The organism is Streptomyces sp. NPDC001858 (assembly GCF_053594615.1).
On the sequence record NZ_JBSFEV010000015.1, the window covers coordinates 57,672 to 115,342 of the forward strand.

47 protein-coding genes and 2 pseudogenes (2 of these 49 cut by a window edge) are annotated in these 57,671 nt (G+C 72.9%); 33 read left to right on the forward strand and 16 right to left on the reverse strand.

What is annotated here, in order from left to right:
• From pyrH to ACWCPF_RS22125, 7 genes are all read left to right on the forward strand, one after another.
• Positions 1-507, forward strand: the 3' portion of a protein-coding gene (gene pyrH / locus ACWCPF_RS22095; protein WP_451046761.1) for a UMP kinase. It extends 252 nt beyond the left edge of the window; only the last 507 of its 759 coding nucleotides appear in the window; the start codon falls outside the window, past its left edge; it ends in the stop codon at positions 505-507.
• 173 nt (positions 508-680) lie between these two features.
• Positions 681-1,238 carry a ribosome recycling factor gene (gene frr, locus ACWCPF_RS22100; RefSeq protein WP_451046762.1) on the forward strand — a complete coding sequence of 186 codons (558 nt, stop codon included), beginning with the start codon at positions 681-683 and terminating at the stop codon, positions 1,236-1,238.
• The gene (locus ACWCPF_RS22105; RefSeq protein WP_451046763.1) at positions 1,238-2,464 is read left to right on the forward strand and encodes a phosphatidate cytidylyltransferase; all 1,227 of its coding nucleotides are present in this window, start codon (positions 1,238-1,240) and stop codon (positions 2,462-2,464) included. The genes frr and ACWCPF_RS22105 overlap by 1 nt, the downstream gene beginning before the upstream one ends.
• A 145-nt stretch (positions 2,465-2,609) precedes the next feature.
• On the forward strand, positions 2,610-3,716 hold the full coding sequence (gene rlmN, locus ACWCPF_RS22110; RefSeq protein ID WP_451046764.1) for a 23S rRNA (adenine(2503)-C(2))-methyltransferase RlmN: 1,107 nt from the start codon (positions 2,610-2,612) through the stop codon (positions 3,714-3,716).
• Between the two features lie 126 nt (positions 3,717-3,842).
• On the forward strand, positions 3,843-4,922 hold the full coding sequence (locus ACWCPF_RS22115) for a thiamine ABC transporter substrate-binding protein (protein WP_451046765.1): 1,080 nt from the start codon (positions 3,843-3,845) through the stop codon (positions 4,920-4,922).
• A 77-nt stretch (positions 4,923-4,999) separates the two neighbouring features.
• Positions 5,000-6,601, forward strand: coding sequence for an ABC transporter permease (locus ACWCPF_RS22120; protein WP_451046854.1), 1,602 nt, complete (start codon positions 5,000-5,002; stop codon positions 6,599-6,601).
• On the forward strand, positions 6,601-7,623 hold the full coding sequence (locus ACWCPF_RS22125) for an ABC transporter ATP-binding protein (protein WP_451046766.1): 1,023 nt from the start codon (positions 6,601-6,603) through the stop codon (positions 7,621-7,623). Before ACWCPF_RS22120 ends, ACWCPF_RS22125 begins: the two co-directional genes overlap by 1 nt.
• Positions 7,624-7,696: 73 nt before the next feature.
• Here the strand turns inward: ACWCPF_RS22125 and ACWCPF_RS22130 are convergent, their stop codons facing one another.
• The 7 genes from ACWCPF_RS22130 to ACWCPF_RS22160 form a co-directional block, all read right to left on the reverse strand.
• Positions 7,697-8,404, reverse strand: a complete 708-nt coding sequence (locus tag ACWCPF_RS22130; RefSeq protein WP_451046767.1) for an LAETG motif-containing sortase-dependent surface protein — start codon at positions 8,402-8,404, stop codon at positions 7,697-7,699.
• A gap of 163 nt (positions 8,405-8,567) precedes the next feature.
• Positions 8,568-9,695, reverse strand: a complete 1,128-nt coding sequence (locus ACWCPF_RS22135) for an LOG family protein (protein ID WP_451046768.1) — start codon at positions 9,693-9,695, stop codon at positions 8,568-8,570.
• Between the two features lie 35 nt (positions 9,696-9,730).
• The gene (locus tag ACWCPF_RS22140; RefSeq protein ID WP_451046769.1) at positions 9,731-10,150 is read right to left on the reverse strand and encodes a VOC family protein; all 420 of its coding nucleotides are present in this window, start codon (positions 10,148-10,150) and stop codon (positions 9,731-9,733) included.
• A gap of 120 nt (positions 10,151-10,270) precedes the next feature.
• Positions 10,271-11,599, reverse strand: a complete 1,329-nt coding sequence (locus ACWCPF_RS22145) for a hypothetical protein (RefSeq protein WP_451046770.1) — start codon at positions 11,597-11,599, stop codon at positions 10,271-10,273.
• A complete protein-coding gene (locus ACWCPF_RS22150) occupies positions 11,581-12,324 on the reverse strand; it encodes an ABC transporter ATP-binding protein (RefSeq protein ID WP_451046771.1) in 744 nt (247 codons plus the stop codon). The genes ACWCPF_RS22145 and ACWCPF_RS22150 overlap by 19 nt, the downstream gene beginning before the upstream one ends.
• Before the next feature lie 215 nt (positions 12,325-12,539).
• Positions 12,540-13,904, reverse strand: coding sequence for an aspartate aminotransferase family protein (locus tag ACWCPF_RS22155; RefSeq protein WP_451046772.1), 1,365 nt, complete (start codon positions 13,902-13,904; stop codon positions 12,540-12,542).
• A 19-nt stretch (positions 13,905-13,923) separates the two neighbouring features.
• Entirely contained in the window at positions 13,924-14,442 is a 519-nt protein-coding gene (locus tag ACWCPF_RS22160; RefSeq protein ID WP_451046773.1) for an Lrp/AsnC family transcriptional regulator, read from the reverse strand.
• A gap of 181 nt (positions 14,443-14,623) precedes the next feature.
• On the opposite strand from ACWCPF_RS22160, the gene ACWCPF_RS22165 reads away from it, so the two are divergent.
• The 8 genes and pseudogenes from ACWCPF_RS22165 to ACWCPF_RS22200 all read left to right on the forward strand — a co-directional run bounded on the left by ACWCPF_RS22165 (position 14,624) and on the right by ACWCPF_RS22200 (position 20,854).
• The gene (locus tag ACWCPF_RS22165) at positions 14,624-16,063 is read left to right on the forward strand and encodes a gamma-aminobutyraldehyde dehydrogenase (RefSeq protein WP_451046774.1); all 1,440 of its coding nucleotides are present in this window, start codon (positions 14,624-14,626) and stop codon (positions 16,061-16,063) included.
• 151 nt (positions 16,064-16,214) lie between these two features.
• On the forward strand, positions 16,215-16,568 hold the full coding sequence (locus tag ACWCPF_RS22170) for a sortase-dependent protein (protein WP_451046855.1): 354 nt from the start codon (positions 16,215-16,217) through the stop codon (positions 16,566-16,568).
• Positions 16,565-17,173, forward strand: a pseudogene (locus ACWCPF_RS22175) (class F sortase); the annotation flags it as partial. The gene ACWCPF_RS22170 and the pseudogene ACWCPF_RS22175, both read left to right, overlap by 4 nt.
• Before the next feature lie 98 nt (positions 17,174-17,271).
• Positions 17,272-17,769 carry an RNA polymerase sigma factor gene (locus ACWCPF_RS22180; RefSeq protein WP_451046775.1) on the forward strand — a complete coding sequence of 166 codons (498 nt, stop codon included), beginning with the start codon at positions 17,272-17,274 and terminating at the stop codon, positions 17,767-17,769.
• Positions 17,753-18,283, forward strand: a complete 531-nt coding sequence (locus tag ACWCPF_RS22185) for a hypothetical protein (protein WP_451046776.1) — start codon at positions 17,753-17,755, stop codon at positions 18,281-18,283. The genes ACWCPF_RS22180 and ACWCPF_RS22185 overlap by 17 nt, the downstream gene beginning before the upstream one ends.
• A gap of 74 nt (positions 18,284-18,357) precedes the next feature.
• Positions 18,358-19,317: a hypothetical protein gene (locus ACWCPF_RS22190; protein ID WP_451046777.1), complete on the forward strand. Its 960-nt coding sequence runs from the start codon at positions 18,358-18,360 to the stop codon at positions 19,315-19,317.
• Between the two features lie 57 nt (positions 19,318-19,374).
• Positions 19,375-20,034, forward strand: a complete 660-nt coding sequence (locus ACWCPF_RS22195) for a hypothetical protein (protein WP_451046778.1) — start codon at positions 19,375-19,377, stop codon at positions 20,032-20,034.
• A complete protein-coding gene (locus ACWCPF_RS22200; protein WP_451046779.1) occupies positions 20,009-20,854 on the forward strand; it encodes an inositol monophosphatase family protein in 846 nt (281 codons plus the stop codon). The genes ACWCPF_RS22195 and ACWCPF_RS22200 overlap by 26 nt, the downstream gene beginning before the upstream one ends.
• A 20-nt stretch (positions 20,855-20,874) precedes the next feature.
• Here ACWCPF_RS22200 and ACWCPF_RS22205 read toward each other — a convergent pair whose 3' ends face one another.
• Positions 20,875-22,596, reverse strand: coding sequence for an SLC13 family permease (locus ACWCPF_RS22205; protein WP_451046780.1), 1,722 nt, complete (start codon positions 22,594-22,596; stop codon positions 20,875-20,877).
• Positions 22,597-22,709: 113 nt separating this feature from the next.
• Here ACWCPF_RS22205 and ACWCPF_RS22210 point away from each other — a divergent pair, with 113 nt between their 5' ends.
• Positions 22,710-28,529 (forward strand): WD40 domain-containing protein, encoded by a 5,820-nt coding sequence (locus ACWCPF_RS22210; RefSeq protein WP_451046781.1) that lies wholly within the window; start codon positions 22,710-22,712, stop codon positions 28,527-28,529.
• Between the two features lie 45 nt (positions 28,530-28,574).
• On the opposite strand, the gene ACWCPF_RS22215 is transcribed toward ACWCPF_RS22210, so the two are convergent.
• Entirely contained in the window at positions 28,575-29,747 is a 1,173-nt protein-coding gene (locus tag ACWCPF_RS22215; protein ID WP_451046782.1) for a serine hydrolase domain-containing protein, read from the reverse strand.
• A 255-nt stretch (positions 29,748-30,002) separates the two neighbouring features.
• Between ACWCPF_RS22215 and ACWCPF_RS22220 the strand changes: the two genes are divergently transcribed.
• Positions 30,003-31,709, forward strand: coding sequence for an RNA polymerase sigma factor (locus ACWCPF_RS22220; protein WP_451046783.1), 1,707 nt, complete (start codon positions 30,003-30,005; stop codon positions 31,707-31,709).
• Here ACWCPF_RS22220 and ACWCPF_RS22225 read toward each other — a convergent pair.
• On the reverse strand, positions 31,691-32,050 hold the full coding sequence (locus ACWCPF_RS22225; protein WP_351913048.1) for a winged helix-turn-helix transcriptional regulator: 360 nt from the start codon (positions 32,048-32,050) through the stop codon (positions 31,691-31,693). The genes ACWCPF_RS22220 and ACWCPF_RS22225 overlap by 19 nt on opposite strands.
• A 40-nt stretch (positions 32,051-32,090) precedes the next feature.
• Between ACWCPF_RS22225 and ACWCPF_RS22230 the strand changes: the two genes are divergently transcribed.
• Entirely contained in the window at positions 32,091-32,702 is a 612-nt protein-coding gene (locus ACWCPF_RS22230; RefSeq protein WP_451046784.1) for an NADPH-dependent F420 reductase, read from the forward strand.
• Positions 32,703-32,921: 219 nt separating this feature from the next.
• Here the strand turns inward: ACWCPF_RS22230 and ACWCPF_RS22235 are convergent, their stop codons facing one another.
• Positions 32,922-33,608, reverse strand: coding sequence for a glycerophosphodiester phosphodiesterase (locus tag ACWCPF_RS22235; protein ID WP_451046785.1), 687 nt, complete (start codon positions 33,606-33,608; stop codon positions 32,922-32,924).
• An 18-nt stretch (positions 33,609-33,626) separates the two neighbouring features.
• Positions 33,627-34,706, reverse strand: a complete 1,080-nt coding sequence (locus tag ACWCPF_RS22240) for an adenosine deaminase (RefSeq protein ID WP_451046786.1) — start codon at positions 34,704-34,706, stop codon at positions 33,627-33,629.
• 324 nt (positions 34,707-35,030) lie between these two features.
• On the opposite strand from ACWCPF_RS22240, the gene ACWCPF_RS22245 reads away from it, so the two are divergent.
• Both ACWCPF_RS22245 and ACWCPF_RS22250 read left to right on the forward strand, forming a co-directional pair.
• Positions 35,031-35,804, forward strand: a complete 774-nt coding sequence (locus tag ACWCPF_RS22245; protein ID WP_451046856.1) for a histone H1-like repetitive region-containing protein — start codon at positions 35,031-35,033, stop codon at positions 35,802-35,804.
• Positions 35,805-35,935: 131 nt separating this feature from the next.
• Positions 35,936-36,166, forward strand: coding sequence for a DUF4190 domain-containing protein (locus ACWCPF_RS22250; protein WP_451046857.1), 231 nt, complete (start codon positions 35,936-35,938; stop codon positions 36,164-36,166).
• A 22-nt stretch (positions 36,167-36,188) separates the two neighbouring features.
• Here ACWCPF_RS22250 and ACWCPF_RS22255 read toward each other — a convergent pair whose 3' ends face one another.
• On the reverse strand, positions 36,189-36,791 hold the full coding sequence (locus ACWCPF_RS22255) for an NADAR family protein (protein ID WP_451046787.1): 603 nt from the start codon (positions 36,789-36,791) through the stop codon (positions 36,189-36,191).
• Between the two features lie 220 nt (positions 36,792-37,011).
• Here ACWCPF_RS22255 and ACWCPF_RS22260 point away from each other — a divergent pair, with 220 nt between their 5' ends.
• From ACWCPF_RS22260 to ACWCPF_RS22290, 7 genes are all read left to right on the forward strand, one after another.
• Positions 37,012-38,526, forward strand: coding sequence for a gamma-aminobutyraldehyde dehydrogenase (locus ACWCPF_RS22260; protein WP_451046788.1), 1,515 nt, complete (start codon positions 37,012-37,014; stop codon positions 38,524-38,526).
• 80 nt (positions 38,527-38,606) lie between these two features.
• The gene (locus ACWCPF_RS22265) at positions 38,607-39,854 is read left to right on the forward strand and encodes a polyamine ABC transporter substrate-binding protein (RefSeq protein WP_451046789.1); all 1,248 of its coding nucleotides are present in this window, start codon (positions 38,607-38,609) and stop codon (positions 39,852-39,854) included.
• Positions 39,851-41,011: an ABC transporter ATP-binding protein gene (locus ACWCPF_RS22270; protein ID WP_451046790.1), complete on the forward strand. Its 1,161-nt coding sequence runs from the start codon at positions 39,851-39,853 to the stop codon at positions 41,009-41,011. The genes ACWCPF_RS22265 and ACWCPF_RS22270 overlap by 4 nt, the downstream gene beginning before the upstream one ends.
• A gap of 1 nt (position 41,012) precedes the next feature.
• On the forward strand, positions 41,013-41,942 hold the full coding sequence (locus tag ACWCPF_RS22275) for an ABC transporter permease (RefSeq protein ID WP_451046791.1): 930 nt from the start codon (positions 41,013-41,015) through the stop codon (positions 41,940-41,942).
• Complete coding sequence (locus ACWCPF_RS22280) at positions 41,943-42,743, forward strand: ABC transporter permease (RefSeq protein WP_451046792.1); 801 nt, start codon at positions 41,943-41,945, stop codon at positions 42,741-42,743. It begins immediately after the preceding gene.
• A 5-nt stretch (positions 42,744-42,748) separates the two neighbouring features.
• Positions 42,749-44,158, forward strand: coding sequence for an NAD(P)/FAD-dependent oxidoreductase (locus ACWCPF_RS22285; protein WP_451046793.1), 1,410 nt, complete (start codon positions 42,749-42,751; stop codon positions 44,156-44,158).
• A gap of 139 nt (positions 44,159-44,297) precedes the next feature.
• Positions 44,298-44,738: a hypothetical protein gene (locus tag ACWCPF_RS22290; RefSeq protein WP_451046794.1), complete on the forward strand. Its 441-nt coding sequence runs from the start codon at positions 44,298-44,300 to the stop codon at positions 44,736-44,738.
• Positions 44,739-45,011: 273 nt separating this feature from the next.
• On the opposite strand, the gene ACWCPF_RS22295 is transcribed toward ACWCPF_RS22290, so the two are convergent.
• The gene (locus tag ACWCPF_RS22295) at positions 45,012-46,601 is read right to left on the reverse strand and encodes a PucR family transcriptional regulator (protein WP_451046795.1); all 1,590 of its coding nucleotides are present in this window, start codon (positions 46,599-46,601) and stop codon (positions 45,012-45,014) included.
• A 92-nt stretch (positions 46,602-46,693) separates the two neighbouring features.
• Positions 46,694-49,045, reverse strand: coding sequence for an ATP/GTP-binding protein (locus tag ACWCPF_RS22300; RefSeq protein WP_451046796.1), 2,352 nt, complete (start codon positions 49,043-49,045; stop codon positions 46,694-46,696).
• A gap of 251 nt (positions 49,046-49,296) precedes the next feature.
• On the opposite strand from ACWCPF_RS22300, the gene gabT reads away from it, so the two are divergent.
• From gabT to ACWCPF_RS22325, 5 genes and pseudogenes are all read left to right on the forward strand, one after another.
• Positions 49,297-50,631: a 4-aminobutyrate--2-oxoglutarate transaminase gene (gene gabT, locus ACWCPF_RS22305; protein ID WP_451046797.1), complete on the forward strand. Its 1,335-nt coding sequence runs from the start codon at positions 49,297-49,299 to the stop codon at positions 50,629-50,631.
• A gap of 133 nt (positions 50,632-50,764) precedes the next feature.
• Positions 50,765-50,984: pseudogene (locus tag ACWCPF_RS22310) on the forward strand (phosphatase PAP2 family protein); the annotation flags it as partial.
• A gap of 113 nt (positions 50,985-51,097) precedes the next feature.
• Positions 51,098-52,045: an alpha/beta fold hydrolase gene (locus ACWCPF_RS22315; RefSeq protein ID WP_451046798.1), complete on the forward strand. Its 948-nt coding sequence runs from the start codon at positions 51,098-51,100 to the stop codon at positions 52,043-52,045.
• Between the two features lie 13 nt (positions 52,046-52,058).
• Positions 52,059-52,844: a phosphatase PAP2 family protein gene (locus tag ACWCPF_RS22320; RefSeq protein WP_451046799.1), complete on the forward strand. Its 786-nt coding sequence runs from the start codon at positions 52,059-52,061 to the stop codon at positions 52,842-52,844.
• Positions 52,841-54,286, forward strand: coding sequence for an aldehyde dehydrogenase family protein (locus ACWCPF_RS22325; protein WP_451046800.1), 1,446 nt, complete (start codon positions 52,841-52,843; stop codon positions 54,284-54,286). The genes ACWCPF_RS22320 and ACWCPF_RS22325 overlap by 4 nt, the downstream gene beginning before the upstream one ends.
• A gap of 118 nt (positions 54,287-54,404) precedes the next feature.
• Here ACWCPF_RS22325 and ACWCPF_RS22330 read toward each other — a convergent pair whose 3' ends face one another.
• Complete coding sequence (locus ACWCPF_RS22330; protein ID WP_451046801.1) at positions 54,405-57,257, reverse strand: glycoside hydrolase family 3 C-terminal domain-containing protein; 2,853 nt, start codon at positions 57,255-57,257, stop codon at positions 54,405-54,407.
• 376 nt (positions 57,258-57,633) lie between these two features.
• Here ACWCPF_RS22330 and ACWCPF_RS22335 point away from each other — a divergent pair, with 376 nt between their 5' ends.
• Positions 57,634-57,671 carry the beginning of an extracellular solute-binding protein gene (locus ACWCPF_RS22335; RefSeq protein ID WP_451046802.1) on the forward strand. The gene runs 1,642 nt beyond the window's last position, so only the first 38 of its 1,680 coding nucleotides appear in the window; it begins with the start codon at positions 57,634-57,636; its stop codon lies off the right edge, out of view.

Consider the following 57,671-nt stretch of genomic DNA (forward strand, 5'->3'; position numbering starts at 1 on the left):
GGCATGCTGGGCACGGTCATGAACTGCCTCGCCCTCCAGGACTTCCTGGAGAAGGAAGGCATCGACAGCCGCGTCCAGACGGCCATCACCATGGGCCAGGTCGCCGAGCCGTACATCCCGCTGCGGGCCGTGCGGCACCTGGAGAAGGGCCGAGTGGTCATCTTCGGCGCCGGTATGGGCATGCCGTACTTCTCGACCGACACCACCGCCGCGCAGCGCGCCCTGGAGATCGACGCCGAGGCGCTGCTGATGGGCAAGAACGGCGTGGACGGCGTCTACGACTCCGACCCGAAGACCAACCCGGAGGCCGTCAAGTTCGACGCCCTCGGCTACGGCGAGGTCATCACACGCGAGCTGAAGGTCGCCGACGCCACCGCCGTCACACTGTGCCGCGACAACAAGCTTCCGATCCTCGTCTTCGAGCTCCTGACGGAGGGCAATATCGCTCGCGCCGTCAAGGGTGAGAAGATCGGCACGCTTGTGGGTGAGCAGAGCAGCCGGGCCTGACCGGCACAACCCCGGTCTCGTACGACAGTCCCTGACCGGGGGACGGACCCTGGCCGGGGGATGGACAATGTCCTGCCGGTCGGGAACCGTGCACGAAGAAGACGCGACGCAGCCGGCCGCCGCCCCCGCAAGGATCCGCAGCCGGGCCTACTCAAGACACGCAGGAGCAAGTGGTGATCGAAGAGACCCTCCTCGAGGCCGAGGAGAAGATGGAGAAGGCCGTCGTGGTCGCCAAGGAGGACTTCGCCGCGATCCGCACCGGCCGTGCGCACCCGGCGATGTTCAACAAGATCGTGGCCGACTACTACGGCGCGCCGACGCCGATCAACCAGCTGGCTTCGTTCTCCGTGCCGGAGCCGCGCATGGCGGTAGTCACCCCGTTCGACAAGACGGCCCTGCGCAACATCGAGCAGGCCATCCGCGACTCCGACCTGGGCGTCAACCCCAGCAACGACGGCAACATCATCCGGGTGGTGTTCCCCGAGCTCACCGAGGAGCGCCGCCGCGACTACATCAAGGTCGCCAAGACCAAGGGCGAGGACGCCAAGGTGTCCATCCGCGCGGTCCGTCGCAAGGCCAAGGACGCGATCGACAAGCTCGTCAAGGACGGCGAGGTCGGCGAGGACGAGGGCCGCCGTGCGGAGAAGGAGCTCGACGACACCACCGCGAAGTACGTCGCCCAGGTGGACGAGCTCCTGAAGCACAAGGAAGCGGAGCTGCTCGAGGTCTGATGAACGACTCTTCCTGGGGCTCACCGCCACAAGCCGGGTCACGGGCCGGGTACTGGGGGCCCGCCGCCCAGGGGCCTGTCCAGGGGGCCGCCCCGGCGGGTCCCGCGTACGATGCGCCTGAGGCGCAGCAGACTCGCCCCATGCCCATCGTCCCCGACGTACCCGCGCACGGCGGAAACCAGGATGACGAGCGGGGGGCCGCTCGGCCGGGCGGCCCCTTGTTCCGAGACGATCCCTACGGCAGCGCGTCCTACGGCAACCCGCCCTACGGCGGCACGCCCTATGGCAGCGGGCCGTACGGCGACGCCGCGCGCGGCGACGACACCCCGTCGGCACGGCCCCACGCGGCGGTGCCGCAGAATCCGGAGCCCATGCCCGACGCCCCTCAGCCTGCGCCCGCACCGCAGAAGAAGAGCGCGGGCCGAGACCTGGGCGCGGCCATAGGGGTCGCGGTCGGACTCGGCGCGGTGATCCTCGCGTCGCTGCTCGTGGTCAAGGCCGTGTTCGTCGGCGTCGTCGCGGTGGCCGTCGTCGTCGGGCTGTGGGAGCTGACCAGCAGGCTGCAGGAGCGCAAGGGCATCAAGGCGCCGCTCGTGCCGCTCGCGGTCGGCGGCGCCGCGATGGTCGTCGCCGGGTATGTCCGGGGCGCCGAGGGCGCCTGGGTCGCCATGGCCCTCACCGCTCTCTCGGTGCTGGTCTGGCGGATGACGGAACCGCCCGAGGGCTATCTGAAGGACGTCACCGCAGGCGTCTTCGCGGCCTTCTACGTCCCGTTCCTGGCCACGTTCGTCGCCCTGATGCTGGCCTCCGACGACGGAGCGCAGCGCGTCATCACCTTCCTGCTGCTGACGGTCGTCAGCGACACGGGCGCGTACGCCGTCGGCTGGCGCTTCGGCAGGACCAAGCTCGCCCCGCGCATCAGCCCCGGCAAGACCCGCGAGGGCCTGTTCGGCGCGGTGTCGTTCGCGATGGTCGCGGGCGCGCTGTTGATGCAGTTCCTGATCGACGACGGCACCTGGTGGCAGGGACTGCTGCTCGGTTTCGCCGTCGCCGCCAGCGCCACGCTCGGCGATCTCGGCGAGTCCATGATCAAGCGGGACCTGGGCATCAAGGACATGGGCACGCTCCTCCCGGGCCACGGCGGCATCATGGACCGGCTGGACTCGCTGCTGCCCACGGCTCCGGTCGTCTGGGCGTTGTTCGTGCTCTTCGTCGGCTCCGGCTGACCCACCCCGCGCACAGCGGCTCGTACGGGCCCTCGCCCCGGTCTCCGGGACGGGGGCCCGTCGCTGCGAGACCGCCCCGAGGCCGCTGCCGCTGTGACGAGCGCGGCACCGGTCACACGATTCGATCTGCGACACTGATATGGCTATGCCTAAGCCCGGAGAACTCACTTTCGTCGCCCCCCGCGGAGCTCAGAAGCCGCCGCGGCACCTTGCCGACCTCTCGCCCGCCGAGCGGAAGGAGGTCGTGGCGGAGATCGGTGAGAAGCCGTTCCGTGCCAAGCAGCTGTCGCAGCACTACTTCGCGCGTTACGCGCACGACCCGGCCGAGTGGACGGACATCCCCGCCGGTTCGCGCGAGAAGCTGCGCGAGGCGCTGCTGCCGGACCTGATGTCGGTCGTCCGGCATCTGTCGACGGACCAGGGGACCACCCGCAAGACCCTGTGGCGGCTGTTCGACGGCACGCTCGTGGAGTCGGTGCTGATGCGCTACCCGGACCGGGTGACGATGTGCATCAGCTCGCAGGCCGGGTGCGGGATGAACTGCCCGTTCTGCGCGACCGGGCAGGCGGGGCTGGACCGGAATCTGTCCACCGCCGAGATCGTCCATCAGATCGTCGACGGCATGCGGGCGCTGCGGGACGGCGAGGTGCCGGGCGGGCCGGCCCGGCTGTCGAACATCGTGTTCATGGGCATGGGCGAGCCGCTCGCCAACTACAAGCGGGTCGTCGCCTCGATCCGGGCGCTCACCGACCCCGCCCCCGACGGGCTCGGGCTCTCGCAGCGGGGCATCACCGTGTCGACGGTCGGGCTCGTGCCGGCCATCCACCGGTTCTCCGACGAGGGCTTCAAGTGCCGGCTCGCGATCTCCCTGCACGCCCCCGACGACGAACTGCGCGACACCCTCGTCCCCGTGAACACGCGGTGGAAGGTGCGCGAGGTGCTGGACGCCGGGTTCGAGTACACCGAGCGCTCCGGGCGCCGGCTGTCCATCGAGTACGCGCTGATCCGGGACATCAACGACCAGGCCTGGCGTGGCGACCGGCTCGGCCGACTGCTCCGCGGCAAGCCCGTGCACGTCAACCTGATCCCGCTCAACCCGACGCCGGGCTCGAAGTGGACGGCCTCGCGGCCCGAGGACGAGAAGGCGTTCGTCGAGGCGATCGCCTCGCACGGGGTGCCGGTGACCGTCCGGGACACCCGTGGTCAGGAGATCGACGGGGCCTGTGGACAGCTTGCCGCCACCGAGCGGTAATCTGTCCCGGTAGATACATCTTCATATCCGACAGGGGAGCGCCACAGCGCTGAGAGTGCGGTCATCGGGCCGCAGACCCTCTGAACCTCGCCCAGGTCATTCTGGGTAGGAAGTTCGGTCATCACCGTGAACACCAAGAAGCATTGGGCTGCCCTCGTCTGCCTCGGCCTTGTCACGCTGTCCGCGTGCGGGTCGTCCTCCGGCGACGAGGGAGACGCGGCGCAGTCCAAGACCGTCACCCTCGTCAGCCATGACTCATGGGCCGTGTCCAAGACCGTGCTCGCCGAGTTCGAGAAGACCTCCGGGTACCGGGTGAAGGTCCTCAAGGACGGCGACGCCGGGCAGGCCGTCAACAAGGCCATCCTCACCAAGGACAACCCGCAGGGCGACGTCTTCTTCGGCGTCGACAACACCCTGCTCTCCCGCGCGCTCGACAACGGGCTGTTCCAGTCGTACGAGGCGAAGGGGCTGGACCAGGTCGGCAGCGCGTTCCGGCTGGACGCCGAGAAGCACCGGGTCACGCCGGTCGACTTCGGCGACATCTGCGTCAACTACGACAAGGCGTACTTCACCGAGCACAAGCTGGCCCCGCCGGCCTCCTTCGACGACCTGATCGAGCCCGCCTACAAGAACCTCCTCGTCACCGAGAACGCCTCCACCTCCTCGCCCGGACTCGGCTTCCTGCTCGGCACGGCCGCCAAGTATGGGGACGGCGGCTGGGAAGGCTACTGGGCGAAGCTCAAGGCCAACGGCGTCAAGGTCGTCGACGGCTGGGAGCAGGCCTACAACGAGGAGTTCTCCGGGTCCGCCGGCGGCCGGAAGGCGGGGGCCGACCGGCCGCTCGTCGTCTCCTACGCCTCCTCGCCGCCCGCCGAGGTGATCTACGGCGACCCGAAGCCGACGACCGCCCCGACCGGGGTCGCGGCCGGCACCTGCTTTAGGCAGGTCGAGTTCGCGGGGCTGCTGAGCAACGCGCACAACAGCGAGGGCGGCAAGGCGCTGATCGACTTCCTGATCGGCAAGGAGTTCCAGGAGGACATGCCGCTCAACATGTTCGTCTACCCGGTGCGGACGGGCGTGCAGGTGCCGGCCGAGTTCACGCAGTACGGGCCGCAGGCGAAGGATCCCGAGACCCTCGCCCCGGCGAAGATCGCCGAACACCGCGACGACTGGGTCAAGTCATGGACCTCGCTCGTACTGAAGTAGCCGAAGCAGCTGAAGCAGCCCCCGGCAAACGCAAGGGCAAGGGCGGCAAGGGGGGCGCGGCGGTCCGGCTCGGGCTCATGGCCCTGCCCGTCGCGTTCTTCGCGGTGTTCTTCGCCTACCCGGTCGCCGCGATCGTCGCCCGGGGGCTGAACGTCGACGGGTCCTGGCGGTTCGGGCGGCTGTGGGACGTGCTCGCCCAGTCCGATGTCCGGCATGTGCTGTGGTTCACCACCTGGCAGGCGCTCGCCTCCACCGCGCTCACGCTGCTGGTCGCGCTGCCGGGCGCGTATGTGTTCGCCCGGCTGGACTTCCCGGGCAAGCAGGTGCTGCGCGCGGTCGTCACCGTCCCGTTCGTGCTGCCGACGGTCGTCGTCGGCACGGCGTTCCTGGCACTCGTCGGGCGCGGCGGGCTGCTCGACGACCTGTGGGGCGTACGGCTGGACACGACCGTGTGGGCGATCCTGCTCGCGCACGTCTTCTTCAACTACGCCGTCGTGGTACGGACCGTGGGCGGGCTGTGGGCGCAGCTCGATCCCGGGCAGGAGGAGGCGGCGCGGATGCTGGGCGCGTCCCGGCTGCGCGCCTGGCGGACGGTGACCCTGCCCGCCCTCGGGCCCGCCGTCGCGGCCGCCGCGCTGATGGTCTTCCTCTTCACCTTCACCTCCTTCGGTGTGGTGCAGATCCTCGGCGGCCCGACCTTCTCGACCCTCGAAGTGGAGATCTACCGGCAGACCTCCGAGATCTTCGACCTGTCCACGGCCGCCGTCCTGACGATCGTCCAGTTCGCGGCCGTCGGCGGGGTCCTCGCCGTGCACGCCTGGGCCGTGCGGCGGCGGGAGAGCGCGTTGCGGCTGGTGGACGCGGCGGTGACGGCGCGGCGGCCGCGCGGGGCCGGGCAGTGGTCGCTGCTGGCGGGGGTGCTCGTGAGCATCGCCGTGCTGCTCGTGCTGCCGCTGGCAGTGCTGGTGCAGCGGTCGTTCGACGCCCCCGACTTCGCCTACTACCGGGCGCTGACCAGCGACGACGGCAATGTCTTCCTGGTTCCGCCGATCGAGGCGATCGGCAACTCGCTTCAGTACGCCCTCGCCGCGACCGCGATCGCGGTGCTGATCGGCGGGCTCGCCGCGGCCGCGCTCACGCGTAGGGACGCCGGACGGCTGGTGCGGGGCTTCGACGCGCTGCTGATGCTGCCGCTGGGCGTCTCCGCGGTGACCGTCGGCTTCGGGTTCCTGATCGCGCTCGACGAGCCTCCGCTGGACCTGCGCGGCAGCTGGATCCTGGTGCCGCTCGCGCAGGCGCTGGTCGGCGTGCCCTTCGTCGTCCGCACGATGCTGCCCGTGCTGCGGGCGGTGGACCGGCGGCTGCGGGAGGCGGCGGCCGTGCTCGGGGCGTCGCCCTGGCGGGTGTGGCGGGAGGTCGACCTGCCGATGGTGCGGCGGGCGCTGCTGGTCGCGGCCGGGTTCGCCTTCGCGGTGTCGCTGGGGGAGTTCGGCGCGACCGTGTTCATCGCCCGGCCCGACAACCCGACGCTGCCGGTCGCCGTGGCGCGGCTGCTCGGCCGGGCCGGTGAGCTCAACTACGGGCAGGCGATGGCCCTTTCGACGATTCTGATGGTGGTGTGCGCGGTGGCCCTGCTGGTGCTGGAGCGGCTGCGGACCGATCGGACGGGGGAGTTCTGATGCCGCTGCTCGAACTCGACGGCGCTACCGTGCGGTTCGGTGGGCGGCCTGTGCTGGACGGCGTCGATCTCGCCGTCGCCGAGCACGAGGTGGTGTGTGTGCTCGGGCCGAGCGGGAGCGGCAAGTCGACGCTGCTGCGGGCGGTGGCGGGGCTGCAACCGCTGGATTCCGGGCGGGTGTCGCTCGGCGGGAGCGATCAGGCGGGGGTGCCCGCGCATCGGCGCGAGCTCGGGCTGATGTTCCAGGACCACCAGCTGTTCCCGCAGCGCGATGTGGGCGGCAATGTGGCCTTCGGGCTGCGGATGCACGGTGTGCCCAAGGCTCAACAGGGCGAGCGGGTGCGGGAGTTGCTCGAACTCGTCGGGCTGCCGGGGGCCGCGGGCCGGGCCGTGGCCGCGCTGTCCGGCGGGGAGCAGCAGCGGGTGGCGCTGGCCCGGGCCCTCGCCCCGCGGCCCCGGCTGCTGATGCTCGACGAGCCGCTCGGGCAGCTCGACCGGTCGCTGCGTGAGCGGCTGGTCGTCGAACTGCGGGAACTCTTCGGCCGGTTGGGCACGACCGTGCTCGCGGTCACCCACGACCAGGGCGAGGCGTTCGCGCTCGCCGACCGGGTCGTGGTGATGCGGGACGGCCGGATCGCCCAGTCCGGCACGCCGCTGGAGGTCTGGCAGCGGCCGGCGGACGCGTTCGTGGCCCGCTTCCTCGGCTTCGACAACGTGGTGGAGGCGACCGTCACCGGCGAGGTCGCGGTCACGCCGTGGGGCAAGGTGCCGGTGCCGGCCGGGTCGGCGCAGGGGGCGCGCACCTTGCTGGTCCGGCCCGCCGGGGTGCGTCTGGTGGGTGTGGACGAGGGACTGCGCTGCACGGTCGCCGCGCGCACCTTCCGGGGCACGCATGTCGCCGTGCACCTTCAGCCGGAGGGCGCGCCGAAGCTGGAGGCGGCGTGCGCGCTGCGGGACGCGCCGGAGGTCGGGAGCACGGTGGAGGCGTCCTTCGACCCGGCCGAGATCGTCGTGCTGGACTGACGCGGGCCCGGGAAAAGCGGGTGGCCCGCCCCGGTCGGGGGCGGGCCACTCACGTTCGGGTCGGTGGTGGAGGTCAGCGGTGGCTGGCCCCACGGCGACGCATGCCGAAGAACACCGCGCCGCCGCCGACGGCGACCAGTGCGGCCGCGATGCCGGCGATCAGACCGGTGTTGGAGCCCGCGCCGGTCTCGGCGAGGTTGGACTCCTGGACCGCGGCCGACGGGGCGTTGCCCGCTGCGGCCGGGGGCGCGGTGCTCTCGCTCGCCGAGTCGGACGGGGACGGCGAGGCGGTGTCCGTCTCGGCGGGCGGCGGAGTGGTGTCCGACGGCGTCGAGGACGGGGTGGTGGTCGGGGTGGTGTCGTCGGCCTTGCAGGCCTTGGACGGGGTGGTCAGGTTCGGGGCTATGTCGGCGTCGACGAGGGTCTTCTTGCCGTCGTTGGCCACGACATGGATGCGGTACTCGGCGTTCGGCTCCCAGTCCTCGGCGAAGGAGATGGTGACGCCCTCCTTCGTGCCCTTGACGGTCTGGGCTTCGCCGACCTGCCTCAGGTCGGCGCCGTTGTTCTCGAGGAACACGGTGATCACGGCCGGGACGCCCGAGGGGTCCTTGTCGGTGACGGTGATGACGCCCTTCGTGCCGTCACAGGCGGCTGCGGCGGAGAACTCGCCGATCTCGCAGGCCAGCGCGGTGCCGGAGGCACTGAGCGCGAGGGCGGCGGAGGCGGCGGTGACGCCGAGCATGCGCACCGAACGGGCGGCGGTACGGCGGGATAGGGACACGTTTGTCCTTTACGGGAAGCGCAACTGCGGGGGGTGGAGGGGGAGGTGACGCCCCCGGGTGAGCGGAGTGCTTCACCATCCCCAGCCGACTCACAGGTCTATAAGCGTTCCATAAGAAGTGTCAATGCGGCGACCCCTCTGAGCGGTTGCCTTTACCCGCTTATTAACCACCGAGACGTTTCAACGCCTCCGGAGCCTCCTCGATCCGGTCAACGAGGGCGATACGGGACTCCATCGCCCGCTCCCGGGCGAGTGACCGCAAGAGCGGCCAGGCCGGGAGGCGTTCGGTCCAGTGCGCGCGGTCCACGAGCACCATCGGCGTCGGCTCGCCCCGCGACTCGTAGTAGTTGGGCGTCGTGTTGTCGAAGATCTCCTGGACGGTTCCGGCGGCGCCCGGCAGGAACACCACGCCCGCGGTGCAGCGGGCCAGCAGGCCGTCCTCGCGGGTGGCGTTGGAGAAGTACTTGGCGATGTGCGCGGCGAACGGGTTCGGCGGCTCATGGCCGTAGAACCAGGTGGGGATGCCCACCGAGGCCCCGCCGCCGGGCCAGTCGGCGCGCACCTCGAAGGCGGCCCGGGCCCAGTCGGTGATCGAGGGGGTGAACTTCGGGGCCTTGGCGAGGCGTCGGAGGGAATCGTCGAGCATCTCGTCGCCGAAGGGGGCCGCGTACGCGCCGAGGTTGGCCGCCTCCATCGCGCCGGGCCCGCCGCCGGTCGCCACCGTGAGGCCCGCGCGGGCGAGTTCCCGGCCGAGGCGGGCGGCTCCGGCGTACTCCTCCGTGCCGCGGGCCATCGCGTGACCGCCCATCACCCCGACCACCCGGGTTCCGACGAGGAGTTCGTCGAGGGCGTCCGAGACGGCGTCGTCGTGGATCGAGCGGAGCATGGAGCCGAATATGTCGCCGTCCGCCTTGGTCTGCTGGAACCAGGCGTAGGTGCGGGCGTCCGGGGTCGCCTCGTAGCCCTCGGCCAGGTCGGCGAACAGCTCGTCGGGGCCGTAGACGAAGCCGCGGTACGGGTCGAAGGACAGACCCGGCACGGGCGGGAGCACGAGGGCCCCCGAGGCGCGGGACTTCGCGGCCGCGTCCGGGTGCATCGGGCAGCCGAGGAAGACGGCGGCCGCGGTGTCCAGGGCGAGCAGGACCTCGGTACGGTCCGTCAGGTCGACCGACTGGACGCGGAAGTGCGAAAGGGTGCCGTGGTCGCGGACCACCTCGTCGAACTCGGCGAGGGTCTCGATCTCACGGTCGTGGGAGCCGTCGAACGGCTGGGCGGGTGTCGTCGGATGCACCCGCCCATGCTAGGCACTGCCGTGCGAACGGGGGTTCAGCCCTCCACGGCCGACGGGTCCATCCACACGATCTCCCAGGTGTGGCCGTCGAGGTCGTCGAAGGAGCGGCCGTACATGAAGCCCATGTCCTGGGTCTCGCCGCTCGGCGAACCGCCCAGCGCGAGCGCCTTGTCGACCAACTCGTCGACCTTCGCGCGGCTCTCGGCGCTCAGCGCGATCAGGACCTCGCTGGTCTTCGTGGAGTCCGCGATCTCCTTCTTGGTGAAGGTCGAGTAGAACGGCTTGACGAGCATCATCGCGACGATCGTGTCGCTGATCACCACGGAGGCCGCGTTCGCGTCGCTGAACTGGGGGTTGATCGTGTAGCCGAGCTCCGTGAAGAACTTCTTCGAGGCGTCGAGGTCGTTCACGGGCAGGTTGACGAAGATCATCTGCTGGTAGGCCGGGGCGGTCATCTGGTCTCTCCCGAGGTTCGTGTCGCCGGTTCGTGTCGCCGGTGTGCTGCTGTTCGGTGGGGTAGACCCGGGGGCCGGGCCGAACTCATCGGTGGGCGGGAGATCTTCTCGGCCGGGGTTTCAGCGGGCCAGCGGGAGCGCCGCGAGTTCGGCCACGACGAGGGTGAGCGGGACGAACAGCGCCAGCAGCGCGCCGGTGCGCATGGCGGCGGCGCTGCGCAGCGTCTTGGCCGGAGCGCCCAGGCGCAGCAGCGCGGCGGTGGTGTCGGCGCGGGCCTGCCGCGCCTCCACGGCCGCCGTCAGCAGCGTGGCGACGGTGGAGCCCGCCACGACCAGTGCGCCGAGGGTGGTGAGCGGGCCGAAGGACGGGTCGGCCGGGTCGTACAGCGCGGCCATCGTGTACGCGCCGGAGGCCACCGCGCAGACCACGCCCAACGGGCGGCCGATGCGGGACGCCTCCTGCATCAGGCCCCGGCCGGCGAGGAGGCGGAGGGCGCCGGGGCGGGCCGTCTGCAGCAGCCGGCCGCACAGATGGGTGAGGCCGGGGCCGGCCAGGGCGAGGCCGATCGCGGTGAGGATCCAGCCGAGGAGGACGCCGGTGGGGCCGCTCGGGAGGCCGCCGGGGAGCGGCAGGGAGCCGTCGGCGGCGCGGCTCGCGTAGCCCTCCACCGCCAGACCGGTGGCCAGCAGCGCCGCTCCCCAGGGGAGGGCGGTGGGGTCGGGGACGGGGGTGAGGCCGAGCGGGAGGTCCGGGGCGGGGGCGGCCTCGGGCTCCGGGGCGGGCGGGGTGTCGTCGGCCGGGGCGGCGGGGCGGGGCGCGCTGCTCTTCAGCCGCGCGCCGAACCGGCCGTACGCCCCGAACGTCTCCCTGGACCCCGTCGGTCCGCCCGCGCCGAACCGGCGCAGCGCGCGCGGGGCCGCCTGGGCCGCAACGCGTGCGTCCCGCGGGCGGAGCATCAACGCCACCGCGACGGAGGAGGCCGCCGGCACCAGGGCCAGCAGGGTCAGGGCGGCGGGCAGGGGCAGCGGCTGCTGCGCGGCCAGGAACTCGGCCGCCGCGCCGTCGAACGGCATGCCTGTGAGGTCGCCGCGCAGGTGGAGGAAGAGGAGGAGGGCCAGCATGGAGCCGAGCAGCGTCGACAGGGCCGTCGTCGTCGCCGAGACGGCCATCAGCCGGGCCGGGCCCAGGCCGACCGCCGCGAGGCCCGGCCGGGGGCGGGTGCCGGGGTCGGTGCGGGCCACGGCCCGCGCGAAGTAGACCGTCGCGGCGAGGGGGACCGCGCACCAGGCGAGCCGGAGCGCGGAGGCCGCCGAGGCGTCCGGGTGGGTCAGGGCGTGGCCGAGGGTGCACAGGAGGAGGAAGCCGGTGCCCGCCGAGGCCGTCGCCACCAGGAGACGGCGGAGCTGGACGGCGGGGTGGGCGCTGCGGGTCAGACGGAGAGCGAGCACGCGGCCCCCCGGCCTTCCGGCTCCGGCACCGGGGGCAGATGCACCGTCTTCACCCGGCGCCCGTCCAGCAGCGGCACTGTGCGGTCGGCGAGGGCCGCGGTCTCCGCGTCGTGGGTGGCCAGCACCACCGCGATGCCGTGCGAGCGGGCCGCCGTCGTCAGGGTGCGCAGGACGTGCGCCCGGTCGGCGCGGTGCAGCGGGGCGGTGGGCTCGTCGGCGAAGAGGATCGAGGGGGCCGGGGCCAGAGCGCGGGTGATGCAGACCCGCTGGCGCTCGGCGTGGGTGAGTTCGTGCGGGCGGCTGCGGGAGCGCTCGCCGATGTCCAGGCGCTCCAGCCACTCCATCGCCGCGACCTTGGCCCGGCGGCGGCTGGTGCCGCGCAGCATCAGGGGGAGGGCCGCGTTCTCCCAGACGTTGAGCTCGGGCACGAGGACCGGCGTCGGGTCGATCCAGCCGAAGCGGTCGCGGCGCAGCCGTTCGCGGGCCATCGGGCCCATGGTGTGCACGGGGACGCTGTTGAACCAGACCTCGCCGCGCTGGGCGGGCACCAGGCCGGACAGACAGTGCAGCAGGGTCGTCTTGCCGCTGCCGCGCGGGCCGCTGACGGCGAGGATCTCGCCCTCCCGCACCCCCAGGGAGACCCCGCCCAGGCCGGGGGAGCCGTCGGGGTGCGTGAAGTGCAGGGAGCGTGCCCAGAGCACGTCGTTGTCCGGTGGGGCCTCCATGGGCGTACACCTCGGTTCAGATCCGTTGGTTCCCTGGTCGTTCCCCCGTCCGGGGGCGTGAAGGGGGAACGAAGGCAGGGCCGATCGGTCACGAGCACGCTAAGGAGGTCGCGGCGGGCATCCGCACAGCACACGGCCCCGGGCCGCCGTTTCTCACTCGAACGGCAGACACCGGGGCCGGTGTTGATCACAGAGTCAGCTCATCAGGCTGTCGGTCAGAGCTTCGTCCACGCCTCCGTCAGCGTCGCGCGCAGGATCTGCTCGATCTCGTCGAACGTCTCCTGGTTCGAGATCAGCGGCGGGGCGAGCTGGACGACCGGGTCGCCGCGGTCGTCGGCACGGCAGTACAGGCCGTTCTCGAAGAGCGCCTTGGACAGGAAGCCGTACAGGACGCGCTCGGTCTCGTCCGCGTCGAAGGACTCCTTCGTCGCCTTGTCCTTGACCAGCTCGATGCCGTAGAAGAAGCCGTTGCCGCGGACGTCGCCGACGATCGGCAGGTCGTGCAGCTTCTGGAGCGTGGAGAGGAACGCGCCCTCGTTGTCGAGGACGTGCTGGTTGAGGTTCTCGCGCTCGAACAGGTCGAGGTTGGCCAGGCCCACGGCCGCGGACACCGGGTGGCCGCCGAAGGTGTAGCCGTGCAGGAAGGTGTTGTCGCCCTGGTAGAACGGCTCGGCCAGCCGGTCGCTGATGATGCAGGCGCCGATGGGGGAGTAGCCCGACGTCATGCCCTTGGCGCAGGTGATCATGTCCGGGACGTAGTCGAACTTGTCGCAGGCGAACATCGTGCCGAGGCGGCCGAAGGCGCAGATGACCTCGTCCGACACGAGGAGCACGTCGTACTGGTCGCAGATCTCGCGCACCCGCTGGAAGTAGCCGGGCGGGGGCGGGAAGCAGCCGCCCGCGTTCTGCACCGGCTCCAGGAAGACCGCGGCGACCGTGTCCGGGCCCTCGAAGAGGATCTGCTGCTCGATCTGGTCGGCGGCCCAGCGGCCGAAGGCCTCGGGGTCGTCGCCGAACAGCGGGGCGCGGTAGATGTTGGTGTTCGGGACCTTGTGCGCGCCGGGTACGAGCGGCTCGAAGGGGGCCTTCAGGGCCGGCAGGCCGGTGATGGACAGGGCGCCCTGCGGGGTGCCGTGGTAGGCGACCGCGCGGGAGATGACCTTGTACTTGGTGGGCTTGCCGGTGAGCTTGAAGTACTGCTTGGCGAGCTTCCACGCGGTCTCGACGGCCTCGCCGCCGCCGGTGGTGAAGAAGACCTTGTTGAGGTCGCCGGGCGCGTGGTGGGCGAGACGTTCCGCCAGCTCGACGGCCTTGGGGTGGGCGTAGGACCACACCGGGAAGAACGCGAGCTCCTGCGCCTGCTTGAAGGCGGCCTCGGCGAGCTCCACGCGGCCGTGGCCGGCCTGGACCACGAACAGACCCGCGAGTCCGTCGAGGTAGCGCTTGCCCTTGTCGTCGTAGATGTAGGTGCCCTCGCCCCGGACGATCGTCGGGACCGGGGAGTTCTCGTACGAGGACATGCGGGTGAAGTGCATCCACAGGTGGTCGTACGCGGTGCGGCTGAGGTCCTTTGAGCTCACGGTTATCGGGTCCTCACGGTTATCGGGTTCCCCACATGTAGGTCTGCTTCTTCAGCTTCAGGTAGACGAAGCTCTCGGTCGAGCGCACGCCGGGCAGGGCGCGGATGCGTTTGTTGATGACCTCCAGCAGATGGTCGTCGTCCTCGCAGACGATCTCGGCGAGCACGTCGAACGAGCCCGCGGTCATCACCACGTACTCGACCTCCTGCATGGCGGTCAGCGCCTCGGCTATGGACTCGACGTCGCCCTCGACGTTGATCCCGACCATCGCCTGCCGGCGGAAGCCCACGGTCAGCGGGTCCGTGACGGCGACGATCTGCATCACGCCCTGGTCGAGCAGCTTCTGGACGCGCTGGCGCACGGCCGCCTCGGAGAGGCCGACCGCCTTGCCGATCGCGGCGTACGGCCGCCGGCCGTCCTCCTGGAGCTGCTCGATGATGGCGAGGCTGACGGCATCGAGGTGCGGGGTGCCGCCGTTCCTGGACTCGCGGGAGTCCCTGTGCTCTGCGCTTCGACTGGCCACGACCTCACTGTGCACGACGTCTCGACAGTTCCGCAAGGTCGATGCGATGAAATTCGTTGTTTACGCGAGCGAGATCTGCGGATTCCGCAGCCATCACGCGATCGGGGGTGTTGAAAACGTCGGTGCGCGGATTAGTGTGGGTGTCTCAGTCCATGGACACCCGCACGCGGGACACCCGCACTTGGAGGGCCGGTCAGTGACCAGCGAGCTGCGTCGTCTGCGCAACTACATCGATGGTGAGTTCCGGGATGCCGTCGACGGACGGACCACCGAGGTGGTCAACCCCGTGACGGGCGAGGCGTACGCGACCGCGCCGCTGTCCGGCCCGTCGGACGTCGACGCCGCGATGGCGGCCGCCGCCGCGGCCTTCCCCGGCTGGCGCGACACCACCCCGGCCGAGCGGCAGAAGGCCCTGCTGAAGATCGCGGACGCGTTCGAGGAGCGCGCCGAGGACCTCATCGCGGCCGAGGTGGAGAACACGGGCAAGCCGATCGGGCTGACCCGCTCCGAGGAGATCCCTCCCATGGTCGACCAGATCCGCTTCTTCGCGGGCGCGGCCCGGATGCTGGAGGGGCGCTCGGCCGGCGAGTACATGGACGGGATGACGTCCATCGTGCGCCGCGAGCCGGTCGGCGTCTGTGCGCAGGTCGCGCCGTGGAACTACCCGATGATGATGGCCGTGTGGAAGTTCGCCCCGGCGATCGCGGCCGGCAACACGGTCGTCCTGAAGCCCTCGGACACCACCCCGGCCTCGACCGTCCTGATCGCCGACATCATCGGCTCGATCCTGCCCAAGGGCGTCTTCAACGTCGTCACCGGCGACCGGGACACCGGCCGGCTGATGGTCGAGCACCCGACCCCGGCGATGGCCTCCATCACCGGTTCGGTGCGCGCCGGCATGTCGGTCGCCGAGTCGGCGGCCAAGGACGTCAAGCGCGTCCACCTGGAGCTGGGCGGCAAGGCGCCGGTCGTCGTCTTCGAGGACACCGACATCGCCAAGGCCGTCGAGGACATCTCCGTGGCGGGCTACTTCAACGCCGGCCAGGACTGCACGGCCGCCACGCGCGTGCTCGTCCAGGAGTCGATCCACGACGAGTTCGTGGCGGCGCTGGCCAAGGCCGCGGCCGAGACGAAGACCGGCCGGCCGGACGACGAGGACGTGCTGTACGGCCCGCTCAACAACCCCCACCAGCTCCAGCAGGTCAGCGGCTTCATCGAGCGGCTGCCCGCCCACGCCAAGGTCGAGGCGGGCGGCAAGCGCGTCGGCGACCAGGGCTACTTCTACGCGGCGACCGTCGTCTCCGGTCTGAAGCAGGACGACGAGATCATCCAGCACGAGGTCTTCGGACCGGTCATCACCGTCCAGTCCTTCACGGACGAGGACCAGGCCGTCGAGTGGGCCAACGGCGTCGACTACGCCCTCGCGTCCTCGGTGTGGACCAAGGACCACGGGCGCGCGATGCGGATGTCCAAGAAGCTCGACTTCGGCTGCGTGTGGATCAACACCCACATCCCGCTGGTCGCCGAGATGCCCCACGGCGGCTTCAAGAAGTCCGGCTACGGCAAGGACCTGTCGGGCTACGGCTTCGACGACTACACCCGCATCAAGCACGTGATGACCTCCCTCGACGGATAGCGCTCCGCGGCGCAGAGCCGCCCCTCGGGTCGACGCCCCGGGGCGGCTTTGCCAGCTCTTTACAACCCGCCCCGGGGCTGCCTCGTCTCTCCGCCCGATCCGTCGCCCGTTCCGTCGACGGACCGAGGAAAGAGAGCGATTCATGCGACTCATGCCCCGAACGGGCCTCACCGCCCTGGCAGTTGCGACCACCGCCCTGCTGGCCTGCGCGGCCCCCGCGCTCGCCGACGCGGGGACGCCGACCCCCGTCCCCGACACCCGCAGCGCGAGCCCGGTGCCGAGCGAGGCCGCCGACGACCGCACGCCGGCGGACGAGGCCGGCACGGCTCCGTCCGCCGTCCCGAGCCAGGTCGGCGTCGTGCCGCGCGGCGCGGCCGACACCGGCGTCGAGGAGCCGTCGGCCGACAGCAACGGCACGCTGATCGGCGGCAGCGCGACCGCGGTGGTCGCGGCGGCCGGCACCGCCTTCTACGTCGTACGCCGCCGGAGGGCGACCGGCGCATGAGCCCGCTCTCCAGGCGCGCCCCGGCCGCCCTCGCGGCCCTGGCGGCACTGCTGCTCCTCCCGGGCTGCGCCGCCGACGAGGCCGAACCGGCCGCCGCACGCACGCCGGGCGGCTCCTCGGCCCCGGTCGCGCGGGCGGCGCAGCCCCTCGCGCGCTCGGCGCCGGTCGGGCTGCGGATCCCCGCCATCGAGGTCGACGCCCCGGTCATGCGACTGGGACTGGCCGCCGACGGCAGCGTCGAGGTGCCCCCGGTCGAGAAGGACGACCGGGCGGGGTGGTACGAGCACTCGCCGACGCCGGGACAGACCGGACCGTCGGTCGTCCTCGGCCATGTCACGGTCGGCCGGTACGGCGACGGCGTCTTCCGCCGCCTCGATCAACTGCGCGACGGCGACCTGATCGAGGCGCGCCTGGAGAACGGCACGACGGCCCGGTTCGCCGTCACCGAAGTACGCACCGTCGACAAGGCGCGGTTCCCGACCGAGGACGTCTACGGGAACGTGGACCGGCCCGAGTTGCGTCTCATCACGTGCGGCGGCCCCCGTACCGGCGACGGATACCGCGACAACGTGATCGTCTTCGCCGCGCTGAGCCCGTCGGCCGGTCCATCGGCCGGTCCGTCGGCCGGTCCATCGGGCGGTCCGTCGGCCGGTCCATCGGGCGGTCCGTCGGCCGGCACTGCGTCGAGCGCTGCGGGAGAACGTTGAAACGGCTCGCCTCGCGGGAGAGGGCGGCGTCCGAGCTGTTCGCCGCCCTCTACCCACGCCTCGCCGGCTGGTGCCGCCGGCTCGTCGACGACGACGAGACCGCGCACGAGATCGCCTCGGAGGCGTTCACCCGGCTCTGGGCCCGTTGGACGGCGGTCGCGGAGCCCCAGGGCTTTCTCTTCGTCACCGCCGCCAACCTGGTCCGCGACCACTGGCGCAAGCTCGAACGGGAGCGCCGGGCCGTGCGCCGGGCCGGCGTCGAGGCCGCCGTCGCCCCGCCCGCCGAACCGGTCGACCCCTCGGTGCGGATGCTCGTGCAGTCCCTGCCCGACCGGCTGCGCGTGCCGATCCTGCTGCACTACTACGCTGACATGCCGATCAGGGAGGTGTCCGCGCTGACCGGGCGCAAGGAGGGAACCGTCAAGGCCGACCTGCACGCGGCCCGTGAACTGCTCCGCGCCCATCTGAGGAGAAGCCTTGATCACACCTGCTGACGACTTCGACGACGGCCCGGACCTCGACCCCGACGACCCCCTCACCGTCATCCTGCGACCCGCCTCCGGCCGTCTCGGGCCGCCGCCCGGCCGCTACGAGGAGGTCCGCCGTGGCGCGGCCCGCCGCCGGCTGCTGCGCGCCGCCGCCGGGGCCGGGGCGACCTGCGCGGCCCTCGCGCTCGCCGTCCTGCTGCCGCTGCGCCTCACGGCCTCCGACGCGCCCGCACGACCGACGGTCCCGCTCGCCCCGCCGTCGGTGAGCGGCTCGCCGACCGCGCCCACCCCGTCGGCCGTGCCCTCCCCGGCGGACGCGCCCGGGCCGGCGGGCCGGCGCCCTACCGAGGGGGCCCCGACCCCCGTACCGGACGCCCGGGCCTCGACCGTGCCGACCGGCACCGCTGCCTCCACCACCGACCCGGTCCGTAACCTCTCGCCGACACCGGCCGCCCGGGACGAGTCGTCCACGGCGCGTACGCCGTCCGTCGCGCCCTCCGCGTCGAGTACGCGCCGCTGAGGCCGATGCACGCACCGTAGCCGTCGGGGGGCGGTTGCTCCTACCCTGGAAGCCGCCGTCGGGGGAGGGTGGCCGTGTCGCGTACCACACCGCAGCCGTCGGGGCGCCGGCTGGAGGACTCGATCGCCTGGGCGGTCCGCAACGCGGACGGCGTCGTCGCCATCGGGCTCGCGCTGACCGTGGCCCTGCTGGACATCACGGACAAGGGCTTCGACGAGGACAACGACATCGTCTCCGGCGCCATCCTGCTGGTGCTGGCCGCGCTGGTGTACGGCTCGCTGACCGAGCGCCGACGGCGGATGGCCGACCTGCGCGCCGCCACCGCCGGGACGAGCCGGGCCATCGAGGACCTCGCGATGGTCCGCACCCTGGCCGGCCCGGAGGTGGGCCTGGCGCACGAACAGGCCCGACGCAGCACCGCCCGCTGGGTGTTCAAGGGCGGCACCGGCACCTATCTGCGGGCGGTGACGCTGCCGGAGTGCGTGCGCGAGGCGCAGCGGCAGCGCCGCTCCCTCAGCATGAAGATCGACATCGTCAACCCGGCCGACGACCGGGCCTGCGAGGCCTACGCCCGCTTCCGGCGCACCTTCGGACACGAGGACACCGGCGGCTGGACCCTCGAACGCACCCGCAAGGAGGCGTACGCCACCGTCCTGGCGGCCAGTTGGCACCGGCAGCGGCTGGACACCCTGGAGATCGACGTCCATCTCAGCTCCGTGGCCCCGGCGTTGCGCTTCGACCTGTCCGACACCTGCCTGATCATCACCCAGGACGACCCGCGCCGCGTGAGCCTGTACGTCGAGCGGGGGCGGCCGCTGTACGACTACTACGTCACCGAGTTGCACCAGAGTCGCGAGCAGGCGGTCAAACTCGACCTGCGGGAGGCCACCCCGCTCGGCGACGCACCGACCGTCGACGAGGCGAGAGTCCTGCTGGAGCGGCTCGGACTGCCGTTGCCGACGAGTTTCACCGACCGCGACGTCGGCGACATCATCGACAAGGCGCTGCACGCGGAGGATCCCTACCGCAGATGACAGCGCCGTCTTTCTGCGATCTGTCGAGGTCTGACGAGGTCTGAGGAGGGGGGAGCGATGGACTACCCGGCCCTGGAACGGGCCGCACGGCGGGGGGCGTCCGCCGAGCTGACGGGGCATGCCGCGGCGGAACTGGAAGAGATCGTGTCCGGCCGCCGCGCCCTGCGCGCGGTGCGCCATCCCCTGGGTTTCGTCTGCCTGCCCGTGCTGCGCGACGGCGCCGAGGGCGTCTGCGTGCATGTCTTCGGACCGACGGACCCCATTCTGATCGACCATCAAGTGCACTCCCACAGCTGGGAGTTGACCAGCACGGTGCTGTACGGGCGGCTGAGCGACCGGCGCATGGAGGTGGCCGAGGAGCGCGCGCAGCCCACCCACCGGGTCTTCGAGGTGCGCAGCGAACCGTCCGGGGTGGACGAACTGCGGCCCACCAGGCGGCTGGTGCGCTGTTCTCCCGGCCCCGAGCGGACCAGCGCACCGGGCCAGACCTACGCCCTCGCCGCGGGTGAGTTCCACACCACCGTGGTGCCGGACGGCCGTCCGACCGCCACCCTGGTGCTGGGACGGACGCTGCCCGGCCGGGCGGACCTCTCCCTGGGCCCGGTACGGGCCCCGGGCCACTGGGTGGTCCGCAGGATGTGCGACGCGGCCCAGACCGCCCGGATCGCCCAGGCCGCGCTCAGGAGGATCCATGAGCCCCAGCCCCCGCTCGTCTGACTTCACCGCCGAGTGCCGTACGGCGGTGGCGGCCGCCGAGGCGGCCGGGGCGCTGCTGCGGTCCCGCTTCCCGGACGGCTTCGCGGCCCGGCCCAAGGGGGACCGCGGCGATGTCGTCACCGACCTGGACCTGCTGGCCGAGGCCGTGGTCGTGGACCGGATCCGCGCGCAGTTCCCGCAGGACCGCGTCCTCGCCGAGGAGGCCGGCGACCTGGGCGGCGGGGGCGGCGGCCGGACGTGGCTGGTGGATCCCCTCGACGGCAGCAACAACGTGGTGATCGGGCTGCCCGTCTACGTCGTCGGCGTCGCCCTCTGCGTCGACGGGGCGCCGGTGGTCGGCGTGGTGCACGACCCGGTGACCGGGCGGACCTGGTCCGCCCGGCACGGCGGCGGCGCGCACGGCCCCGCCGGACGGCTGCTCGCCCCCGCCGGCCGGCCGGCCTCCCCGGCGGGACCGCTGCTGGCCTGGACCCAGGGGCACGCGGTGCGCCGCGACGACCCCGCGGTCTGCGCCCTGCGGCACACCCTGGAGCTGCGCTCCCGCCGGCTGCTCCAGCTGTGGGCGCCCCTGCTGGCCTGGGCGATGCTGGCCCGCGGGGACATCGACGGCTTCGTCGGCTACCGCGCGGAGGCCATCGACCTGCCGGCCGGCGCCCTGCTGGCCCGCGAGGCGGGAGTCGTCCTGCGCCATCTCGACGGCCGCGACTTCATCGGCGGCTTCACCGGCCCGGACACCGAGCGCTCCTTCGTCGCGGGCCGGCCGGAGGTGCTGCCGTCCCTGCTGGAACTGGTCGCCGAGTCCGCGGTGTCGGCCCCGTGAATGCCTGAACGCCTGCACGGCTACCGGGTGAGCGCCAACGCCCCCACCGACGCCGCCACCGCCGTGACCGCCAGCACCGCGCCCGTACCCATCAGCCGGGCCACCGGCACCCGGACCCCGTACGCGAGGCAGCGTTCGTACCACAGGAGGGTCGCCAGCGACGCCCACGGGGTGATCACCGGGCCCGCGTTGGTGCCCACCAGCAGGGCGAGGAGCTGATCGTGGTTGGCGACCGGCACGGCCCCCTCGCCGGCGAGGTAGACGGGCAGGTTGTTCAGAACGTTCGACAGGCCGCCGCCGACCGCCGCCGCGCGGAACTGGCCCAGCAGGCCGCCGTCCGCGCCGACCGCCGAGGCCAGCAGGTCGTGCAGACCGTGCGCGTTGACCGTCTCCACCACCAGGAACATCCCCGGCACCATCACCAGCAGCCGCCAGGGGATCAGGGACCAGCGCAGCGCCGAACGGCCGCGCAGGGCGAAGGCCGCCACGGCGACCGCGGCGGCCGTCGCGGACGCGATCCACAGCTCCACGTCGGCGACCAGGATCGCCAGCAGGAACCCGCCACAGGCGAGCGCACAGGCACGGAAGAGCACGGCGTCGGCGGGCCGGTGCACCGGCGGCACCGCGTAACGATCACGACCCCCGCGCGACCCGAGGCCCGAGCCGAGCCCGCGGCCTGCGCCGAGCCCGCGGCCCGAGCCAGGCTCGCCGCCTGCGCCGGGCGCGCCGGGCGTGCCGGGCGCGCCGGGTTCGCTGCCTGCGCCGCCCGCGTCGGGCGCGCCGCCCGCGTCGGGCGCGCCGCCCGCGTCGGGCGCGCCGCCCGCGCTGAGTTCGCCGCCTGCGCCGCGCTCGCGGCCCGAGCCAGGCTTGCCGCTTTCGCCGGGCGCGCCGGGTTCGCCGCCTTCGCTGGGCGTGCCGGGTTCGCGGCCTGGGCCGGCCGCGCTGCGCTCGCGGTCCTCGTGCAGGCGCTCTTCGATCTGCGCGGCGCCCGGCCCGTCGGGCTTGGAGCGCTCGTCGCCCGCGTCGGGCGTGCAGCGCTCGCTGCGTTCGCCGCCTGGGCCGGGGGTGCTGTGCTTGGGGCCCGTGTCGGGCTTGCTGGCCTTGCGTAGGCGTTCCGTGATCTGTGCCGCGCCCGGGCCGGCCTCGGGCTTGCGCCCCGGCTCGGGCTTCGTGCGGCGGCCCCGGCGCCAGTAGAAGAGCCACAGGCAGGCCGTCGTCACCAGGATCGCGGCCAGTTGGGGTGCCCACATCCGTGCTGCCAGCCCCGCCGGGGACAGTGCGACGCGGTCCGCGGCCAGCAGGTTCGTCAGGTTGGAGACCGGCAGGAGCAGGCTCGCCGTGTTCGCCAGCCACACCGTCGTCATCGCCAGCGGGACCGCCGCGATGCCGATCCGCCCCGCCAGCGCCAGCATCACCGGGGTCAGCAGCACCGCCGTCGTGTCCAGGTTCAGCGCGATGGTGGTGACGGACGCGAACGCCACGCACAGGAGGAACAGCAACGGGTAGCTGCCCCGGCCCGCTCGTGCCACCCGCGCCGCGACCACGTCGAACACCTCTGCCCTGCTGGTGAGTTCGGCGAGCACGATCACCGTGCCCAGGAACGCCAGCAGCGGGGCGATCCGCCCCATCGCGTCGGACGCCGAACCGCTCGGCAGCAGGCCCGAGGCCACGCACACCAGTCCGATCGCGAGAAGGCCGATCGCCACCCGGTCGAGCACATGCAGACGTCTCAGCACAGACACGCTGGGAAGGGTCGCACAATTGTGCTCCGCTGTGACCAGGGACGGGGACCGGTCCGGAAAAAGCCCATATCTACGCTCGCTCACGGCATCATAGATATATGGGGGGTCGTCAGATGACCGGTGACGCAGGGCCGTTGGACTTCTTCGTCAGCTATTCGCCGGCCGACGAACGCTGGGCGTCCTGGATCGCGTGGACGCTGGAGGAGGCCGGATACCGCACGGTGCTGCAGGCCTGGGACTTCGTGGCCGGCACCAACTTCGTGGACTTCATGGACCGCGGGGTGAGCGAGTCCGCGGCCGTCATCGCCGTGCTCTCGCGCAACTACGAGCGCTCCCGGTACGGCCGGATGGAGTGGCAGGCCGCGCTGCGCGCCGACCCGGACGCGCCCGAGCGGCGGCTGCTCACGGTCCGGGTCGAGGACATCCCCGTGGAGGGGCTCCTCGCCACCATCACCTACGTCGACCTGGTGCCCGTCACCGATCCGTCCGCCGCCCGCGACCTGCTCCTCACCCGGGTCCGGCAGGCCCTCGACGGGCGGGCCCGGCCGAGCCTGCGGCCCGCGTACCCGGGCGACGGCCGCACGGTCCCGCCCGCCCCCGCCCCCGCCGTGCCGGTCGCGCCCGCCTCCGGACGCCCGCTCGGGCGGGCCGGCTGGGCCGGGCGGCGCAGGCCCGCCGCGCCGCCCGCATACCCGCGGGTCACCGGCGACCCGGCCACCCGCGAGGCGGTCACCGTGCTCCAGCTGGCCGGGCCCGCGTTCGGGCGCGGTCAGGATCCGGCCGAGCTGCAGGCGGCGATCTGGGGCGACCTCGTCGAGCTGTACGACGCCGGGGCGCCCGCCCCCGAACTGCTGGTGGTCACCGGCGATCTGACCGCCTCCGGCAGCCCCCGCGAGTTCGACCAGGCGCTCGCCTTCCTCACCGGACTGCGGGCGCTGCTCGGCCTCGAACCGCACCGCGTCGCCCTCGTCCCGGGCGGCCATGACGTCAACCAGGCCGCCTGCCGGGCCTACTTCAGCACCTGCGAGGCCGACGAGATGCCGCCCCGGCCGCCGTACTGGCCCAAGTGGCGGCACTTCGCCCGGCTCTTCCAGGAGCTGTACCAGGGCCTCGACGCCGTCTTCGACAGCGATCAGCCGTGGACCCTCTTCCCCGTGCCGGAGCTGCACACCGTCGTCGCCGGGCTGAACTCCTCGATGGCCTACAGCCATCGGCTCGACGACCGGTACGGCCTGCTCGGACCCGAGCAGGCCGCCTGGTTCGCGCAGGCGCTGCGGCCCTACGAGGAGGAGGGGTGGCTGCGCATCGGCGCACTGCGGCACGCCCCCGGGACGGCCCGGGCCGGCCTGCCGCGCGGCACGGCCCAGGACGGCTCGGGGCCGCTGCGCGACACCGACGTGCTGGCCCGGCTCACCGCGCCCCGGCTGCATCTGCTGCTGCACGGCCCGACCGGCCCCGGCGCGCACCCCGCCCTGCCCACCGCCGCCGGCGAGCTGCCGCTGCTCGGCGCGGCCGGACCCGCCCGGCACCAGCTGCTGCGCATCGGCCGCGACGGGCTCACCGCCTGGCCGGGCCCCGGCGAGCCGCGCCGCAGCCGCGTCGAGTGGCGGCGGGCCCACCGGGCCTTCGCCCCCGACGACGACCATTCCGACGACGGCCCCACCGGCGTCCCCGACCCGACGGCCGGGGCCGATCCCGATCCACGGGCCGTGCCGTCGCCCGCCGACATACTTCTGGCCCGGGTCGCGGAGGTGTGCCGGACCCGGCACGAGGGCGCGCAGCTCCGCCCGGTCGCCGGCCCGGTGCCCCAACTCCTCGTCACCTGGACCCAGTCGGGCTTCGTCCGCCAGCAGCGGGTCGCCGTGCACACCGGCACCCCCACCGACCAGGACGTCGAACGGGTCGTCGCGCTCGTCCACGCCGCCGACTCCGAGACCGAGGCCGAACTCGTCCACGACGGCCCGCCGCCCGCCCGCGAACTGCGCGACCAGGCCCGCCGCAGAGGCGTCCGGGTGCGCAGCTTCACCGAGTTCCAGGGCCTGCTCGACCTGCGGGCCTACGTCGGCGCCCAGAGCGAGCGGCTGCGCACGGACCCCCGCTACCCGCCGGGCATGTACCTGCCCCAGCGCTACCGCGAGGCCGAGCGGCTCGACGCCGAGGACCGCGACGGCCTGGTCGACGACATGCTCCGCCTCCTCGACTCCGACCAGGGCCGCTTCCTGCTCCTGCTCGGCGACTTCGGCCACGGCAAGACGTTCGCGCTGCGCGAGCTGGCCCGCCGGATCCCCCTCGAACTGCCCCACCTGGTACCGCTGCTGGTCGAACTGAACGCGCTGGACCGGGCCTACTCCTTCGAGGGCCTGGTCGCCGCCCACCTCGCCGCCCACGGCGTCGACAACATCGACCTGCGCGCCTTCAGATACATGCTCCAGCAGGGCCGGATCGTGCTCCTCTTCGACGGCTTCGACGAACTCGTCACCCGCGTCACCTACGACCGGGCCGCCGAACGCCTCCAGGTGCTGCTCGACTCCGCCGTCGACAGCGCCAAGATCGTCGTCAGCAGCCGCACCCAGCACTTCCGCTCCCAGGGCCAGGTGCTGACCGCGCTCGGCGAGCGCGTCGGCCTGCTCCCGCACCGCCGGGTGCTCGCCGTCCAGGAGTTCACCCCGGCGCAGATCCGCGCCTACCTGATCAACCGCTACGACGGCGACGACCGCGCCGCCGACCGCCGGGTGCGCCGGCTCGACGCCATCCCCGACCTGCTCGCCCTGTGCCGCAACCCCCGGCTGCTGGGCTTCGTCGCCGACCTGGACGACGACCAGCTGCGCGCCGTCGCCGGGGCCGGCCGCGCGCTCAGTCCCGCCGGGCTCTACGAGGAGGTGCTCAGCGCCTGGCTGCGCTTCGAGCAGCAGCGGGCCGGCGGCCCCGGCCGGGCCCCAGGACTGAGCCTGGAGCAGCTGTGGAACGCGGTCACCGCGCTCGCCCTGAGGCTGTGGCAGAGCGGCCAGGACTCGCTGCGGCTCGACGAGCTGACGGACGTCGCCGAGACCCTGACCGGCCTCGCCGACAGCCGGCTGTCGGTCCCGCAGGCCGCGCACGCGGTCGGCTCCGGCAGCCTGCTGGTGCGCAGCGAGGACGGCGTCTTCCGGTTCATCCACGGCTCGGTGGTGGAGTGGCTCATCGCCCGCGAGTGCGCGCTGCGGCTGGCCGCGGGGGACAGCACCCTGCTCGGCCGACGTCAGCTCAGCCGGCTCGCCGTGGAGTTCCTGTGCGACCTGGCCGACCACCGGGCCTGCCAGGAGTGGGCCGAACAGGCGCTGGCCGCGCGGGAGACCGGGGGCGCGGAGGTGTCCCGCGCCAACGCCGTGAAGATCCTCTCCCGGCTGCGGGTGCCCGCCCACACCGATCTGCGCGGCGCGGCCCTCGCCGGGGAGGACCTCTCCTACCGCGACTTCTCCGGCGTCGACCTCACCCGCGCCGACCTCACCGACGCCCGGCTCGTCGGCGCCAACCTCTCCGGCGCGGTCCTGCGGGACGCCAGGCTGACCGGCGCGCGACTCGACGGCGCCGATCTCACCGGGGCCGACCTGCGCGGGGCCGATCTGCGGCGGGCCCGGCTGATCCGCACCGATCTCACCGGCGTCCGGGTCGAGGGCGGCCGCTGGCGGCGGGCCGCGCTCATCGGCGCGACCACCGGGGCGGGGCTGCCGGACAGCCCGGAACTCTCGGTTGCGGCGCTGGCGCCCGGCATGGCCGTCGACTCCGGGTTCCGGCCCTCCGCGGTCGGCGTCCCCTACGGGTTCGACATGCGCACCAGCCGACTGCCCGAACCCATCTCCTACAGCCCCGACGGCGAACTCCTCGCCGTCGGCAGCGAGGACGGCGGGGTGCTGGTCTGCGACGCCGTCACCGGCATCGCCCTGCGCACCCTGCAGGGCCACACCGACCGCGTCTACGCCGTCAAGTTCCGCGAGCGGGTCCTCGCCACCGGCAGCGCGGACGGCACCGTCCGGCTGTGGGATCCGGTGTCCGGCGCGTGCCGGCACCGGCTGGAGATCCACCCGCGGGGCGTCTGGCCGGTAGCGCTGGACGCCGGGGGAGCCCTGCTCGCCACCGGCGACGCCGACGGCGTGGTCACCGTGTGGGACACGGCCACCGGCGCCCCGCTGCACCGGCTGCCCGGTCACTCCGCGCCCGTCTACACCGTCGCGTTCACCGCCGACAACGCCACCCTCGTCACCGGGGACGCCTCCGCCGCCGTCCGCCTGTGGGACCTGCGCTCCGGCCGGCTGCTCGGGGCGCTGCCGGGGCATCGCGGCGCGGTGTTCCGGGCCCGGTTCAGTCCGGACGGCGCCCTGCTGGCCACCGGCGACATGGGCGACGGACGGGCCGGCACCGTGCGGGTGTGGGACGTGGCCCGGCGGTGCGTGGTGCACACGTTCACCGGGCACGCCGGCCGCGTCTACACGCTCGACTTCCACCCCGGGGGCCGGTTCCTGGTGAGCGGCGACACCGAGGGCCAGGTGCGCCTGTGGGACCTGGCCGCCGGGGCCGGCGCCGGGGTGCTCGGCGGCTGCCGCGGGGCCGTCTACCAGGTGCTGTTCGATCCCGACGGCACGCTGCTCGCCGCCGGGGACAGCCAGGGCGTCGTCCGGCTGTGGCGGTTCGCCCCGGAGGCCGACCCGGCCGCCGGGCCGGTCGCCGTGCCGCTCACCCGGCAGCCCACCGAGCACCGCGGCTCGGTGTGGGTGTGCAAGTTCCGGCCGACCGGGGAGGGCGCCGCCCCGGAGACCGGCTCGCTGCTGGTCACCGGCGGCAACGACGGCGTCGTCCGGCTCTGGGACCCGGCCACCGGTCAGGGGCGGCGGATCCTGCGCGGGCACGGGCGGCGGATCGGCACCCTCTCCTTCAGCGCCGACGGCTCGATGCTCGCGGCGGGCGGCAACGACGGCGTCGTCCGGCTGTGGCACTGCGCCTCCGGGCGGCGGCTGCGGGAGCTGGCCGGGCAGAGCGACCGGCTGATCTCGGCCGTGTTCAGCCCCGGCGGCCCGCTGCTCGCCACCGCGAGCAGCGACGGCGACATGTACCTGTGGAACGCCGAGACGGGCGAGTACCAGCGCGAGCTGGACGTCGAGACCGACCACGTCTGGGCGGAGGCGTTCAGCCCGGACGGCGAACTCCTCGCCACCGCCAACGACGACGACACGGTGTGCCTGTGGTACCGGGCGACCGGCGCGCACGTCGTCACCATCGGCGAGCACTTCGGGCGGGTCCGCTCGGTCGCCTTCCGGCCCGACGGCGCGGTCCTGGCGACCGGCTGCGACGACCGCAAGGTGCGCCTCTGGGACCTCGCCGAGCGCCGGATCACCGCCGTCCTCGACGGGCACACCGACCGGGTGTACGCCGTCACGTTCGCGCCCGACGGCTCCTGGCTGGCCAGCGCCTCATGGGACGGCCGGGCGGTGATCTGGCGGGACGGCGTGGCCGCGCACCGGCTCACCGGGCACACCGGCAAGCTGTGGACGGCCGCGGCCCACCCGAGCCGCCCGCTGCTGGCGACCGCGGGCGACGACCGCAAGGTCCGCCTCTGGGACACCCGCACCGGCCGCGAGCTCGCCGCCCTGACCGGCCACACCGGCCGCGTCCTCGCGGTCGCCTTCAGCCCCGACGGCTCGACGCTGGCGAGCGGCGGCGAGGACGGCACCGTCCGGCTGTGGCAGCTCCCCGCCGACGGACCGGCGGCGCTGCGCGCGACGCTGGTCGGTCTGCCGGGCGGCTGGGCCGCGCTCGCGCCGTCCGGCGGCTACAAGTACGAGGGCGATGTCACCGGCGAGTTCTGGCACGCGGTGGGCATGTGCCGGTTCGAGCCGGGGGAGCTGGACGGGCACCTGCCGGGGGTGCGGAACGTGGCACTGGAGGACCCGCTGGAGTGAGCCTGCGGCGAGCTCGCGGTGCGCGGGAGGTGAGCGGGCGGTGAGCTACTTGAGCGCGGCCGTGATGATCCGGGTGACGACCGGATTCGCGTCCGCGCTCTTGGCGTCCGTGGAGTTGACCGAGTAGACGAGGGTGCGGCTGAGGTCGCGGGTGGCGGCGACGGCGGAGTTGTAGCCGTACCGGCCGCCGGACTTGACCCAGTAGACCTTCCCGTCGGCCTCGAACCGGGTGAGGCCCGCGCTGTAGGCGGCGCCCTCGATGCCCGCCGGGACCGTGAACATCTCCTCGAGCTGCGGCTGCGGCACGATCCGGCCCCGGAACAGGGCGGTGATCAGCCGCTCCAGGTCCACGGTCGTGGAGATCATGTCCCCGGCGGCGAACCGGTCCGCCTGGTTCCACTCGGTGACGTCCCAGAACTCCGTCGTCCCGTCGGCCTTCTCCACCTTCTGGTAGCCGAGGTTGTGCGGGCCGAGGATGCGCGGGTCGGCGCCCGGGAAGTACGTGTCCCGCATCCCGGCCGGCGCGAGCACCAGCCGCTGGACCTCCTCGGCGTAGGCGTGCCCGGTCACCTTCTCGATCAGCAGGCCGAGGAACGTGTAGTTGATGTTGAGGTAGTGCTGCTGCTTCCCCGGGCAGAACTCCGGCTGCTTCGCGCCCGCCGACGCGGCGACCCGCTGGGGGCTGAGGGTGTCGAAGCGGTGCGCGTACACCTCCTCGAAGGTCTCGCCGAGACCGTCGCCCGCCGGGATGCCGCTGGTGTGGTTGAGCAGCTGCCGCACGGTGATCGGCCGGAACTGCCTGCCGAGCAGGCCGGGCAGATAGCGCTGGATCGGCGTGTCCAGATCGATCCGCCCGTCGGCCGCGAGCCGCAGCACCGCCGCCGCCGTCACCACCTTCGTCGTCGAACCGGCCCGGAACCGGGCGTCCGGGTCCGCGGGCGCGCCGCTCGCCAGGTCGTGCACGCCCGCGCTGCCGCGCCAGACGCCGTCGGTGCCGCCGACCCGGACCAGGGCGGCGGTCGCGTCGGCGTCCGGGAGCCCGGCGAGCGCGGCGGCGAGCGCCTGGGTGTCGAGGCCGTTCGCGCGCTGTGCGGCGGCCGCGCTGGGCGCGGTGGGTGCGGCGGGCGTGGCGAAGGCCGGGGCGGCCAGCGGTCCGGCCGCCGTGAGGGCGAGGACGAGGGAGGCGGCGAGGACGGTGGTGCGGCGGCGAGCGCGCATGCGGGGACTCCAGCCAGGGCGGGTCGGAAGATTCGTGATGATCCTCCGGCGGCACGGGACCGTTCGGGATCGTCGCCGAGGAGGGTGCCCGCCCCCGAAGGAACCCTGAGCAACTGCCTTACGAGATGGGGGAGTTGCCAGGGGCGTCCCCTACGGGTGGCGAAAAAACTGTTATCCGGGGGCCGCCCGGGCCGTCTCCACGGCTGTGATCTCCGACATTGCCAGCAGCGGGGGCTCGGCTGAGAGGGTGCGGGCATGAGGACGTACGCCGACGCCGAGGCCGCCCGGCACTGGCGTGCCACCATCGCCGACGCGCAGAGCGGCGACCGGCAGGCGATGGACGAGTTGGTGGCGGGCTGGCTGCCGCTCGTCTACAACATCGTCGGCCGCGCCCTCAACGGCCACGCCGACGTCGACGACGTCGTCCAGGAGACCATGCTGCGCGCTGTCGACAATCTGGGCTCGCTGCGCGACCCCGACAGCTTCCGCTCCTGGCTGGTCGCGATCGCCATGCGGCAGATCCGGGACCGCGCCCGCCGGGGAACCGCACAGCGCCTCGACGACCAGGTGCCGCAGGGCGAAACCGCCGACTTCGCCGAACTCACCGTGCTCCGGCTGCAGTTGGAGGGCCAGCGGCGTGAGGTCGCGGAGGCGGTGCGCTGGCTGGACGACGAGGACCGGCAACTGCTGTCCCTGTGGTGGCTGGAGGTCGCGGGCGAGCTCAGCCGCCGCGAGCTGGCCGCGGCGCTCGGCATCAGCCGGCAGCACGCCGCCGTGCGCGTCCAGCGGGTGAAGGAGCGGCTGGAGGTCTCCCGGGGCATCGTGCGCGCCCTCGACGGCGCCTGCCCCGACCTGCGCGAACTGACCGCCCGCTGGGACGGCCGGCCCGACTCCGTCTGGCGCAAGCGGCTGGCCCGGCACATCCGCGGCTGCGGCTACTGCGGCGACACCCGCGAGTCGGTCGTCCCGGCGGAGCGGCTGCTCGTCGGGATCGCGCTGGTGCCGGTCCCGGTCGGCTTCACGATCTCCCTGACCCTCGGCGGCAAGACGGCCGCCGCGGCCGCCGGCACGGCCTCCGCCGGCTGGTCCGCGAAGGTGCTGACCGCGCTGACCAAACCGGCCGTCGCGGTCACGGCCGGTGCGACGCTCGCCGCGGGCGGCGCCTACGTCGTCGTCCAGACCCCCGACGACCCGCCCGCCCGTGCGGCCGTCTCGCCCACGGCGGCGAGCGCACCGGTCACCGCGCCCCCGCCGTTCTCCCTTTCGCCCTCGGCCTCCGCCTCGCCGTCGAAGTCCGCGTCCCCGTCCCCGTCGGCGAGCGAGCAGAGGACGGCCCCGTACGGCGGTGTCGTCGACGCCGTCGACAGCGCGCCCGACCCGGACACCGCGCCGGCCGCCCTGCCGCAACGGCCCGCGTCCGGCGTGACCAGCAGCGGCGGCGCGCACGCCACCATGAACCACCGCGGGGACAGCGTGACGCTCAGCGGCCAGGGCTATGTCCTCGTGCGCTGGCAGATCTCGCCGCAGTACCGGCCCGGCAACCTGGTCATGCCCAGCTGGACCGGCCTCAAGGGCAAGCTCTTCCATGTGGCCTCGGGCGGCGGCCGCCGTATGGACGACTCCGTCAGCAGCACGGACCGCACGGCCACCGGCATGGGCAGCACGACCACCGGCTACCTCGTGCTGCCGCCCGGCACCCAGCAGATGTGGCAGAACGAGTACTTCTACGTCGCCGGCACGGTCACCCTCACCGTGAACGAGCGGGGCGGCGACTACGGCCTCAACGTCTTCCCGACGACCTGGGACGCCGTCGAGAAGGACGTCACGACCGGCCCCGACCAGGGCGCGACCCGTTACGGCCTGGTCCGCGACACCGGCGCGGACGACACCCCGGTCCCGCAGTACCTCACCCGCGAGACCCCGGCCGACCCGGCGACCGTGGCTCAACTCTCCCGCGTGTAGCGGTCCTGGGCGTCGAGGACGTCGTCCCCGTGCTCGAAGGCCCAGGCGCCGACCGCGTCGATGGCGGGCAGCAACGTCCGTCCGAGCGCGGTCAGTTCGTACTCGACCCGGGGCGGGGCGCCGCCGTGCGCATGCCGGGCCACCAGCCCGTTGAACTCCAGCCGGCGCAGCGTCTCGGTCAGCACCTTCTGGCTGATCCCACCGATATGGGAACGGAGTTCGCCGTGGCGCACCGGGCCGTCGCGCAGCGCCCACAGCACCACGGCGTTCCAGGTGTGGGAGAGCAGGTCGAAGGCGAGCCGGGCACGGCAGTCGGCGAGGAAGGCCTGGTCCGTAGTCACGCACCGAATGGTGCCCGAGCGGACTCCTACCGTCAGGCGTATGCGGATCGGAATTCTCGGAACAGGATCGATGGCGGACGCGCTGGGCGGACAGTGGGCGCGGGCGGGACACGAGGTACGGGCCGGCGGCCGGGGCCGGGGCGGGGGCCGGAGCGGGGGGCTGCGTGAGGCGGCCGAGTTCGGCACGGACGCGGTGCTGCTGGCGCTGCCCTACGCGGCGGTCGCCGACGTGGTCGGCGACCTCGCGGACGTGCTGCGCGGGCGGGTGCTGATCGACTGCACCAACCCGGTGGGCGAGGGCTTCGCCCTGCTCACGGCGGGCGGCCCCGCGGCGGCCCGGCGCATCGCCGACGCGGCCCCCGCCGCGCACGTCGTCAAGGCCTTCAACCTCTGCCACTCCGGCGTCTGGCGCCTCGCCCCGCCGGTCTTCGACGGCCGTCCGCTCGCCGTCCCCCTGTGCGGGGACAGCGAACCGGCCCTGGACGTCGTACGACGGCTCGTCCGCGACCTCGGCTGCGAGCCGCTGACCGCCGGGGGTCTGGACCGGGCGGGCCTGCTGGAGGCGACGGCGGCGCTGCTGATCGGCCTCTGGGTCGGCGAGGGAGCGGACGCCCAGGCGATCGCGCCGCCGCTGCGGTATGCGGCGGGCTAGGGCCTGTCCGGCGGATCAAGTCGCAGGAAATCGGCAGTGCCGAATCGGCGCCGGTGAGCGGGGTGATGGGGGTCCCCCCGCTCGAGCGCGGCCGAGAGTGGGGGAGCGTGCAGGTGCAAGGCGGAGGAGGGCGTCGACGCGGAGCGTCGGCAACCGACGACAACGCCGCAGCTGTGCGTGCCACACCCCGCGTCTGCGGCATGATCCGCCGGACAGGCCCTAGCCGCTCTTGCGCAAGGCGCAGAGGGCGTCGATGCGGTTGGTGGTGATGGAGTCGACGCCCGCGTCGATGAGGCGGCGCATGGCGCGGCGGGTGTCGGGGGTCCAGACGGAGAGCAGGTAGCCGTCGTGGTGGACGCGGTCGGCGAGGGCCCGGTCCACCAGGGAGAAGCGGTAGTTGAGCCAGCGCGGCCGCACCGCCGCGAGCAGCGCGGGCCGCGGCGGGGCCAGGCTGGTGCAGGTCAGGGCGATCTCGGCGGACGGGTCCGCTTCGCGCACGGCGAGCATGGCGACGGCGTCGGCGCAGTAGTAGACCCGGTCCGCCGCCCCCGCCTCGCGGACGGCGTCGACGATCCGCCGGGCCGTGCGCACCTCCCGGGTCCCCGGCAGGTCGAGCATCAGCCGGCTGCCCTCGGTCGCCGCGAGCGCCTGCGCGAGGGTCGGCACCCCGCCGGCCGTCAGTCCCCGCACCTCGGCCGCGGACAGCGACCGCAGCGGCCGGTCCAGCTCCCACAACCGCTTCAGCGTCTGGTCGTGCAGCAGGACGGGCACGCCGTCCTTGGTGAGCCGTACGTCGAACTCGACGGCGTCCGCGCCCTGGTCGAGCGCGGAACGCAGCGAGTCGAGCGTGTTCTCACGGAAGCGGTAGGGGTCGCCGCGATGGGCCACGGCGGTCACGTTCTGCATGGGCTCATTGTGTCCAGGTCAGGCACTGAGCCATGCGGCGGTGTACGTGTCGATCTCGTCGCGGAGGCGTCGCTTGCCGGCCTCGTCCAGGAAGGACGCGTCGACCGCGTTCCCGGCGAGGTCGGCGACGCCCCGCTCGTCCAGGTCGAGGAGGCGGGCGGCGACCGCGTACTCGGAGTTCAGATCGGTGCCGAACATGGGCGGGTCGTCGGAGTTGATCGTGACCAGGACGCCCGCCTTCACGAACTCCTTGATCGGATGCTCGTCGAGGGTGCGGACCGCGCGCGTGGCGATGTTCGAGGTCGGGCACACCTCCAGGGCGATACGGTGCTCGGCGAGGTGCGCGAGCAGCTTCTCGTCCTGCGCGGAGCTGGTGCCGTGTCCGATGCGCTCGGCGCGCAGGTGGGTCAGCGCGTCCCACACCGTCTGGGGGCCGGTGGTCTCCCCGGCGTGCGGCACCGAGCGCAGACCGGCGGCGATGGCCCGGTCGAAGTAGGGCTTGAACTGCGGGCGCTCCACGCCGACCTCGGGGCCGCCGAGCCCGAAGGAGACCAGCCCCTCCGGGCGGAGCCGGTCGTCGGTGGCCAGGCGGGTGGTCTCCTCGGCGGCCTCCAGCCCTGCCTCGCCGGGGATGTCGAAGCACCAGCGCAGCACGGTCCCGAACTCCGCCTCGGCCGCCTTGCGGGCGTCCTCGATGGCGTCCATGAACGCGCGTTCGTCGATGCCGCGCCGGGTGGACGAGAACGGGGTGACGGTCAGCTCGGCGTACCGCACCTGCTGGCGGGCCAGGTCCCGGGCGACCTCGTAGGTCAGCAGCCGGACGTCCTCCGGGGTGCGGATGACGTCGACGACGGACAGATAGACGTCGATGAAGTGGGCGAAGTCCGTGAACGTGAAGTAGTCGGCCAGGGCCTCGGGGTCGGTGGGCACCTTGGAGTCGGGGTGCCGGGCGGCCAGTTCGGAGACGATGCGGGGGGAGGCGGAGCCGACGTGGTGCACGTGCAGTTCGGCCTTGGGCAGCCCGGCGATGAAGGCGTGCAGATCGCGGGGGCCGAGAGCCGCGGCGGCTGCGGCGGCTGCGTCGAGGCGGTCGGTCATGGGGTCCTCCCCGGGACGGCGCCCCGGCCGGACGGGCCGGACGGGACGCGGGTGATCGGCTGATCGATGCGTCGGGATCCCGAGATCCCGGGATCATCGTAGGCGGCGAGGCCGGGAGACCGCGGTCGGCCCCGCCGACCCCGGGCCGTAGCATGGCGACACGCTTGGCAGAGGGCGGCCGAGGGCGACGACAGGGGGACCCACGCATGTCCGACGACACCCCGACCCCGGCGACCGTCCCCCAGGACACGGTTCCCGCAGTCACGTTGGACAAGAGCGAGGGCGGGACCCCTGGGTCCGGCGGGGCGGGCAACGGCGGGGCGGATGGTGGCGCGGCGGGCAGTGGCTCGGCGGGCAGTCGCGGGGCGGACGGCGTTGGGGCGGGCAGTCGCGCGGCAGACGGCGGCGGGGTGGACAGCCGCCCGGCGGGCAGCGGCGGGATGGACATTGGCACGGCCGACGGTGGCGGGGCGGTCAGTGGCGCGGTGGGCAGCGGCGGGCCGGGCAGTCGCGCGGCAGACGGCGGCGGGGTGGACAGTGGCCCGGCGGGTAGCGGCGGGGCAGAGAGCCGCGCGGCCGACGGCGGCACGGCGGACAGTGGCGGGCCGGGTAGCGGCGGGGCGGGCAGTCGCGCGGCCGACGGCGGCGGGATGGACAGTGGGCCGGCGGGTAGCGGCGCGGCGGACAGTCGCGCGGTCGACGGCGGCAGCGGAGCGGTCAGTGGCGCGGTGGGCAGCGGCACAGCGGACCGTGGCGGGCCGGGCCGCGGTGCCGGGGCTTCGGCCGTTTCTCCGGTCGCGCCGAATCCTTGGGCCGCGCCGGGCGACAGCGCGTGGAGCGGCCCCGGGCACACCGTCGTCGCGAACGAGTTGCTGGCCCCCGCAGGCGATACGCCCCCGTCCGTCCACGATCAGCGGACGGTCACCTCGCTGCCCGGTGTCACCCCGCAGCCCTGGGCCACCCCCTTCGGTGGCCCGCAGACGGGTGGCCCGCTCGGCTCGTTCCCGCCCCCCGACCCCGCCACCGCCGCGGGCGGCCCGCCCCCCAACCTGTTCGCGCCGCCCGCGCAGGGCGGTGCGGTCCCGCCACCGCCCATAGCCCCCGACGGCCCCGGCCAGGTCCCCTACGGGTACCCCGGCGGGTACGGCTACCCCTCCCACCCCCACTACGGGGGCGGCGCTCCGGGCCTGTACGGCTGGGCCGGGAACGGGATGGAGGACAGCAACGGCATGGGCATCGCCGGACTCGTGCTCGGCATCCTCGCCGCGGTCGTCTTCTGCCTGTGGCCGCTGGCCATCGTCCTCGGCATCCTCGGTGTCGTCTTCGGCGCGATCGGCCGCGGCAAGGCGCGCCGCGGCGAGGCGTCAAACCCCGGCCAGGCCCTGGCCGGAATCATCTGCGGAGCCGTCGGCGCACTCCTCGCGATCGCGCTGGGCATCCTGGTGATCGTGACCCCCTGAGCCCCGGCAGGCTCCGCCCGGCTCAGGCTGCGTTCGCCCGCAGTCGCTCCCGGGCCTGCATCAGGGCGAAGCCCAGGAGGTTCTGGCCTCTCCAGCGCTCCGGATCCGTCGCCGCCGCGTCGGTCGCGGACAGGCCGATGCCCCAGACGCGGTCCATCGGGCTGGCCTCCACCAGCACCCTCCCCCAGCCTTCGGCCGGGGGGACCCCCATCTCGCTTCGCTCGCCCGTGCCCAGCAGGAACGAGCGCAGTGCGGGGTCCGAGGCGAACTTGTGGACGCTGCCCTCGACCACGATCCGCAGCCGCTCCCGCTCCCAGACCGCCTCGTCGAACCCGCGGACCAGCCGCCCCGCCTTCTTCGCCTGCGAGGGGTGTCCGGCGGCGAGCACCCGCTTCTCCGCCTCCGCGTCTTCGAAAAGCCTCGCCTTCTCCGCCATCATCCAGTGCTCGGCCGTCGCGTACGGGACTCCGGCGACCACGAACGGTGACGGCCACCACTGGCTGAGGCAGCTCGCGCCCACCTGCCCGTCGGGCTGCGGCCGGTGCCCCCAGAAGTGCAGGTACTTGATCCTCGCCCCCGCCCGGACGGCCCTGACCAGGGCTTCCAGGCCATCGATCTGTTCCATGCACCCGAGCATCGCAGCCACCACTGACACCGCGCCGCGCCTTTTCCCGCCGATTCCCCCGCCGATTCGCCCCCGCCGACAGATTCCGTCGCGTAACCAAAAGGCAACAACGGAATCACTTGTTGGAGTGCCCTGGCTCTGTCAGGATCGGCAATCAAATCAGGCTGGAGCTACGCAACCCGCCCCCGCGCAATGCGGGGCGAAGGCGGAGGAGAGCGACATGCAGGACCGGTTCCCCGCGCAGGAGCGCCTCGCGGGCGGTGCCCAGTACATCGCGGGCCGCCTCACCCACGGCACCTCGGGCCGTGCCCACGCCGTGCTCGACCCGGCCACCGGAGAGGAGGTCTACCGCTACGAGCTGGCCTCCACGGTCGACGTCGACGCCGCCGTCGCCGCGGCCCGCGCCGCCTTCCCGGGCTGGTCCGGCCTCACCCCGGGCGAGCGCTCCGACGCACTGCACCGCTTCGCCGCCGTACTCGCCGACCGGGCCGAGGAGTTCGCCCGGGCCGAGTCCCTCCAGTGCGGCAAACCCCTGAAGCTGACCAGGGAGTTCGACGTCCCGGGGACGATCGACAACACCGCGTTCTTCGCCGGCGCCGCCCGCCACCTCGCGGGACAGTCCGCCGGCGAGTACTCCGGCGACCACACCTCCTACGTGCGCCGCGAGCCCATCGGCGTGGTCGGCTCCATCGCGCCCTGGAACTACCCCCTCCAGATGGCCGCCTGGAAGATCCTCCCGGCGATCGCCGCGGGCAACACCATCGTGCTCAAGCCCGCCGAACTCACCCCGCTCACCTCGCTGCTGTTCGCGCTGGCGGCCACCGAGGCCGGCCTCCCCGACGGTGTCGTCAACATCGTCACCGGGACCGGGAAGGAGACCGGCGAGCATCTGGTCGGGCATCCCGACGTCGCCATGACCTCCTTCACCGGGTCCACCGCCGTCGGCAGGCGGGTCGCCGAGATCGCCACCGCGACCGTCAAGCGCCTGCATCTGGAGCTCGGCGGCAAGGCGCCCTTCGTGGTCTTCGACGACGCCGACCTGGAGGCCGCCGCCAACGGCGCGGTCGCGGGCGCGCTCATCAACACCGGGCAGGACTGCACGGCCGCCACGCGCGCGTATGTGCAGCGGCCTCTCTACGAGGCCTTCGTCGAGCGGACGGCCGCCCTGATGGAGACCGTCCGGCTCGGCGACCCCTTCGCCGCCGGGACCGACCTGGGCCCGCTGGTCTCGCACGCGCACCGCGACCGGGTCGCCGGCTTCGTCGACCGGGCCCGCGGCTACGCGCGCGTGGTCACCGGCGGCGCGGCTCCACAGGGCGGGCTCGAGAAGGGCGCGTACTATCTGCCCACCCTGATCGCGGACGCGGCGCAGGACAGCGAGGTCGTCCGGTCGGAGATCTTCGGGCCGGTCCTGGTGGTCCTGCCCTTCGACACCGACGAGGAGGGGCTGGCGTTCGCCAACGACACCCCCTACGGGCTGGCGGCCTCCGCCTGGACCCGGGACGTCTTCCGGGCGAACCGTGCGACACGCGAGCTGAAGGCGGGGTGCGTATGGGTCAACGACCACATCCCGATCATCAGCGAGATGCCGCACGGCGGGTACAAGGCCTCCGGCTTCGGCAAGGACATGTCAGCGTACTCGTTCGAGGAGTACACCCAGGTAAAGCACGTTATGTTCGATAACACGGCGGTCGCCCGCAAGCCCTGGCACCGCACCGTCTTCGGGGACGCGTAAGCGACGACGCACCAGCGACGACTCATCAGCGAAGATCGGCTGCCGACCACGGCCGGACCTCCCGAAAGGGCACCACGAGCATGGAGCAGAACGAGCCCGACCGCCTGAGCCCGGCCCAACTGGCCGCCGTACGGCGCAGCTTCCGCAACGGCAGGGCGGCCATGACCCGCCGCTCGCTGCTGCGCGCCTCCGCCGGCGGCGCGCTCACCCTGGGCGGCCTCGGAGCGCTGAGCGGCTGCGGGATCCCCGCGGCCGGCAAGACCGAGGGCGGCACGTCCGCCGACGACCACTCGGCGCAGGAGAAGACCGTCAACTTCTCCAACTGGACCGAGTACATGGACGTCGACGACAGCGGCAAGCGCCACCCCACCCTCGACGCCTTCACCCAGCGGACCGGCATCAAGGTCAAGTACACCGAGGACATCAACGACAACAACGAGTTCTTCGGCAAGATCAAGCCGCAGCTCGCCGCCGGCCAGGACACCGGCCGCGACCTGATCGTCCTCACCGACTGGCTGGCCGGCCGTCTCATCCGCCTCGGCTGGGTGCAGAAGCTGGACGCCGCCCACCTGCCGCACGCCTACGCCAACCTGTCCCAGCAGTTCCGCAGCCCCGACTGGGACCCGGGCCGGGCGTACTCGTACCCCTGGCAGGGCATCTCCACCGTCATCGCCTACAACAAGAAGGCGCTGGACGGCGTCGAGGTGAAGTCGGTCTCCGACCTGCTCGACAATCCCAAGCTCAAGGGCCGCGTCGGCTTCCTCACCGAGATGCGCGACACCATGGGCATGACGCTGCTGGACATGGGCAAGGACCCGGCGAAGTTCACCGACGACGACTACGACGCGGCCATCGCCCGGCTGCAGAAGGGCGTCGACAACGGCCAGATCCGCCGCTTCACCGGCAACGACTACACCTCCGACATCACCAGCGGCGACTTCGCGGCCTGCATCGCCTGGGCCGGTGACGTCGTCCAGCTCAAGGCGGACAGCCCCGACGTCGACTTCGTCATCCCGGACAGCGGCTATCTGACGTCCAGCGACAACATGCTGATCCCCAACAAGGCGCGTCACAAGACCAACGCCGAACGGCTCATGGACTACTACTACGAGCCGGAGCCGGCCGCCGAGCTTGCCGCCTACATCAACTACGTCTGTCCCGTGGACGGCGTACAGGCGGCGCTCGCGAAGATCGACCCGGATGCGGCGAAGAACCCGCTGATCATCCCCGACAAGGCCATGCAGGCGAAGTCGCACTCCTTCCGCTCCCTGAGTTCGACGGAAGAGACCGACTACGAAGCCAAGTTCGCGAAGCTCACTGGGGCGTGACGACGATGAAGACGAACGACAACGGCGGCGGCGACGTCCGCCTGACCGGCATCAGCAAGACCTACGGCTCCTTCACCGCCGTCCAGCCGCTCGACCTGACCGTCCCGCAGGGCTCGTTCTTCGCCCTGCTCGGGGCCTCCGGCTGCGGCAAGACCACCACCCTGCGCGTGATCGCCGGTCTGGAGGAACCTTCCTCCGGAACCGTCCGCCTCGGCGACCAGGACGTCACCGCGCTCCCGCCCTACAAGCGCCCGGTGAACACCGTCTTCCAGTCCTACGCCCTCTTCCCGCACCTCGACATCTTCGAGAACATCGCCTTCGGCCTGCGCCGGCGCGGCATCAAGAGCGTGAAGAAGCAGGTCGAGGACATGCTGGAGCTCGTCCAGCTCGGCGAACAGGCGCGCAAGAAGCCGCACCAGCTCTCCGGCGGCCAGCAGCAGCGCGTCGCCGTGGCCCGCGCGCTGATCAACACCCCCAAGGTGCTCCTCCTCGACGAGCCCCTCGGCGCCCTCGACCTCAAGCTGCGCCGCCAGATGCAGCTGGAGCTCAAGCGCATCCAGACCGAGGTCGGCATCACCTTCGTGCACGTCACGCACGACCAGGAGGAGGCCATGACGATGGCCGACACGGTCGCCGTGATGAACGCGGGCCGCGTCGAACAGCTCGGCTCGCCGAGCGACCTCTACGAGAACCCGCACACCACGTTCGTCGCCAACTTCCTCGGCACCTCGAACCTCATCGAGGCCGAGGTCGACACCAAGAGCGGCGACGACATCGTCCTCAAGGCGGGCGGCGGCAAGCTGGTGCTCCCCGGGGCGCGCTGCTCCGCGCCGACGACGGCCGGCGGCAAGGTGCTGGTGGGCGTGCGCCCGGAGAAGATCTCCCTCACCCACGCCGACGACGCGGGCGAGGTCCCCGAGGGCCGCAACCGCATCACCGGGAAGATCGCCGACTCGTCGTTCATCGGCGTCTGCACGCAGTACGTGATCGACAGCCAGGTCTGCCCGGAGTTCGAGGTCTACGTCCAGAACATCGACCGCGACACCCGCCTCACGCCCGGCGCCGACGTCGTCCTGCACTGGAACCCGGCCCACACCTTCGGCCTGGACGCCGCCCAGGACATCGACGCCGGCATCCAGGAAGAGGCGGCGGTCTGAGATGGCGACGCTCACCGAGGCGCCCCCGCCTCTCTCCCCGACGGCTCCGGAGCACAAGCCGCCGCGCAGACGCGGCCGCTGGACGCCGTACTGGCTGCTGCTGCCCGGTCTGCTCTGGCTGATCGTGTTCTTCGCGCTGCCGATGGTCTACCAGGCCTCCACCTCCGTGCAGACCGGCTCCCTGGAGGAGGGCTACAAGGTCACCTGGCACTTCGCGACCTACTGGGACGCGCTGAGCGAGTACTGGCCGCAGTTCCTGCGCTCGATCCTGTACGCCGGCGCCGCGACGATCCTCTGTCTGATCCTCGGCTACCCGCTGGCCTATCTGATCGCCTTCCGCGCGGGACGCTGGCGGAACCTGATCATGATCCTGGTGATCGCGCCGTTCTTCACCAGCTTCCTGATCCGCACCCTCGCCTGGAAGACGATCCTCGCGGACGGCGGCCCGGTCGTCGGGGCCCTCAACACGCTGCACATCCTGGACGTCACCAGCTGGCTGGGCTGGACCGCCGGCGACCGGGTCCTGGCCACGCCGCTCGCGGTGGTCTGCGGTCTGACCTACAACTTCCTGCCGTTCATGATCCTGCCGCTGTACTCCTCGCTGGAGCGCATCGACGGACGGCTGCACGAGGCGGCCGGCGACCTCTACGCCAAGCCGAGCACCGTCTTCCGCAGGGTGACCTTCCCGCTGTCGATGCCCGGAGTCGTCTCCGGCACGCTGCTGACCTTCATCCCGGCGGCCGGCGACTACGTCAACGCGGAACTCCTCGGCAGCACCAAGACCCGCATGATCGGCAACGTGATCCAGACGCAGTTCCTGAACGTCCTGGACTACCCGACGGCCGCGGCCCTGTCCTTCATCCTCATGGCCGCGATCCTCCTCATGGTCACCTTCTACATCCGCAGGTCCGGGACGGAGGATCTGGTCTAAATGCCCTTCGTCAACTGGCTCAAGCGCCATTTCGTGGTCATCGCGGGACTCATCACGCTCGCGTATCTCCTCCTGCCGAACATCGTCGTCACGGTGTTCTCCTTCAACAAACCGAAAGGGCGCTTCAACTACACCTGGCAGCAGTTCTCGACGGACGCCTGGAAAGACCCGTGCGGGGTCTCCGGCCTGTGCGGCTCGCTCTCCCTCAGCCTCCAGATCGGCATCTGGGCGACCATCGGCGCGACGGTCCTCGGCACGATGATCGCCTTCGCGCTGGTCCGCTACCGCTTCCGCGCGCGGGGCGCCGTCAACTCGCTGATCTTCATGCCGATGGCGATGCCCGAGGTCGTCATGGCCGCCTCGCTGCTCACCCTGTTCCTCAACCTGGGCGCACAGCTCGGCTTCTGGACGATCCTCATCGCGCACATCATGTTCTGCCTCAGCTTCGTCGTGACGGCGGTCAAGGCACGCGTGATGTCCATGGACCCGCGCCTGGAGGAGGCCGCCCGCGACCTCTACGCCGGTCCCGTGCAGACCTTCGTCAGGGTCACCCTGCCCATCGCCGCCCCCGGCATCGCCGCGGGCGCGCTGCTCGCCTTCGCGCTCTCCTTCGACGATTTCATCATCACCAATTTCAACGCCGGCTCGACCGTCACCTTCCCCATGTTCGTCTGGGGTTCGGCACAGCGCGGAACGCCGGTGCAGATCAACGTCATCGGCACCGCGATGTTCCTCGTCGCCGTCCTGCTCGTGCTGATCTCGATGGTCGTCGGAAACCGCCGTCACCGGCAGAAGGCGTGATCCCCGTGCACCCGAACCGGTGGATCGACGCCCTCGCCGACGCACAGCCCGTCCCGTACTGGCTGGAGGACCCCGCCAAGCCCCGCCCCGAGCCGGCGCTCACCGGCGCGGAGAGCTGCGACCTGCTGGTCGTCGGGGGCGGCTACAGCGGACTGTGGACCGCGCTCGTCGCCAAGGAGCGCGAGCCGGGGCGGGACGTCGTGCTGCTGGAGGGCCGCGAGGTGGGCTGGGCCGCCTCGGGCCGCAACGGCGGCTTCTGCGCCGCCTCCCTCACCCACGGCCTGCCCAACGGACTGGCCCGCTGGCCCGACGACATCCACCGGCTCCAGGAGCTGGGCGGGCGCAACCTCGACGAGATCGAGGCGGCGATCGCCCGGCACGGCATCAGCTGCGACTTCGAGCGCACCGGCGAGATCGACGTCGCCACCGAGACGTACCAGGCGTGGGAACTGCGCGACTGGTACGAGGAGCTCGAACGCAGGGGCCTCGCCGAGGGCATCGAGTTCCTCGACGCGGACGCGGTCCGCGCACAGGTCGCCTCGCCCACCTTCGAGGCGGGACTGCACGACCGCCGCGGGGTCGCCATGCTCCACCCCGCCAAGCTGGCCTGGGGCCTGAAGCAGGCGTGCGTCCGGCTCGGCGTGCGCCTGTACGAGCACACCCCCGCCCTGACGCTCAAGCCGTACGGCGCCGGGATGGCCGTCCGCACCCCCTATGGGCAGGTCCGCGCCCGGCAGGTCGCGCTCGGCACGAACGTCTTCCCCAACCTGGTCAAGCGGGTGCGGGCCTACACCGTCCCGGTCTACGACTACGCGCTGATGACCGAACCGCTGACCACCGCGCAGCTCGCCTCGATCGGCTGGCGGAACCGGCAGGGCCTCGGGGACTCAGCCAATCAATTCCACTACTTCCGGCTGTCCGCCGACAACCGGATCCTGTGGGGCGGATACGACGCGGTCTACCCCTACGGGGGCCGGGTGCGCGCCGAGTACGACGACCGGCCGCAGACCTACGCCAAGCTCGCCGGGCACTTCTTCACCTGCTTCCCGCAGTTGGAGGGCGTCCGCTTCACGCACGCGTGGGGCGGCGCGATCGACACCTGCTCGCGTTTCTCCGCGTTCTTCGGCACCGCCCACCACGGGCGGACCGCGTACGCGGCCGGGTACACCGGTCTGGGCGTCGGGGCCACCCGATTCGGGGCCGAGGTCATGCTGGACCTGCTCGCGGGCGAGAGCACCGAGCGGACGCGGCTGGAGATGGTCCGGCGGAAGCCGCTGCCCTTCCCGCCCGAGCCGTTCGCCTGGACCGGCATCGCCCTCACCAAGTGGTCGCTGGCCCGCGCGGACGCGCACGCCGGCCGCCGCAACCTGTGGCTGAAGACGATGGACCGGCTGGGCCTGGGCTTCGACAGCTGACGCCTGCCCGGTGAGGTGTGACCTGGTTCACCCCTACGGGTCGTCGGAACCCGCGTAATGCTCGCCCCGGACCTCCCTCTCCCTCCTGACGCGCTCGCGTCGAGAAGGCAGAAGTCAGAAGTCACAGGGAGGTCTTCACATGGCTGGGGCGAAGACGGCAGTCGAATGGCTGGCATCCGTCGCACCGGATCCCGAGGCATGCCGCTGGGAATGGGAGCGCAACCCGATGGGGGTGGCGCTGCTGCCCGCGGGCCGGGCCTGGGACGTGCTCATCCTGCCGGGCCGGCTCGGCTATCCCACCCTCGACGTGCTCACCCGGATCCTCGACCGGCCGGGCCCCGTGCTCGTCGACTTCGGCGACGACCGCATGGGCTTCTTCGTGGAGCCCGGCACGGCCGCCCGCTGGCTCGGCACCGGCATCCGCACGGCCGGGGCAGGCACCTGGATCGTCGTGCCGTACCCGGGGCGCTCGACCGGGGGCGTGCGGTGGCTGCTCCCGCCGGACGGCTCGGGCACGCTGACGGATGCGGCGCTGCTGGAGCTGGCGATGCATGAGGCTGCCGCCGGCTTGGCGGACTAGGCGGTGCCGGGGGCTGTTGTCCGGCGGGTGCGGGTTCGTTGTGGCTGGTCGCGCAGTTCCCCGCGCCCCTTGAGGGGGTTGCCGTTCCGGGGTTGAATTCGTTGGGCCTGCTTGGGGTGTCGGTGGTCGGGTGCGGCCTCGTCGTGGCTGGTCGCGCAGTTCCCCGCGCCCCTTCAGGGCGGTGCCGCGTGCTGTTGTCCGGCGGGTGCGGCCTCGTCGTGGCTGGGCGCGCAGTTCCTCGCGCCCCTTCGGGGCGCTGCTCAGCCGCGAACTTCAGTCCGACGATGTTGCCTTCAGGGCCAGCCATAGCTCCATGCGGACGTCCGGGTCGTCCAGGGAGCGGCCCAGGATCTCCTCCACCCGGCGCATCCGGTAGCGCAGGGTGTGGCGGTGGACGCCGAGGTCGGCCGCCGCCGCGTCCCACTGGCCGTGGCGGGAGAGCCAGGCGCGCAGGGAGGCCACCAGGTCGCCGCGGCCCGTCGCGTCGTGCTCGTGCAGGGCGCGCAGCAGGCCGTCCGCGAACGCCTTCACCGCGTCGTCCGCGAGCAGCGGCAGGACCGAGCCTGCCGCGAGCTGCTCGTGCTCCACGAAGACCCGGCCCCTGCGCCGCGCCACCGACAGCGCCTGCTCCGCCTGCTTGTACGCCGCGGACGCCGCGATCGGCCCGGCCGGCGCCGACAGCCCGACGACGAGGCCGTTCTCGTCCGCGGGATCGGGCGCGCCGTCCCCGAAGGAGCGCGCGCAGGCCGTCGCGGCCGCGCCTGAGTCCCTGACCAGCGCCACCAGCCGGCCGCCCTCCGGCACCGCCAGGACGGCCTCCCCGGCCCGGGCGGCCGCCGACTCGACCGTCTCGACGAGGTCGCCGAAGGGGTCGGTGGACGGGTCGGCCGACGCGGACGTCGACGTCGGCTCGGCCAGCAGTATCCGGAACGGGGTGTCCAGCAGATCGCCGTACAGGTCGCCGGCCACGGCCCGCGCGTGGTCCGGTTCGCCCGCCAGCAGCATGCGCAGCACCGCCGCGCCGATCCGCTGCTGCGCTGCGTGCAGCGGCCGGGAGCGCTCCGTGGTCAGGGTGAGCAGGGCGATCGCCGAGTGGACGGCGTACCGCTCGGCGGTGCCCAGCGCCGACGCGGTGCCGACGGCGAGCGCGGCGCGCGGGCGCCGGCCGGTGCCCAGGGAGTGCAGCTCGACCCGGTCGTCCTGCTCGGGGTGCTCCGGTCCGCCGCCGCCCCCGACCACCGCCGAGGCCGGGGCGGGCCGCTCCCGCAGCCGTTCCACCTCCGCCGTGAGCCGCGCGGCCCGGCGGCCCGCCCACTCCGGCGCGGCGGCCACGACCGCGCCCGAGGCGTCGTACAGCGCCGCCCACCCGTTCACCTGGGCGGCGAGCGCGCCGAGCAGCCCCTGCGGGCCGTCCGTCAGCGCCTGTTTCGTCAGCTCGCGCTGGGCCGCGAACCCGGCCGTCACCGCCCGGTACTGGTCGGCCGCGATCGCCGCCGACACCGCCTTGCTGATCGCGAGGAAGGGCGTGCGGCGCGGCACCTCCAGCAGCGGCAGGCCCTCCTCCTCGGCCGCGTCCACCAGCGCCTTCGGGATCTCCTCGTAGTTGACGCCGACGGCGAAGCCGATCCCGACCACGCCCGCCTTGGCCAGCCGCCGCACATAGCGCCGCATGGCCTGCGGATCCTCCGCGTCCAGCTTGAGCGCGGTGATCAGCAGCAGCTCCCCGCCCTCCATGTACGGCACCGGGTCGGCGAGCTCGCTGACGTGCGCCCAGCGCACCGGCACGTCCAGCCGCCCCTCGCCCGCCCGCACGGTGAGCTTCAGCGCGGAGTGATGGACGAGCGAGGCGAGCGTGGGGGTCATGGAGCCTTCACTGGGAGAGCGTGATCATTTGGCCACCGCGTATGAACGGCCTGCCTCGATTCTGCCTCACCGGCGGAGTCCCAGGAGACTCTTCAACCCCGCAGGTTCACCAGCAGCGGCGGTGCGTGCTCGCCCCGCACGCTCGTCAGCGACAGCACCGCGTGCCCGGGCGGGACCTCGTGCGCCAGCTGGGACGCCGACCACCGCTCCCGCTCGACCTGGCGCACGGTCACCGCGTCCGTGGTCACCGCCTTGCCGGTCACCAGCTTGCGCAGCGCGTGGATGGCGCGGGTCATCGGCTGGTCGGCGAAGACCGTGTGCTTGGCGACCTCCGTGGTCTCCACCCACTCGGTGCCCCAGGTCTGCGCGAACCTGCTGCCGTCCCAGGTGGTGATGCCGCAGAACGCCATCCGGCAGCCGACGGCCCCGTACAGCGGCCCGTGCAGCGCCTCGGGGACGTCGCCGACCGTGCGCAGCGCGAGCACCACGCCCGCGTTCTGCGAGCGCAGCCGCTGCAGTCGGCGCACCGATCCGTCGGTGATCGTCCCGGTGGCGTCGTCCAGGACCAGACAGGCGAAGTGGTCGCGCCGCTCCCGTACGACCGTCTGGAACTGGGCGAGGACCAGCCGGGTGATCAGCCGGGCGGCCTCCTCGTGGCCCCGCTCGGGCAGGTCGACGCGGACCCGCAGCGGGTGATGGGCGACGGCGCGCAGCGAGAACGCCCGGTGCGCGTCGCCGCCTGCGCCGAAGAACTCCGCGAACACCGGACGGTTCAGCAGCGCCAGCCGGTCCGCGAGCGGACGGCCCGCGTCGCCCGGCGTCCCCGTCTGGCGGATCCGCGCCTCCAGCTCACGGCGCTGCACGTCGTCGCCCGCCACCGCCTCGCGCAGCGCGCCCAGCGCGCCCGGCTCGCCCTCCAGGAGCTCACGCAGCTCGGGGAGCGTGGGGAAGCGGCCGTGCGCCGCCCGGTAGGGGCCCAGCAGCTGGGCCAGCGCCGTGGCCGCGCCCTGCCCGCTCACCGCGTCCAGGTCCCCGACCAGCGCCTCGGCGAGGATCCCGGCCGCTTCGTCGGGGTCGTCGGAGCCCGCGTACGGGTCCAGGTCGTGCACGGACGACGGGTCGCCGATCCGGACGATCACGTCGAAGGCGGAGTCCGCGCCGAGCGGGCCGCCGCCGGGCGACGACACCGCGACGACGGCGCACGCCCCGGTGAGCGCCTGGAGCGCCAGCGCCTCGGTCAGCGGTTCGAGCAGGGTCCGCGTCTTGCCGGAGCCGGACGGCCCGACCGCGAGCAGCGAGGTGCCCAGCACGTCCGGGCCGAGGGCCGCGCCCGCGTCCCGGTAGCCGACCGGGGTGCGCTCGGCGGCGGCCCAGCGGCCGATGCGCACCTGGCCGGCGAGCAGATCGTGGCGGGCGGAGCGCCGGGGCAGGTCACGGGCGCCGGAGGGGTGGGTCCAGGCCGCGCCGCCCTGGCGCAGCACGGTCTCCCGGAAGTCCGCGAGCCCCGCCGTCCACGCCCGCCGCACGCGCACGCAGTCCACGTCGTTCATCCGGCCGGCCGTGACCTCGCCGGTGAGCAGCTCGGCCGCCTCGTGCTGTCCGGCGTCCCGCAGCTCGGGCCACTGGGAGCGCGGCCGTTCGGCGGCGGGCGCCGGGTGGTCGGGCCCGCCGTGCCGGGCGGCGAGTCGTTCCTTCACGTACGGCCACCAGCCGCCGACCTTCGCGAACGGCCACACCACCAGCAGCGTGATGACCGCGTACAGCGCGTTCGTGAACAGCCAGGAGGCGAACAGCTCGTAGCTGCCGGAGATCAGCACGATCAGCGAGAACAGCGGGTCGACGACCGGCAGCGCGTCCCAGCCGACCCCGAAGGCCTCGGGGAACACGAAGCTCAGCGTGGCGAGCGCGCCGAGCAGGGCGAGCAGGGCGCGGGCGGGCTGCGGCCGGCGGCCGACGAAGTGCCGCACGACGTGCGGCCAGCTGCCCAGCCGGCCCATGGCGTAGACGAGGACGCCGAAGAAGACGCCGTCGTAGACCACCCGCGCCTCCGCGCCCTCCATGGTCTTCGGCGAGGCGATCGTGCCGCCCCACCACCAGTCCTCGGGGGTGAACAGCCGCAGCAGCGTGAACTGGTACGGCATCGCGCCCCGCCGCCACACCGACCACAGCACCAGCGCCACGATCAGCGGTACCAGGATCCCGACGACCGTCACGGGCGCGAGCCGCTCCGCCGCCCGGGCCGCCGCCTTCGGCAGCCGGTACCCGAACCGCCAGATGCCGGGCCCGGCGGCCGGCCGCTCCTCGTTCAGCCACTCGGCGGTGGAGGAGGAAGATCGCGCGGTCGGCGCTTGCGCGGGCCGTGGCGGCACCTGCGGCGGTCCCGCCGGGCGCGGCACAGGATTCGCATGCGTACCCCGCATGTCCTGCGTCCCGTCGCTGTCCATCGCCCCTGCCCCCTGACCAGCCGTTCCGTCTGCCGTGCGCGAGTCAATCTAACGCGCCCACAACGGGAGTTCACCGTTTACGCGGCCGGGCCCGCGCCGATCGCCGGCCGACGGCACTGTCCACGACGGACAAGCCGCCTCGCCGACACCGCCCACATGGAGCATGCCGACCCCCCTCTCCCCGTCCTAGCCTGCGAGAAAGGAAGCCACGTGTCCGCAGAGCCGTGTCCGCGAAACCCCAGGAGCCCCTCATGACCGCCCTTCCGCAGGAGCGCCGCGTCGTCACCGCCATCCCCGGCCCGAAGTCGCAGGAACTGCAGGCCCGCCGCACCGCCGCGGTCGCGGCCGGGGTGGGCTCCGTGCTCCCCGTCTTCACCAAGCGCGCGGGCGGCGGGATCATCGAGGACGTCGACGGCAACCGTCTGATCGACTTCGGCTCCGGCATCGCGGTGACCTCCGTCGGCGCTTCCGCCGAGGCCGTCGTACGCCGGGCCACGGCCCAGCTCGCCGACTTCACCCACACCTGTTTCATGGTCACCCCCTATGAGGGCTATGTAGAGGTCGCCGAGGCCCTCGCCGAGCTCACGCCGGGCGACCACGCCAAGAAGTCCGCGCTGTTCAACTCCGGCGCCGAGGCCGTCGAGAACGCCGTCAAGATCGCCCGCGCGTACACCAAGCGCCAGGCGGTCGTCGTCTTCGACCACGGCTACCACGGCCGGACGAACCTGACGATGGCGCTCACCGCCAAGAACATGCCGTACAAGCACGGCTTCGGCCCGTTCGCGCCCGAGGTCTACCGCGTCCCGGTCGCCTACGGCTACCGCTGGCCCACCGGCGCCGAGAACGCCGGCCCGGAGGCCGCCGCGCAGGCCGTCGACCAGATCGTCAAGCAGGTCGGCGCGGAGAACGTGGCCGCGATCATCATCGAGCCGGTGCTCGGCGAGGGCGGCTTCATCGAGCCGGCCGAGGGCTTCCTTCCGGCCATCCGCCAGTTCGCCTCCGACCACGGCATCGTCTTCGTCGCCGACGAGATCCAGTCCGGCTTCTGCCGCACCGGCCAGTGGTTCGCCTCCGAGCACGAGGGCATCGTCCCGGACCTGATCACGACGGCCAAGGGCATCGCGGGCGGTCTGCCGCTCGCCGCCGTCACCGGCCGCGCCGAGATCATGGACGCGGCGCACGCGGGCGGCCTGGGCGGCACCTACGGCGGCAACCCGGTGGCCTGCGCGGGCGCGCTCGGCTCGATCGAGACGATGAAGGAGCTCGACCTCAACGCCAAGGCGAAGCACATCGAGTCCGTCATGAAGGCCCGGCTGACCGCCATGGCCGAGAAGTTCGAGGTCATCGGCGACGTCCGGGGCCGCGGCGCGATGATCGCCATCGAGCTGGTCAAGGACCGCACGACGAAGGAGCCGGACGCCGCGTCGACCGCCGCGCTCGCCAAGGCCTGCCACCAGGAGGGCCTGCTGGTCCTGACCTGCGGCACCTACGGCAACGTGCTGCGCTTCCTGCCCCCGCTGGTGATCGGCGACGAGCTGCTGAACGAGGGCCTCGACATCATCGAGCAGGCCTTCGCGCGCATCTGATCCGGCAGCCGGTCCGCGCGTCGCACAGCGGATTCCCAGCGGCCGCAGAGCGTGTGAAGAAGGTGTGCGGGGAGGATGGCGGGACGGAATACGGCCTGTCGCCCCGCCTGTCACTGCCGTACGTTCTACCCAGATGAGAGATACACCCCGTCCACAGGCGACTGTGGACGGAAACCGGGCCGGGGCCTCCCCAGCTTCGACCTGGTCGTGCCCTCGCGCACACAACCGGAGCCTCCGGCTTCGGAGCTCCACACCGATCGGACGGCCGCCCGCCCCAAACCCCCCGGGGCGGCCGGCATCCCGGTCCGGACGGCCACTCCGGAACTACCCCCCCTGTTCCGGGGTGGCCGACCTCCTTCTCCTCCTGGCGCAGACCCTGGACCCGTTCCGGGGTCTTTTTCGCGGGGTTTTTCAGGCGAACTGCGATACGGTACGTATCGTCTCGCTTCACCGCCTGGAGGAACCGATGGAACGCTTTGTCGACGCCGCGCCCGGCATCCGGCTCTGGGCGGAGGAACGCGGCCCCGCCGAGGCGTCACCCCTGCTGCTCGTCATGGGCGCGCAGGCATCCGGGCTCGGCTGGCCGGACGAGTTCGTGGACCTCCTCGCCGCCCGCCATCGCGTGATCCGCTACGACCACCGCGACACCGGCCGTTCCACCTGGGCGTACGACGAGCATCCCTACCCCCTGACCGCGCTCGCCGAGGACGCCGTCACGGTCCTGGACGCCTTCCGCGTCGACCGGGCGCATGCCGTCGGCATGTCGATGGGCGGGACGCTCACCCAACTCCTCCTCGCCGACCACCCCGACCGGCTGCGCACTGCCACCCTCATCGGCACGGGCGCCCTGAGCAGCACGCCCTACCGGGCGCCGGACGGCAGCCGGGTCCCGGTGGTGGAACTGCCCGGCCCCGCGCCCCGACTGCTGGAGCTGTGGACACACCTGGAACAAGAACAGGAACAAGAACAGGAGGGCCGCGAACAGGAGGGCTTGGAACTGGAGGGCCCGGAGGTGGAGGCGGAACTGGACCGGCGGGTCGAGCACTGGCGGCTGCTCGGCGGCGACGGGATCCCCTTCGACGCCGAGGACGCCCGCGCCCTGGAACGCCGGATCATCGCGCACACCGGACACCACCGCTCCGGCACCGCGCATGCCCGCGCCGACGCCTCCGGTCTGCTCCGTACCGAACAGCTCGCCCGCAACGCCGTCCCCACCCTCGTCGTGTCCGCGCCGGCCGAGCCCGTCTACCCGCCGCCCCACGCCCGGCACCTCGCCCAGGTGATCCGGGGCGCCCGCCTGGTGGAGATCCCCGGCATGGGGCACGCCCTGCCCCGCCCGGTGCACGCCCCGCTGGCCGCCGCGATCCTGGGCCAGACCGCCCGGACCCGCGTTCCCGAGGGCGGCAGCTCCTGACAAGCTGGAGCCCATGTCGCCCCGCCCCCGCCCCGGCCCGCGCGCACTCCTGCCCGGCCTGCTCGGCCTGCCCGCGCTGCTCCTCGCGCTGATCACCTGGCAGGTGGCCGCCGACGGGCCGCTCCTGGGCCCGGACGAGCGCGTCAGCCGCGCCCTGGTCCACCCGGACCGGGCCTCCGAACTGCTGGCCGACCTGGGCAACGTGCCGGTCGCGGTGCCCGTCCTGGTGCTGGTCGCGGCCTATGTGGCGGGGCGGCGCAGGGCGGCCGGCCAGGCGCGGTGGTGGGCGCCGTCCGTCGCCGCGCTCGCGCTGCTCGTGCTGGTGCCGCTGATCGTCGTCCCCCTCAAGGAGTGGACCGACCGGCCCGGCACGCCCGCCGTGCCGCCCGCCACCGGCTACTACCCCTCCGGGCACACGGCGACGGCGGCCGTCGTCTACGGCTCCGCGGCGCTGATCCTGCTGCCCTGGCTGCGTACGGCGCTCGCCCGGCGGCTGGCCGTCGCCGTGAGCGTGCTCCTCGTGCTGGCCGTCTCGTTCGGGCTGGTCCGGCGCGGCTACCACTGGCCGCTGGACGTCGTGGCCAGCTGGTGCCTGTGCACGGTGCTGCTGGCCGCACTGTGGCTCTTCCTCGAACGCGAACGGGAGCGGGAGCGAGGCCGTGGACCCCGCCAATCCGGCGCGCCCTCGCCGTCCACCCGTACGACTCGGACAAGCGCTGCCGCGGCTCGCCGCCCCTACCGTGGAGCACGCAAGCCACAGGACACCCCCAACGCGGAAGGGCCGGGAACGCCACTATGACTTCCACCCACGCCTTCTGGCTCGCCGGCCGCCAGGCCACCGGCGAGACAGCCTTCGACGTCACCTCCCCGTGGGACGGCCGGCTCGTCGGCAAGGTCAGCGTGCCGACGGACGCGCAGGTCGAGGAGGCCGTCGCCGCCGCCCACGCGGTGCGGGACGAGTTCGCCGCCACCCCGGCCCATGTGCGCGCCGCCGCCCTGGACCACGTCAGCAGGCGGCTCGCCGAGCGCACCGAGGAGATCGCGCAGCTGATCTCCGCCGAGAACGGCAAGCCGATCAAGTGGGCGCGCGGCGAGGTCGGGCGCGCGGTCTCGGTGTTCCGGTTCGCGGCCGAGGAGGCCCGGCGGTTCAACGGCGGCGAGGCCCAGCGCCTCGACACCGACCCCGGCGGCCAGGGGCGGCTCGCCCTCACCCGGCGCTTCCCGAAGGGCGTCGTGCTCGGCATCGCGCCGTTCAACTTCCCGCTGAACCTGTGCGCCCACAAGATCGCCCCGGCGATCGCGGCCGGTGCGCCGATCATCCTGAAGCCCGCCCCGGCGACCCCGCTCTCCGGCCTGGTCATCGGCGAGCTGCTCGCCGAGACCGAGCTGCCCGTCGGCGCCTGGAGCATCCTGCCGGTCGCCAACGACCGTATGCCCGCCCTGGTCCAGGACGAGCGGCTGCCGGTCATCTCCTTCACCGGCTCCGAGCAGGTCGGCTACGCGATCGCCGACGCGGTGCCGCGCAAGCACTGCACCCTGGAGCTGGGCGGCAACGGCGCGGCCGTGATCCTCGCGGACTACGCCTCCGACGCCGACCTCGACTGGGCCGCCGGCCGCATCGCGACCTTCTCCAACGGCCAGGGCGGCCAGTCCTGCATCTCCGTGCAGCGGGTCATCGCGGACGCCGCCGTGTACGACCGGCTGCTGCCGCGCATCGTCGCCGCCGTCGAGGCCCAGGTGGCCGGCGACCCCGCCGACGCCACGACCGACGTCGGCCCGCTGGTCAGCGAGGACGCGGCCAAGCGCGTCGAGACCTGGGTGGACGAGGCCGTCGCGGCCGGCGCCTCGCTGCTCGCGGGCGGCAAGCGGGACGGCGCCTCGTACGCGCCGACCGTCCTCGCCGATGTGCCGGCCGACACCACGATCGCCTGCGAGGAGGTCTTCGGACCGGTCCTCACCGTGCGCAAGGTGGACGGCGAGGCGGCGGCCTTCGCCGCCGTCAACGACTCCAAGTACGGCCTCCAGGCGGGCGTGTTCACCCACGACCTGCAGATCGCCTTCCGCGCCCACCGCGCGCTGGAGGTCGGCGGTGTCGTCGTCGGCGACGTGCCGTCCTACCGCGCCGACCAGATGCCGTACGGCGGGGTCAAGCAGTCCGGCTTCGGCCGCGAGGGCGTCAAGTCCGCGATGGACGACTACACGTACGAGCGAGTCCTGGTCCTGACGGGCCTCGCGCTCTAGTTAATGGGAACCATTTTCAGATAGGCTCCGCGGAGAAGGGGCCCGGCATCGATGCCTTCCGGTGCCGGGCCCCTTCTGCGTGCCGGGCCCCTTCTGCGGGTCGGCCGGGTCCGGCCCCTCAACCGGTGAAGCCGACCCGCGCGAGCCGTAGCGGGCCGCGCAGCCTGAGGTGCAGATCGTGGACGCCCTCGGCGCGCAGGGGCGCGTCGACGGTGACGTAGTCGTACGGGCCGGCGGTCGGCGTGTCGACCGTCAGCGTGGCCAGGGTCGGACCGCCGTCCAGGGCGAGCTCCACCGCGCCCTCGCCCGCCACGCTCACGGTCACCCCCGTCGTCGTGCCGAAGTCGCAGGCGCGGTAGAGCAGTTCGCCCGTCCCGCCCCCGACCGGGGTCACCGCGTCGCCCGAGGTCTTCGTGCGGTCGACGATCTCGGTGCCGCTCTGCTCGTCGAAGTCGACGGCCGCCAGGCCGTGCCCGCGGACCGGGCGCGGGGCCGACGGCTCGCCCTCCAGCGTCACCGTCGTGCGCAGCCGGACGTCCGCGCTGGACGCGCCGACCAGCAGGTCGTAGGGGCCGGACTCCACTCGCCACCGGCCCTGCGCCACGTCCCAGAACGCGAACGCGGAGAGCGGCACCTCGAAGGACAGCTCCGCCTGCGCGCCCGGGGCGAGCCGCACCCGGCGGTGGTCGAGCAGCTCCCGGCGCGGCCGGGTGACCGAGGGGTCCACGGCGCGCGTGTAGAGCTGGACGACCTCGTCGGCGGCCCGGTCGCCCGTGTTGGCGACCGTGCAGGCCAGCTGCACCGAGCCGGCCTCGACGCGCACCGCCAGGTCGGCGTAGGAGAACGACGCGTACGACAGGCCGTGCCCGAAGGGGAACAGGGGGGCGCCCTCGAAGTACAGATACGTCTGGCGGGCGCCGATCACGTCGTAGTCGAGGAGGCCGGGCAGATCGGCGTCGTCCGCGTACCAGGTCTGCGGGAGCCGGCCCGCCGGGGAGACGTCGCCGGCCAGGACGCGCGCCAGGGCGGTGCCCGCGGCCTGGCCGCCGTGCGCCGTCCACAGCACCGCCGACAGCGGGCCCGGCTCGATCGCGTACGGGTACGCCGACACCAGGGCCAGCACCGTGCTCGCGTGCGCCGCCCGCGCGGCCGCCAGCAGCCGCTCCTGGTGGGGCGGCAGCCGCAGCGTCGTACGGTCCTGCGTCTCCCGGCCGTTGATGTGCGGATCGTTGCCCGCCACCACCACGACCACATCCGCCTCGGCCGTGACGCGGGTCACTGCGTCCTCGCCGGATTCGACGACGACGATCTCGAAGACCTCGGGACGCTCGCCGCTCTCCTCGTCCGGCCCGGCAACCCTGACGCCGTCGGCGGCGACACAGACAGGGCGACCCGTTCCCAGGTGCAGCAGGAGGTGACCGTTTCCATGGGGTTCGAGACGGAACGTCTCCTGGACGATCCAGCCGCCCGGCTGGTCGGCGGCGGCGCGCAGAAAGCCGTCCTCGGCGACGGAGAGATAGCGGCCGTCCGGCGCGCGCAGCGTCAGCACGTCCTCGCCCCAGTCGACGAGCGCGAGCTCCGTGCCGACGGCGTCCGTGGTCAGCGGCGGGAGGTCGGTGCGGCCGGCGAGCAGCGCCGGGTCCAGGGCGCCTTCCGCGCCGCGCACCTCGTCGTCGGCCTCGGGGGCGGCGGGGACCTTGAGGAACGTGCCCGCCGAGGTCTTGAGCAGGACCCGGTCCACGCCCTCCGCGAACGCGACGCGCTCCGCGCCGAACCGCTCGTACAGCCCCTCCAGGGGAGTGGAACGGTGGATCAGCGTGCCGCTGTACCAGTCGAGCTTGCACTCGTCGGCGAGCAGGCCGACCACCGCGATCCGGGTGTCGGCGGCCAGCGGCAGCACCCCGTCGTTGCGCAGCAGGACGATCGCCTGCTCGGCGGCCTCCCCGGCCAGCGTGCGATGGGCCGGAGTGTCGAACTCGCCGGTGCCCGCGTGCGGATCGTAGTGCGGGTCGAACTCGCCCAGCCGGAAGCGCACCGAGAGCTGGCGGCGGACCGCCGTGTCGACGTCGGCCTCCGTCAGCAGGCCCTGCTCCAGGGCGCCGGTGACCCGGGCGACGACCGTCGCGCCGTCGGTGCCGAGGTCGGTGAAGCTGTCCACGCCGGCGACCAGCGCCGCCGCCGTCGCCTCCTCGTGGGTGTCGAAGTAGTGCTCGGACTCGACCAGGTTGGTGGGCGCGCCCGCGTCCGAGCAGACCAGCAGATCGTCGTCCGTCCAGGTGCGCAGCTGCTCGCGCAGATACGGCGAGACATGGTTCGGCCGGCCGTTGACCAGGTTGTACGCGGGCATCACCCCGGCTACCGCGCCCGCCTCGACGGTCTCCCGGAAGGCGCGCAGGTCGTACTCGTGCAGCACGCGCGGGCGGACCGAGGACGAGGTGACGTCCCGGCCCGTCTCGTTGTTGTGGGCCAGCCAGTGCTTGAGGACCGGGGCCGTGCGCCAGTACGTCGGATGATCGCCGCGCAGCCCGTGCGTGTAGGCGGTGGCGATGGCGGAGGTCAGCTTCGGGTCCTCGGAGTAGCCCTCCTCGTTGCGGCCCCACAGCGGGTGGCGCAGCAGATTGACCGTGGGGGACCAGACGTTGAGGCCGACGCGCTCGTCGCGGGCGCGCATCGCCCGGACCTCCTTGGACACCGCCTCGCCGACCCGGCGCACCAGCTCCGTGTTCCAGCTCGCGGCCAACCCCACGGCCTGCGGGAACACCGTGGCCGGGCCCATCCACGCGACGCCGTGCAGCGCCTCCTGGCCGGTGCGGAACGCGGCGATGCCCAGCCGCTCGACGGCGGGGGCGAACTGGTGCAGGAAGGAGACCTTCTCCTCCAGGGTCAGCCGGGACAGCAGATCGTCGATGCGCTTCGCGAACGGGAGCTGCGGATCGCGGAAAGGCGGCGTGGGCGGCGGGTGTGCGGTCACGTGGGGATCCCTTTGCGGTGGAGCGGGGAGGGCTCTTTCGAAGCGCTTCGATGCTCATTCGACCGCGGGGTGGGTGTCAAGAGACCGGGCCACTATTTCAAGTGGCGCATAAGAACAGGTCACTCGCCGACACCTCGGAGGAATTTGGATGCGACCCTTGTGCGCCCCCGACCCTTCACTTAACCTCGCAGCAACATCGAAGCGCTTCGACGAAGAGTTGGCCCCCGTGCCCCAGTCCAGGGCTGTCCAGGACTGTCCAGGGTCGTCCACGGTCGCCGATGGTCGGAGGACCGCTTCAGCTCAGCCAGATCCACTGAAGACACCGCAGCCGACGGCCACCGCCGGGTGTCCTGGTGCGCCATGAAGGGTTGACGCAATGACGCCGAACGCCGCTTCCGCCTCCTCCGGGCCCAG

Excerpts from the sequence above, each read along its gene's own strand:
- ACWCPF_RS22105 (WP_451046763.1), top strand. The coding sequence starts at position 1,238 with ATGAACGACTCTTCCTGGGGCTCACCGCCACAAGCCGGGTCACGGGCC.
- rlmN (WP_451046764.1), top strand. The coding sequence starts at position 2,610 with ATGCCTAAGCCCGGAGAACTCACTTTCGTCGCCCCCCGCGGAGCTCAG.
- ACWCPF_RS22120 (WP_451046854.1), top strand. The coding sequence starts at position 5,000 with ATGGCCCTGCCCGTCGCGTTCTTCGCGGTGTTCTTCGCCTACCCGGTC.
- ACWCPF_RS22125 (WP_451046766.1), top strand. The coding sequence starts at position 6,601 with ATGCCGCTGCTCGAACTCGACGGCGCTACCGTGCGGTTCGGTGGGCGG.
- ACWCPF_RS22140 (WP_451046769.1), bottom strand. The coding sequence starts at position 10,150 with ATGACCGCCCCGGCCTACCAGCAGATGATCTTCGTCAACCTGCCCGTG.
- ACWCPF_RS22150 (WP_451046771.1), bottom strand. The coding sequence starts at position 12,324 with ATGGAGGCCCCACCGGACAACGACGTGCTCTGGGCACGCTCCCTGCAC.
- ACWCPF_RS22170 (WP_451046855.1), top strand. The coding sequence starts at position 16,215 with ATGCCCCGAACGGGCCTCACCGCCCTGGCAGTTGCGACCACCGCCCTG.
- ACWCPF_RS22195 (WP_451046778.1), top strand. The coding sequence starts at position 19,375 with ATGGACTACCCGGCCCTGGAACGGGCCGCACGGCGGGGGGCGTCCGCC.
- ACWCPF_RS22200 (WP_451046779.1), top strand. The coding sequence starts at position 20,009 with ATGAGCCCCAGCCCCCGCTCGTCTGACTTCACCGCCGAGTGCCGTACG.
- ACWCPF_RS22210 (WP_451046781.1), top strand. The coding sequence starts at position 22,710 with ATGACCGGTGACGCAGGGCCGTTGGACTTCTTCGTCAGCTATTCGCCG.
- ACWCPF_RS22215 (WP_451046782.1), bottom strand. The coding sequence starts at position 29,747 with ATGCGCGCTCGCCGCCGCACCACCGTCCTCGCCGCCTCCCTCGTCCTC.
- ACWCPF_RS22220 (WP_451046783.1), top strand. The coding sequence starts at position 30,003 with ATGAGGACGTACGCCGACGCCGAGGCCGCCCGGCACTGGCGTGCCACC.
- ACWCPF_RS22230 (WP_451046784.1), top strand. The coding sequence starts at position 32,091 with ATGCGGATCGGAATTCTCGGAACAGGATCGATGGCGGACGCGCTGGGC.
- ACWCPF_RS22235 (WP_451046785.1), bottom strand. The coding sequence starts at position 33,608 with ATGCAGAACGTGACCGCCGTGGCCCATCGCGGCGACCCCTACCGCTTC.
- ACWCPF_RS22240 (WP_451046786.1), bottom strand. The coding sequence starts at position 34,706 with ATGACCGACCGCCTCGACGCAGCCGCCGCAGCCGCCGCGGCTCTCGGC.
- ACWCPF_RS22245 (WP_451046856.1), top strand. The coding sequence starts at position 35,031 with ATGGTGGCGCGGCGGGCAGTGGCTCGGCGGGCAGTCGCGGGGCGGACG.
- ACWCPF_RS22250 (WP_451046857.1), top strand. The coding sequence starts at position 35,936 with ATGGGCATCGCCGGACTCGTGCTCGGCATCCTCGCCGCGGTCGTCTTC.
- ACWCPF_RS22255 (WP_451046787.1), bottom strand. The coding sequence starts at position 36,791 with ATGGAACAGATCGATGGCCTGGAAGCCCTGGTCAGGGCCGTCCGGGCG.
- ACWCPF_RS22260 (WP_451046788.1), top strand. The coding sequence starts at position 37,012 with ATGCAGGACCGGTTCCCCGCGCAGGAGCGCCTCGCGGGCGGTGCCCAG.
- ACWCPF_RS22265 (WP_451046789.1), top strand. The coding sequence starts at position 38,607 with ATGGAGCAGAACGAGCCCGACCGCCTGAGCCCGGCCCAACTGGCCGCC.
- ACWCPF_RS22275 (WP_451046791.1), top strand. The coding sequence starts at position 41,013 with ATGGCGACGCTCACCGAGGCGCCCCCGCCTCTCTCCCCGACGGCTCCG.
- ACWCPF_RS22280 (WP_451046792.1), top strand. The coding sequence starts at position 41,943 with ATGCCCTTCGTCAACTGGCTCAAGCGCCATTTCGTGGTCATCGCGGGA.
- ACWCPF_RS22290 (WP_451046794.1), top strand. The coding sequence starts at position 44,298 with ATGGCTGGGGCGAAGACGGCAGTCGAATGGCTGGCATCCGTCGCACCG.
- ACWCPF_RS22295 (WP_451046795.1), bottom strand. The coding sequence starts at position 46,601 with ATGACCCCCACGCTCGCCTCGCTCGTCCATCACTCCGCGCTGAAGCTC.
- ACWCPF_RS22300 (WP_451046796.1), bottom strand. The coding sequence starts at position 49,045 with ATGGACAGCGACGGGACGCAGGACATGCGGGGTACGCATGCGAATCCT.
- gabT (WP_451046797.1), top strand. The coding sequence starts at position 49,297 with ATGACCGCCCTTCCGCAGGAGCGCCGCGTCGTCACCGCCATCCCCGGC.
- ACWCPF_RS22315 (WP_451046798.1), top strand. The coding sequence starts at position 51,098 with ATGGAACGCTTTGTCGACGCCGCGCCCGGCATCCGGCTCTGGGCGGAG.
- ACWCPF_RS22320 (WP_451046799.1), top strand. The coding sequence starts at position 52,059 with ATGTCGCCCCGCCCCCGCCCCGGCCCGCGCGCACTCCTGCCCGGCCTG.
- ACWCPF_RS22325 (WP_451046800.1), top strand. The coding sequence starts at position 52,841 with ATGACTTCCACCCACGCCTTCTGGCTCGCCGGCCGCCAGGCCACCGGC.